At 71.0% G+C, this 53,589-nt stretch carries 53 protein-coding genes and 1 pseudogene; 32 read left to right on the top strand and 22 right to left on the bottom strand.

Features of this window, described 5'->3' with window-relative positions:
• From BGN98_RS11470 to BGN98_RS14775, 3 genes and pseudogenes are all read left to right on the top strand, one after another.
• Window positions 1-366 (top strand): helix-turn-helix domain-containing protein (locus BGN98_RS11470; protein ID WP_353681711.1); only part of this gene is annotated, 366 nt, incomplete at its 5' end.
• 76 nt (window positions 367-442) lie between these two features.
• Window positions 443-1,438 carry a TnsB C-terminal domain-containing protein gene (locus BGN98_RS11465; RefSeq protein WP_288121470.1) on the top strand — a complete coding sequence of 332 codons (996 nt, stop codon included), beginning with the start codon at window positions 443-445 and terminating at the stop codon, window positions 1,436-1,438.
• Window positions 1,399-1,908, top strand: a pseudogene (locus tag BGN98_RS14775) (hypothetical protein); the annotation flags it as partial. The gene BGN98_RS11465 and the pseudogene BGN98_RS14775, both read left to right, overlap by 40 nt.
• A 177-nt stretch (window positions 1,909-2,085) precedes the next feature.
• Here the strand turns inward: BGN98_RS14775 and BGN98_RS11455 are convergent.
• Entirely contained in the window at window positions 2,086-2,259 is a 174-nt protein-coding gene (locus BGN98_RS11455; RefSeq protein ID WP_288121469.1) for a hypothetical protein, read from the bottom strand.
• Window positions 2,260-2,461: 202 nt separating this feature from the next.
• Between BGN98_RS11455 and BGN98_RS11450 the strand changes: the two genes are divergently transcribed.
• Window positions 2,462-3,331, top strand: coding sequence for a GNAT family N-acetyltransferase (locus BGN98_RS11450; protein WP_005051531.1), 870 nt, complete (start codon window positions 2,462-2,464; stop codon window positions 3,329-3,331).
• Window positions 3,332-3,454: 123 nt separating this feature from the next.
• On the opposite strand, the gene BGN98_RS11445 is transcribed toward BGN98_RS11450, so the two are convergent.
• Entirely contained in the window at window positions 3,455-4,129 is a 675-nt protein-coding gene (locus BGN98_RS11445; RefSeq protein ID WP_005051535.1) for a TetR/AcrR family transcriptional regulator C-terminal domain-containing protein, read from the bottom strand.
• A gap of 77 nt (window positions 4,130-4,206) precedes the next feature.
• Between BGN98_RS11445 and BGN98_RS11440 the strand changes: the two genes are divergently transcribed.
• Window positions 4,207-4,872, top strand: coding sequence for a DUF4386 domain-containing protein (locus tag BGN98_RS11440; protein WP_061681980.1), 666 nt, complete (start codon window positions 4,207-4,209; stop codon window positions 4,870-4,872).
• Here BGN98_RS11440 and BGN98_RS11435 read toward each other — a convergent pair.
• Window positions 4,839-5,129 (bottom strand): hypothetical protein, encoded by a 291-nt coding sequence (locus tag BGN98_RS11435; protein ID WP_288121468.1) that lies wholly within the window; start codon window positions 5,127-5,129, stop codon window positions 4,839-4,841. The genes BGN98_RS11440 and BGN98_RS11435 overlap by 34 nt on opposite strands.
• Between BGN98_RS11435 and BGN98_RS11430 the strand changes: the two genes are divergently transcribed.
• Entirely contained in the window at window positions 5,022-5,573 is a 552-nt protein-coding gene (locus BGN98_RS11430) for a protein kinase domain-containing protein (protein WP_288121467.1), read from the top strand. The genes BGN98_RS11435 and BGN98_RS11430 overlap by 108 nt on opposite strands.
• On the opposite strand, the gene BGN98_RS11425 is transcribed toward BGN98_RS11430, so the two are convergent.
• On the bottom strand, window positions 5,503-6,258 hold the full coding sequence (locus tag BGN98_RS11425) for a FadR/GntR family transcriptional regulator (RefSeq protein WP_288121466.1): 756 nt from the start codon (window positions 6,256-6,258) through the stop codon (window positions 5,503-5,505). The two genes, BGN98_RS11430 and BGN98_RS11425, sit on opposite strands and share 71 nt — an antisense overlap.
• A gap of 144 nt (window positions 6,259-6,402) precedes the next feature.
• On the opposite strand from BGN98_RS11425, the gene BGN98_RS11420 reads away from it, so the two are divergent.
• The 6 genes from BGN98_RS11420 to BGN98_RS11395 all read left to right on the top strand — a co-directional run bounded on the left by BGN98_RS11420 (window position 6,403) and on the right by BGN98_RS11395 (window position 13,147).
• A complete protein-coding gene (locus tag BGN98_RS11420) occupies window positions 6,403-8,181 on the top strand; it encodes an L-lactate permease (protein ID WP_288121465.1) in 1,779 nt (592 codons plus the stop codon).
• Between the two features lie 48 nt (window positions 8,182-8,229).
• Window positions 8,230-9,501: an alpha-hydroxy acid oxidase gene (locus tag BGN98_RS11415; protein WP_288121464.1), complete on the top strand. Its 1,272-nt coding sequence runs from the start codon at window positions 8,230-8,232 to the stop codon at window positions 9,499-9,501.
• Between the two features lie 77 nt (window positions 9,502-9,578).
• A complete protein-coding gene (locus BGN98_RS11410; RefSeq protein ID WP_036291033.1) occupies window positions 9,579-10,154 on the top strand; it encodes a dihydrofolate reductase family protein in 576 nt (191 codons plus the stop codon).
• A 440-nt stretch (window positions 10,155-10,594) separates the two neighbouring features.
• The gene (locus BGN98_RS11405) at window positions 10,595-11,728 is read left to right on the top strand and encodes a DUF998 domain-containing protein (protein ID WP_036291171.1); all 1,134 of its coding nucleotides are present in this window, start codon (window positions 10,595-10,597) and stop codon (window positions 11,726-11,728) included.
• Between the two features lie 43 nt (window positions 11,729-11,771).
• Window positions 11,772-12,815 carry a zinc-binding dehydrogenase gene (locus tag BGN98_RS11400; protein WP_036291166.1) on the top strand — a complete coding sequence of 348 codons (1,044 nt, stop codon included), beginning with the start codon at window positions 11,772-11,774 and terminating at the stop codon, window positions 12,813-12,815.
• Window positions 12,812-13,147 carry a DUF6804 family protein gene (locus BGN98_RS11395; protein WP_288121463.1) on the top strand — a complete coding sequence of 112 codons (336 nt, stop codon included), beginning with the start codon at window positions 12,812-12,814 and terminating at the stop codon, window positions 13,145-13,147. Before BGN98_RS11400 ends, BGN98_RS11395 begins: the two co-directional genes overlap by 4 nt.
• A 342-nt stretch (window positions 13,148-13,489) precedes the next feature.
• Here the strand turns inward: BGN98_RS11395 and lgt are convergent, their stop codons facing one another.
• Window positions 13,490-14,404 carry a prolipoprotein diacylglyceryl transferase gene (gene lgt / locus BGN98_RS11390; RefSeq protein ID WP_016463928.1) on the bottom strand — a complete coding sequence of 305 codons (915 nt, stop codon included), beginning with the start codon at window positions 14,402-14,404 and terminating at the stop codon, window positions 13,490-13,492.
• A 369-nt stretch (window positions 14,405-14,773) separates the two neighbouring features.
• On the opposite strand from lgt, the gene BGN98_RS11385 reads away from it, so the two are divergent.
• Together BGN98_RS11385 and BGN98_RS11380 are read left to right on the top strand one after the other, a co-directional pair.
• Complete coding sequence (locus BGN98_RS11385) at window positions 14,774-15,151, top strand: alpha-amylase family glycosyl hydrolase (protein ID WP_036290540.1); 378 nt, start codon at window positions 14,774-14,776, stop codon at window positions 15,149-15,151.
• A gap of 218 nt (window positions 15,152-15,369) precedes the next feature.
• Window positions 15,370-15,705 (top strand): hypothetical protein, encoded by a 336-nt coding sequence (locus BGN98_RS11380; protein WP_288121462.1) that lies wholly within the window; start codon window positions 15,370-15,372, stop codon window positions 15,703-15,705.
• A 3-nt stretch (window positions 15,706-15,708) separates the two neighbouring features.
• Here the strand turns inward: BGN98_RS11380 and BGN98_RS11375 are convergent, their stop codons facing one another.
• Window positions 15,709-16,329 (bottom strand): TMEM175 family protein, encoded by a 621-nt coding sequence (locus tag BGN98_RS11375; RefSeq protein WP_288121461.1) that lies wholly within the window; start codon window positions 16,327-16,329, stop codon window positions 15,709-15,711.
• A gap of 75 nt (window positions 16,330-16,404) precedes the next feature.
• On the opposite strand from BGN98_RS11375, the gene BGN98_RS11370 reads away from it, so the two are divergent.
• Window positions 16,405-17,082: a hypothetical protein gene (locus tag BGN98_RS11370; protein WP_288121460.1), complete on the top strand. Its 678-nt coding sequence runs from the start codon at window positions 16,405-16,407 to the stop codon at window positions 17,080-17,082.
• A gap of 75 nt (window positions 17,083-17,157) precedes the next feature.
• A complete protein-coding gene (locus BGN98_RS11365; RefSeq protein WP_288121459.1) occupies window positions 17,158-18,666 on the top strand; it encodes an SDR family NAD(P)-dependent oxidoreductase in 1,509 nt (502 codons plus the stop codon).
• Window positions 18,667-18,697: 31 nt separating this feature from the next.
• Here the strand turns inward: BGN98_RS11365 and BGN98_RS11360 are convergent, their stop codons facing one another.
• Window positions 18,698-19,123, bottom strand: a complete 426-nt coding sequence (locus BGN98_RS11360; protein WP_288121458.1) for an NUDIX hydrolase — start codon at window positions 19,121-19,123, stop codon at window positions 18,698-18,700.
• A gap of 81 nt (window positions 19,124-19,204) precedes the next feature.
• Between BGN98_RS11360 and BGN98_RS11355 the strand changes: the two genes are divergently transcribed.
• Entirely contained in the window at window positions 19,205-19,879 is a 675-nt protein-coding gene (locus BGN98_RS11355; RefSeq protein WP_288121457.1) for a Type 1 glutamine amidotransferase-like domain-containing protein, read from the top strand.
• A 25-nt stretch (window positions 19,880-19,904) separates the two neighbouring features.
• On the opposite strand, the gene BGN98_RS11350 is transcribed toward BGN98_RS11355, so the two are convergent.
• Window positions 19,905-20,954 carry a zinc-binding dehydrogenase gene (locus tag BGN98_RS11350; protein ID WP_288121456.1) on the bottom strand — a complete coding sequence of 350 codons (1,050 nt, stop codon included), beginning with the start codon at window positions 20,952-20,954 and terminating at the stop codon, window positions 19,905-19,907.
• A 155-nt stretch (window positions 20,955-21,109) separates the two neighbouring features.
• On the opposite strand from BGN98_RS11350, the gene helR reads away from it, so the two are divergent.
• Window positions 21,110-23,323 (top strand): RNA polymerase recycling motor ATPase HelR, encoded by a 2,214-nt coding sequence (gene helR / locus BGN98_RS11345; RefSeq protein WP_353681710.1) that lies wholly within the window; start codon window positions 21,110-21,112, stop codon window positions 23,321-23,323.
• A gap of 35 nt (window positions 23,324-23,358) precedes the next feature.
• Here helR and BGN98_RS11340 read toward each other — a convergent pair whose 3' ends face one another.
• Complete coding sequence (locus BGN98_RS11340) at window positions 23,359-24,585, bottom strand: MFS transporter (RefSeq protein ID WP_288121454.1); 1,227 nt, start codon at window positions 24,583-24,585, stop codon at window positions 23,359-23,361.
• A gap of 82 nt (window positions 24,586-24,667) precedes the next feature.
• Between BGN98_RS11340 and BGN98_RS11335 the strand changes: the two genes are divergently transcribed.
• The 5 genes from BGN98_RS11335 (at window position 24,668) to BGN98_RS11315 (ending at window position 31,196) form a co-directional block, all read left to right on the top strand.
• On the top strand, window positions 24,668-25,546 hold the full coding sequence (locus tag BGN98_RS11335; protein WP_288121453.1) for a LysR family transcriptional regulator: 879 nt from the start codon (window positions 24,668-24,670) through the stop codon (window positions 25,544-25,546).
• A 156-nt stretch (window positions 25,547-25,702) separates the two neighbouring features.
• Window positions 25,703-25,927, top strand: coding sequence for a hypothetical protein (locus BGN98_RS11330; RefSeq protein ID WP_288121452.1), 225 nt, complete (start codon window positions 25,703-25,705; stop codon window positions 25,925-25,927).
• Window positions 25,928-26,095: 168 nt separating this feature from the next.
• On the top strand, window positions 26,096-28,999 hold the full coding sequence (locus BGN98_RS11325; protein WP_288121451.1) for an aminotransferase class III-fold pyridoxal phosphate-dependent enzyme: 2,904 nt from the start codon (window positions 26,096-26,098) through the stop codon (window positions 28,997-28,999).
• A 94-nt stretch (window positions 29,000-29,093) separates the two neighbouring features.
• The gene (locus BGN98_RS11320) at window positions 29,094-30,482 is read left to right on the top strand and encodes a serine hydrolase domain-containing protein (RefSeq protein WP_288121450.1); all 1,389 of its coding nucleotides are present in this window, start codon (window positions 29,094-29,096) and stop codon (window positions 30,480-30,482) included.
• 3 nt (window positions 30,483-30,485) lie between these two features.
• Window positions 30,486-31,196, top strand: coding sequence for an HAD-IA family hydrolase (locus BGN98_RS11315; RefSeq protein WP_288121449.1), 711 nt, complete (start codon window positions 30,486-30,488; stop codon window positions 31,194-31,196).
• Between the two features lie 117 nt (window positions 31,197-31,313).
• On the opposite strand, the gene BGN98_RS11310 is transcribed toward BGN98_RS11315, so the two are convergent.
• Window positions 31,314-32,234 (bottom strand): DUF808 domain-containing protein, encoded by a 921-nt coding sequence (locus tag BGN98_RS11310; protein ID WP_288121448.1) that lies wholly within the window; start codon window positions 32,232-32,234, stop codon window positions 31,314-31,316.
• 142 nt (window positions 32,235-32,376) lie between these two features.
• Between BGN98_RS11310 and BGN98_RS11305 the strand changes: the two genes are divergently transcribed.
• From BGN98_RS11305 to BGN98_RS11295, 3 genes are read left to right on the top strand one after another with little or no spacing between them, the layout of a single operon-like run.
• On the top strand, window positions 32,377-33,894 hold the full coding sequence (locus BGN98_RS11305; RefSeq protein WP_288121447.1) for an MATE family efflux transporter: 1,518 nt from the start codon (window positions 32,377-32,379) through the stop codon (window positions 33,892-33,894).
• On the top strand, window positions 33,891-34,193 hold the full coding sequence (locus tag BGN98_RS11300; protein ID WP_288121446.1) for a DUF427 domain-containing protein: 303 nt from the start codon (window positions 33,891-33,893) through the stop codon (window positions 34,191-34,193). Before BGN98_RS11305 ends, BGN98_RS11300 begins: the two co-directional genes overlap by 4 nt.
• Before the next feature lie 47 nt (window positions 34,194-34,240).
• Complete coding sequence (locus tag BGN98_RS11295; protein WP_036290530.1) at window positions 34,241-35,038, top strand: alpha/beta fold hydrolase; 798 nt, start codon at window positions 34,241-34,243, stop codon at window positions 35,036-35,038.
• Window positions 35,039-35,149: 111 nt separating this feature from the next.
• On the opposite strand, the gene sufU is transcribed toward BGN98_RS11295, so the two are convergent.
• From sufU to BGN98_RS11280, 3 genes are read right to left on the bottom strand one after another with little or no spacing between them, the layout of a single operon-like run.
• Window positions 35,150-35,611 carry a Fe-S cluster assembly sulfur transfer protein SufU gene (sufU, locus tag BGN98_RS11290; protein ID WP_288121445.1) on the bottom strand — a complete coding sequence of 154 codons (462 nt, stop codon included), beginning with the start codon at window positions 35,609-35,611 and terminating at the stop codon, window positions 35,150-35,152.
• Between the two features lies 1 nt (window position 35,612).
• On the bottom strand, window positions 35,613-36,884 hold the full coding sequence (locus tag BGN98_RS11285) for a SufS family cysteine desulfurase (protein ID WP_016463943.1): 1,272 nt from the start codon (window positions 36,882-36,884) through the stop codon (window positions 35,613-35,615).
• Between the two features lie 60 nt (window positions 36,885-36,944).
• On the bottom strand, window positions 36,945-38,999 hold the full coding sequence (locus BGN98_RS11280; RefSeq protein ID WP_288121444.1) for an APC family permease: 2,055 nt from the start codon (window positions 38,997-38,999) through the stop codon (window positions 36,945-36,947).
• A 72-nt stretch (window positions 39,000-39,071) separates the two neighbouring features.
• Between BGN98_RS11280 and BGN98_RS11275 the strand changes: the two genes are divergently transcribed.
• Window positions 39,072-40,172 (top strand): VanZ family protein, encoded by a 1,101-nt coding sequence (locus BGN98_RS11275; protein ID WP_204947979.1) that lies wholly within the window; start codon window positions 39,072-39,074, stop codon window positions 40,170-40,172.
• 86 nt (window positions 40,173-40,258) lie between these two features.
• On the opposite strand, the gene BGN98_RS11270 is transcribed toward BGN98_RS11275, so the two are convergent.
• From BGN98_RS11270 to BGN98_RS11255, 4 genes are all read right to left on the bottom strand, one after another.
• Window positions 40,259-41,194: a hypothetical protein gene (locus BGN98_RS11270; RefSeq protein ID WP_288121443.1), complete on the bottom strand. Its 936-nt coding sequence runs from the start codon at window positions 41,192-41,194 to the stop codon at window positions 40,259-40,261.
• Window positions 41,191-42,414, bottom strand: a complete 1,224-nt coding sequence (locus BGN98_RS11265) for an amidohydrolase (protein ID WP_288121442.1) — start codon at window positions 42,412-42,414, stop codon at window positions 41,191-41,193. The genes BGN98_RS11270 and BGN98_RS11265 overlap by 4 nt, the downstream gene beginning before the upstream one ends.
• A gap of 279 nt (window positions 42,415-42,693) precedes the next feature.
• A complete protein-coding gene (locus BGN98_RS11260; protein WP_288121441.1) occupies window positions 42,694-43,698 on the bottom strand; it encodes a LacI family DNA-binding transcriptional regulator in 1,005 nt (334 codons plus the stop codon).
• Window position 43,699: 1 nt separating this feature from the next.
• A complete protein-coding gene (locus tag BGN98_RS11255) occupies window positions 43,700-45,382 on the bottom strand; it encodes a glycoside hydrolase family 13 protein (RefSeq protein WP_036290524.1) in 1,683 nt (560 codons plus the stop codon).
• An 84-nt stretch (window positions 45,383-45,466) separates the two neighbouring features.
• Between BGN98_RS11255 and BGN98_RS11250 the strand changes: the two genes are divergently transcribed.
• Window positions 45,467-45,985, top strand: coding sequence for an adenine phosphoribosyltransferase (locus BGN98_RS11250; protein ID WP_036290523.1), 519 nt, complete (start codon window positions 45,467-45,469; stop codon window positions 45,983-45,985).
• On the opposite strand, the gene BGN98_RS11245 is transcribed toward BGN98_RS11250, so the two are convergent.
• Window positions 45,982-46,401: a substrate-binding domain-containing protein gene (locus BGN98_RS11245; protein ID WP_288121440.1), complete on the bottom strand. Its 420-nt coding sequence runs from the start codon at window positions 46,399-46,401 to the stop codon at window positions 45,982-45,984. The two genes, BGN98_RS11250 and BGN98_RS11245, sit on opposite strands and share 4 nt — an antisense overlap.
• Here BGN98_RS11245 and BGN98_RS11240 point away from each other — a divergent pair.
• Both BGN98_RS11240 and BGN98_RS11235 read left to right on the top strand, forming a co-directional pair.
• Window positions 46,360-46,596, top strand: coding sequence for a hypothetical protein (locus BGN98_RS11240; protein WP_061681924.1), 237 nt, complete (start codon window positions 46,360-46,362; stop codon window positions 46,594-46,596). The genes BGN98_RS11245 and BGN98_RS11240 overlap by 42 nt on opposite strands.
• A 48-nt stretch (window positions 46,597-46,644) precedes the next feature.
• Window positions 46,645-48,078 carry a MinD/ParA family ATP-binding protein gene (locus BGN98_RS11235; protein WP_288121439.1) on the top strand — a complete coding sequence of 478 codons (1,434 nt, stop codon included), beginning with the start codon at window positions 46,645-46,647 and terminating at the stop codon, window positions 48,076-48,078.
• A gap of 170 nt (window positions 48,079-48,248) precedes the next feature.
• Here BGN98_RS11235 and hpxO read toward each other — a convergent pair whose 3' ends face one another.
• From hpxO to BGN98_RS11215, 4 genes are all read right to left on the bottom strand, one after another.
• Window positions 48,249-49,442, bottom strand: a complete 1,194-nt coding sequence (hpxO, locus tag BGN98_RS11230; protein ID WP_288121438.1) for an FAD-dependent urate hydroxylase HpxO — start codon at window positions 49,440-49,442, stop codon at window positions 48,249-48,251.
• Between the two features lie 243 nt (window positions 49,443-49,685).
• Window positions 49,686-50,006, bottom strand: coding sequence for a hydroxyisourate hydrolase (uraH, locus tag BGN98_RS11225; RefSeq protein ID WP_005051657.1), 321 nt, complete (start codon window positions 50,004-50,006; stop codon window positions 49,686-49,688).
• Window positions 50,003-50,509, bottom strand: a complete 507-nt coding sequence (gene uraD / locus BGN98_RS11220; RefSeq protein ID WP_005051660.1) for a 2-oxo-4-hydroxy-4-carboxy-5-ureidoimidazoline decarboxylase — start codon at window positions 50,507-50,509, stop codon at window positions 50,003-50,005. Before uraD ends, uraH begins: the two co-directional genes overlap by 4 nt.
• A gap of 2 nt (window positions 50,510-50,511) precedes the next feature.
• Window positions 50,512-51,138, bottom strand: a complete 627-nt coding sequence (locus BGN98_RS11215) for a helix-turn-helix domain-containing protein (protein ID WP_005051662.1) — start codon at window positions 51,136-51,138, stop codon at window positions 50,512-50,514.
• A 219-nt stretch (window positions 51,139-51,357) separates the two neighbouring features.
• On the opposite strand from BGN98_RS11215, the gene BGN98_RS11210 reads away from it, so the two are divergent.
• Entirely contained in the window at window positions 51,358-53,028 is a 1,671-nt protein-coding gene (locus tag BGN98_RS11210; RefSeq protein WP_005051664.1) for an NCS1 family nucleobase:cation symporter-1, read from the top strand.
• The coding region (locus tag BGN98_RS11205) for an aspartate/glutamate racemase family protein (RefSeq protein ID WP_288121437.1) at window positions 53,025-53,589 on the top strand (565 nt) is incomplete at its 3' end. The genes BGN98_RS11210 and BGN98_RS11205, both read left to right, overlap by 4 nt.

Raw genomic sequence — 53,589 nt, 5'->3', positions numbered from 1 at the left:
ATCATGGCGCACCTCAGCGACCGGCAGAAAGCCGAGCTTGTGTGCCAACACCTCGACGGTGTGCCGTGGACGCGGATCGCGGAGCACTCCGGCGTCACGGTGCGAACCTTGCAACGATGGGCCGCTCGCATCGGTGCGGGGCAGCTCGCAAGACCGCCTCGCCGAGATAAAGGTGCCTCCCGTATCCCCACGGAACTGGTCACGGCGATCGAGGCGCTGGCCGTGCGCCGGCCGGCTCCCACCATCGCGTACATCCATCGGCGCGTCGGCGATATCGCGCGCGATCGAGGGTTTGCCAGCTCCCGGGTACACGACCGTTCGCCAAATCGTGCACGCTATCGACCCGGGCCTGACAGCTCTCGCTGAGGGCGGTGACGCCTATCGCGACAAATTCGAGCTCGTCTACCGGCGTACGACAACCGCCCCGAATGAGCAGTGGCAGATGGACCGCACGCTGCTGGACGTGATGATCCTCGACGACAAGCAGACGCCTGTGCGCCCCTGGCTGACGATCGTGCTCGATGACTACTCCCGTGCCGTCGCCGGATACGCCTTAGCGGTTTCGGCGCCCACGTCCGAGCGCTCCGCACTGGCGTTTCACCAGGCCGCGAGCCGGAAACGACATGCCTCGTGGGTGGTGTCGGGGCTCCCCGATGTTCTCTACAGCGATCACGGGTCGGATTTCACCTCTGCTCGGATCGAACAGGTGTGTCTGGATCTGCACGTGCGCCTCATTCACTCGCGGGTCGGCGTTCCGCAAGGACGCGGCAAGATCGAGCGGTTCTACCGCACCATCACGACCGAATTGCTCCCGCACCTACCTGGCTTCATCCCGCACGGCACCGGCGGCACACCCACCAGCGCCCCCATGTTGACCCTGCACCAGCTCGACGACGTCCTCGAGCGGTTCATCGTCGACGAGTACAACGAGCGCCCGCACTCCGCGACCGGGACGGCACCGCACGCGCGCTGGCGCAGCGGGAGCTTCATCCCGCGTATGCCCGCACACTCGGAAGACCTCGACCTGCTGTTGCTGACCGCCACCGCCACCAGACGAGTGCAGCGCGACGGCATCCGATTCGCCTCCACCCGATACGTTTCGCCCGTCCTCGCCGCCTACGTCGGTGAAGACGTCACCGTCCGATACGACCCCCGCGACCTCGGCGAGATCCGACTGTTTCGCGACAGCGCGTTCCTATGCCGCGCGATCGCCCCTGAACGCTCCTCCGAAACGATCACCTTCGCCGACCTGCAGAGCGCAAGGAACACCCGGCGCCGGGCGCTGAAGCAGCAACTCCGCTCCCTCAGCGACGTCGCCAGCTCTCTGCCGGAAGACACTCGGCACCGACCCGCGGCCGCGCCTCTCTCTCCCTCCGAGCCCGACGCGCCAGCCCCGCAATCGAAGAGACACAGGCTGAGGACCTATGCCAACGACTGAATCGACCGTCGGAAAGCCGGTGTCCGTCCTCGTCGGCGCGGACGACGACGGGCGACGGTTCCTCAACGGCACCTTCGACGAATTCACCCAGGCGCCCCCACCACACACCGACACCCGCCCCGCGTTCGTCAGCACCCGAGAGCACCGACGATTCGTGGAGTTCGCCGACACCGTACGCTCACACCGCTACATCGGCCCGAAAGCGTGGCCTGCTCCCTCCCCTCCCCGAGGGCGTCCAGCAGAGTCGAACGGCGTTCTTCACCCCCACCGTCGCCGCCACCATCAAGCAGATCGACCAGGGCCTGCCCCGCGCGTGCCAACAAGTCTCGTGGGCCATTGATTATGCCCGGTACGGTCACGTCGACCCCTACGTCCATCCCGAATCCCAACACAGCGGGAACACAGAACTGCTTATCATCGACGAAGCCGGCCGCCTCAAAACCGCCGGCCTCGAACAAGTCCGCGATTTCTACGACCGCCACCACATGGGCGTCATCCTCATCGGCATGCCCGGCATTGAAAAACGCCTCGCGCGCTACCCTCAGCTCTACAGCCGCGTCGGCTTCGCCCACGAATACCGTTCTCTCCGCAGTGACGAACTCACCGCCGTCGTCACGCAACGCCTCCCCGCACCAGACCCCGGTGATTCAGGGCTCGCTCACACCGCCGCCCTCGCCGCGATCGTGCGCGCCACGAACGGGAACTTCCGCCTCGCCGATCGCCTCGTCACTCAGATCCGACGTGTTCTTGACATCAACGGGCACACCCACCTCACGCCCGAGGCCGTCGACGCCGCCCAGGAAGCCCTCCTCATCGGACACTGAACGACGCGACAACCGCGACATCTATCGCTGCAATTCACAGTCCTGGCCGCCGCGGCACAGCATCCTCTTCGCGAACGGCCTCGACCTGCCGTGGGAGCGGGCCCCCACGTGGGATCCCGCCGTGTTCGAGATCGTCGATTCGGCCCTCACCGCCTGAGGCGCACGCCCGGCATCCGTCTGCGAGCATGAGCGTATGACCATGAGTCCGCCATCCCGGGCCGTGCGCGTGCGCCCGGCATCCGTCGACGACGCCCGGGGCATCGCCGCGGTTCATGTCCAGGCCTGGCGCGAGGCGTATGTCCGCCAGCTTCCGGCGACGGTCCTCGCCGGGTTGCGGGTCGAGCCGCGCATCGAGCGGTGGGCGTCGATCATCGAAGACGACGTCACCGACGTCTTCGTCGCCGAGGTCGACGGGCGGATCGTCGGCTGGGCGACGGCCGGTGACGGGCGCGACGACGATCGGCCGACGTCGCGGGAGCTGGAGGGAATCTACGTCCTGGCGGCGCACCACGGTACCGGTGCGGGGCAGCTGCTGCTGGACGCGGCGATCGGTGCCGGCGACGCCTACCTCTGGATGATGGACGACAACCCCCGCGCCGAAGCGTTCTATCTGCGCAACGGCTTCGTCCGCGACGGGCTCGAACGCGATCAAGTGATGGCCGGGCATCCGATCCACATCGTGCGGCTGGTGCGTCACGCCGCAGTGCCGCAGTGGGTCGCGGTGAAGGATGCCGAGACGGCGCTGCTCGATGCCGACGTGCGCCGCGACGCCGAGACGGTCGATGACCTGCTGCACCCTGCGTTCGTCGAGATCGGCCGCTCCGGCACCCTCTGGACGCGGGAGCAGGTCGTCGGTGCGCTCGCCGCCGAGAGCGCGGACTCGCGCGTCACGCCGCAGACCGATGAGTGGCAGTTCCGTCAGCTCTCGCCCGAGCTGGTGCTGGTCACCTATCGGCTCACGACGCCCTCGCGGATCAGTCGGCACTCATCACTGTGGGACGTCGGCGGCACCGCACCGCGCCTGCGCTTCCATCAGGGCACGGTCGTGCCGCCGGCATCCGCTCAGTAGCGGGGCGCGACGTCAGCCGTCCTTGCGCTCCCACTCCGCGCGCAACAGCCCGAGAACCACCATGTCCTCGTAGGCGCCCCGCACCCACGCATGCTCGCGCAAGCGGCCTTCGCTGACTCCACGTCAACGGCGGAGCGCGTCACCAGCTCCGGTCGATGTCCACGCCTGCTCGTGCCGGCGGCGGATGCCGTCGAGCAGCAGGTCGAGGGCGAAGGCGAACTCCGCGTCGTCGTCGCAGGCCTCCCCGGCGTGCGGCGCCGTGGTGGCCATGCGGATGATCGCGGGGTAGGCCGTCGCGAACGCGGCCATCGTGGCGGCGCGCTCCCGCGGGTCGTCGGGCGGAACCGGCGTCGGCAGCACGTCGCGGGTGAATCCCCACATGCGGGTGCTCAACGCATGCATGGCGTGATGCACGAGATCCGCCGACAGTCCCCCCTCGAACATGTCCGCCATGAGCGCGTCCATGTGCGCGAGGACGCGAGGCGTGGCGCGCTCACGCGTCTCGATCGCCTGCCGGGTCCAGGCGTGCGACGACAGTGCGGCGCGCACGGCCATGATCCGAGAACGCACGGCGTCGTCCCATGACGCGGTCAGCGCGGGTGAAGCGACGCCGGCGAGAACCCGGTCGAGCATCGCGTCCACGAGGGCGGCGCGGTCATCGAGGTGCTTGTACAGCGCCATCGGCGTGACCCCCAGGCGCTCGGCGACCGCACGCATGCTCGCCGCGTCGAGGCCGCCCTCGTCGGCGATGGCGGTCGCCGCGTCGACGATGCGCTCCAGGTCGAGACGCGGACGCATAGTTGACACGTATACACCGTACACCTAGTCTGTTGCCGAATCGGTGTACGCCGTATACCACCCGCGAAAGGAACCCCGTGTCTCAGCTCGCCCGACGCCAGGCCCGCCTCGCCGGCGTCCTCTATCTCGTCACGCATGTCACCTCGGTCGCCGCCGTGATCGCCTACGGCGGAGGTCTCCTCCGAGCCGGTGTCGCCCTGGAATTCGTGCTCGCACTCGGGTGCCTCGGCACCGGCGTGCTGCTCTGGGTGTTGCTGCAGTCGCGCGGTCCTGCCCGCGCCGCGAGCTTCGCGCTGCTGCGCACGCTCGAAGCGGCGGTGATCGTCGCGGGGGCGCTCCCGATGCTCGGACCGGCGCTTGTGAACGCCACGGCCGAGGGCGAGTCTACGGCGATGCACACGGCCGCGTTCCTGCTCGGTCAAGGCCTCGTCATCAGCGTCAACACCGTGATCCTCGGCTGGCTGCTGTGGGACGCGCGGGCCGTGCCCCGCGCCCTCGCCGCACTGGGAATCGCGGGCGGAGTGATCGTGCTCGTCAGCAACGGGCTGCAGCTGGCCGGAGCGATCCCGCTGAACGGCGTCGCCGCCGGCGTCGCCGCGGTGCCCGTCTTCGCTTTCGAGATCTGGTTCGCCGTCTGGCTCATCGCCGTCGGTGTACGGTCGGAGCCCGGCATCCGCGCAGCACACGAAGGGGGCCTACCGAACTCACCTCACGCCTTGAAGAGGCCCCAGGTGAACACGTAGAGCAGTCCGACCAGGATCAGCGCTGCCAGCGCGGCGCCGGCCGCGTACAGCAGGCCGAGGAGAATTGTCTCACCGCGCATTCTGGGGGGCATGCGCGGTGAGGCGAGTCGGATGCGTCGCATATTGGAAGGAGGACGACACTGGAGCTCGTGCCGGGGCAGACGCTTCACGACCGTCTTGCGCAGAACGCGTTGACCGGTGACGAGGTCGTCTCGCTCATCATCGGTCTCGCCGGCGCGCCGGCGGTCGTCCACCACGCCGGCATCGTCCACCGCGATATCAAGCCTGCGAACGTGCTGCTGCGCCCTATCCGGCACGGAGTCGTCCCGTTCCGGCCGGCTCTCGTGGACTTCGGCGTCGCACACCTCCTCGACGCAGCCCGCGTCACCTCGCCCGGAGTCGTGATCGGCACGGCCTCCTATCCCGCCCCCGACGATCCTCGCCCGACTCACTCGACACCCCGAGGTTCCCGGAGGGCTCGGCCAAGGATGGAGGTCGATACTCACCGCGATGACCTCCCTCGACCCGTCGTCGCGGCCCACGGCGGAGGTGTTCCAGCGTGTGCGTGCGCGCCTGCGAAGCGAGCGCCCCGGCCGCCGAGACGGGGTGGCAGGCGCTGGCGGCTGCCGCTCATGCGCGACTGTCTGGCGACTCGAGGCCGAACAGTACGGATGCCGCGCGACGGATGTGCGCTTCGGTGAGGTCGGCGGCGCGGGCCGGATTTCCTTCGTCGATGGCTGCATAGATCGCGCGGTGCTCGCGGCGCAGGCGCTGCGCCTCGTCGGGCCACTCCTCGGTGCGTTCGGCGGCGCGCAGTATCGGCACCTTCATGGCGCTGCGGATCGCCGCGGTCAGCGCGGCCGAGAGGGCACTGCCCGAGGCCTCCGCGATCGCGAGGTGGAACTGTGTGTCGGCCTCGTTGAACGAGTCGCGGGAGGAGTGCGGCTGATCCATGCGGTCCAGCGCCTCGACCATCCGCGACCGCGCCGTGTCGTCGTGCCGGCGGGACGCCGATGCCGCGCTGGCGCGCTCGAGCACGACGCGCGCATCGGTCACGTCCTGGATCGTGAAGTTCGACAGCGCGACGTGCAGGCGGAGGAAGCGGGTGAGTGCATCGCGCGGCAGGGCCGCCACGAATGTCCCGGCGGTGGCGCCCGCTCCGGGCTGGGAGCGCAGTACGCCCTGTGCCTCGAGCACACGGACCGCTTCGCGCACTCCCGCCCGGCTGACCTCCAGGCTCGTCGAGAGCTCCCGCTCGGGGGGCAGCGCGTCACCGACCTGCAGGGCGCCGGACAGGATCCGGTCCTCGATCGCCTCGATCACGAGCTCGTGGGCGCGCGCCTTCTTGACCGGCTGCCACAGGGAATCGGGTGCGTTCTCCGCCATCGGATCCGCGCCACCTCTCTCGAATCTCTTGACAGCCTAGCGGTCAGTCACATAGATTGCGCTAGCGGTCAGACCTCTAAAAGGTCCGCATCCGCACCCCGGTCACTCCGCCCTTCGCACAACGACGTACGAAAAGAGACAGAGATGTACACACCCGAACTCGCCCCGGTCGGCGGGAGCCTCGCGCTCTCCGCTCTCGTGGCCAGCCTCCCGTTCCTCACGGTGTTCCTCGCGCTCGGCGTGCTGCGCTGGAAGGCGCACTGGGCGGGACTGACCGGACTCGCGGTCGCCGTCCTGGTCGCGGTGCTCGGTTTCCGGATGCCGATCGACCTCGCACTCCTGGCGTCCACGCAGGGTTTCGTCTTCGGGCTGTTCCCGATCATGTGGATCGTGCTCAATGCGATCTGGCTCTATGAGCTGACGGTGCGCAGCGGCCGCTTCGAGGACCTCCGGCGCGTGATCAACGCCCTCTCCGACGACCCGCGCATCCAAGCCGTCATCATCGCGTTCGGCTTCGGCGGACTGCTCGAAGCGCTCGCCGGCTTCGGCGCACCGGTCGCCATCACGGGCGTCATGCTCATGGCCGCCGGCTTCTCGCCGATGCGTGCGGCCGTCATCGTGCTGCTGGCCAACACCGCGCCCGTCGCGTTCGGCGCGGTCGGCACGCCCATCGTCACCGCCGGGGCCCTCACGGACATCGACTACCGGCACATCGGCGCCATCGTCGGCCACCAGACGCCCCTGATCGCGGTCTTCGTCCCGCTCATCATCGTGCTGCTCGCCGACGGGTGGCGCGGCATCCGCGAGACCTGGCCCGCGACGGTCGTGTTCGGTGTCGTGTTCGCGATCGCCCAGTGGGTCAGTGCGACGTGGATCTCGGTGGAGCTCACCGACATCGTCGCCTCGCTCGCCGGCATCCTCGCCGCCGTCATCCTCCTGCGCTTCTGGCAGCCGCGCGGCACGGAGGCCGCCCGTGAGCGTCTGCTCACCAACGCCGCCGTCGACCTGCTCGCCAGCGAGAAGGCGGCCACCGGCAGCATCCGCACCCGTCGGGCCGGGTCGCGCGCGGCCCGTGCCGGGTCGGCCACGGGCACGTCCTCGGCATCCGCGTCGACGCGCACCACCACCGGCCCCGTTGCGACCACCGGCGCCGTCCCGGTATCGGACGTCCCGCTCGACGCGCGGACGGTCTTCCTCGCGACCTTCCCGTACCTGCTCGTCATCGTCGTCTTCTCGCTCGCCAAGCTCGTCCCCGACCTCAAGGCGGCCCTCGGCGCGACCGACGTGAAGATCCCCTGGCCGGGCCTGAACGGCCACATCCTCACCTCGTCCGGCGCCGCATCCGGGGCGACGGTGTACACGCTGCCGTGGCTGTCGTCGGCAGGCAGCCTGCTCGTGATCTGCGGCGTCGTCGTGGCGCTCGTCTACCGTCTGCCGCTGCAGGACGCCGCCCGAACGTGGTGGCAGACGCTCGTGAAGCTCCGCTTCTCGCTGCTCACGGTCGGATCGGTGCTGGCCCTCGCCTACCTCATGAACATCTCCGGACAGACGCTGACGATCGGCGCGTTCATCGCCGGCACCGGAGCCCTGTTCGCCTTCCTCTCGCCGATCCTCGGCTGGTTCGGAACGGCAGTCACCGGTTCGGACACGAGCGCCAACGCGCTGTTCGCCACGCTGCAGCAGAGCGCCGCGCTCAAGGCCGGCCTCGACCCGGCGCTGCTCGTCGCGGCCAACACCTCCGGCGGTGTCATCGGCAAGATGATCAGCCCGCAGAACCTCGCCATCGCCGCCACCGCCGTGGGCCTGGTCGGCCAAGAGTCGGCGATCCTCCGCCGCGTCATCTGGTGGAGCATCGGCATGCTCGCCGCCATGTGTCTGCTCGTCGGTCTGCAGTCCTCCGTCCTCTCGTGGATGCTGCCCTGATCCGGCCCGCGTCACCACACACCGTCGTCCCCACCTGAAAGGCCCGCCATGTCACCCGTGAAGCGTCAGCTGCCCAAGCCCGGCGAGCTCCTGGAGCTCATGCAGTTCAAGAAGCCCGAACTCGACGGCCGCAAGCGCCGTCTCGAGGGCGCCCTCACGATCGCCGACCTGCGCACGATCGCCAAGCGTCGTACGCCGAAGGCCGCCTTCGACTACACCGATGGTGCGGCGGAGGGCGAGCTGTCGCTGGCGCGCGCCCGCCAGGCCTTCCAGGACATCGAGTTCCATCCCGACATCCTGCGCCCCGCCGCCGAGGTCGACATGTCGACGGAGATCCTCGGTGGCCCCTCGGCGCTGCCCTTCGGCATCGCGCCCACCGGCTTCACCCGGCTGATGCAGACCGAGGGCGAGACGGCGGGGGCGGGAGCCGCCGGTGCCGCCGGCATCCCGTTCACCCTCTCGACCCTCGGCACCACCTCGATCGAGGACGTCAAGGCCGCGAACCCGCACGGGCGCAACTGGTTCCAGCTGTACGTCATGCGCGACCGCGAGATCTCGTACGGTCTCGTCCGCCGGGCGGCGGCCGCGGGCTTCGACACGCTGCAGTTCACCGTCGACACCCCCGTCGCGGGCGCGCGCCTGCGCGACAAGCGCAACGGCTTCTCGATCCCGCCGCAGCTGACGGTCGGCACCATCATCAACGCCATCCCGCGGCCCTGGTGGTGGATCGACTTCCTCACCACCCCCAAGCTCGAGTTCGCGTCGCTGTCGACGACCGGCGGCACGGTGGGCGAGCTGCTGAACTCCGCGATGGACCCGACCATCAGCTACGACGACCTCGACGTCATCCGCAGCCTCTGGCCCGGCAAGATCGTGGTCAAGGGCGTGCAGAACGTCGAGGACTCGAAGCGTCTCATCGACCGCGGCGTCGACGGCATCATCCTCTCCAACCACGGCGGACGGCAGCTCGACCGGGCGCCCATCCCGTTCCACCTCCTGCCGGAGGTCGTGCGCGAGGTCGGCAAAGATGCCACGGTCATGATCGACACCGGCATCATGAACGGCGCCGACATCGTCGCGGCCGTGGCGATGGGGGCGAAGTTCACGCTGATCGGGCGCGCCTACCTCTACGGCCTGATGGCGGGCGGACGTCAGGGTGTCGACCGCACGATCGAGATCCTCCGCACCGAGATCGAGCGCACCATGAAGCTCCTGGGCGTGTCGACCCTCGCCGAACTCGAGCCGCGGCACGTGACGCAGCTCGAGCGCCTCGTGCCGCGGGCCGCGAACGGGGGCGTGCTGACCTCGGCATCTCGTTGACGCGGAGCGACCGGGTGTCGCCCCGCCGCGGGCGGGGGTAGCGTCGAGGGCGCAGCACCGTCGCGAAGGAGCGGAACGTGGGCCGGATCATCCTCTCCATGTCGCACTCGCTCGACGGCTACATCACGGATGCCGAGGGCCGCTTCGACTGGGGCGTGCCCGACGAGCACATCTTCCGTGCCGCCCTCGAGGAGGTGCGTGGTCTCAGCGCCCACTTCCTGGGCCGGCGCCTTTACGAGACGATGCGGTACTGGGAGGATCCGGAGGTCGCACCCACCCTCGATCCGCTCGAGCGCGAGTTCGCCGAGGTCTGGAACGAGCTGCCGAAGATCGTCGTCTCGTCGACGCTGGATGCCGCGCCCGGGCAGAACACGACGTTGCTGCAGGGCGATCTCGTGGAGGAGATCGCGCGCCTGCGCGACGACGACGAGGTCGGGGAGATCGCGATCGGGGGTGCGACACTGGCGGCCGCGGTGGCCGCAGCCGGACTCGTGGACGAGTATCGGAGCGTCGTGTACCCGATCCTGCTCGGCGGGGGCACCCCGTTCTATCCGCGGGGCGTCGGTCCGACGAGCCTCGAACTCGTCTCGAGCCGCCGGTGGGCCCGCGGCATCCAGGCGTTGCGCTACCGCGTGGTGCGGCCCCCGCGCTGAGCGCGTGCGGTGGGCGGGGGCTTGCAGGCGTGCCGACCGCCGGCGGGAGCGGCGGCATGCGGCGGCGGCATCCGAAGTGCAAGGGATGCCGGGCGACACGCCGGTGCGACGCGCGCCCGGGCGGCGTGTCCCCGCGGCCGCCTTGCAGTTCGGGCCGGGGTGCTGGGGGAGGTAGCCATGGCCTGGGGTGCCCGCGGGGCGGTGTGGGGTGGCCCGGATCGGCGCGCGGCGCGCCGGGGGCGTGCGTGCCCGGGCGACGCCCACACCCCCGGCATCCGAAGTGCAAGGGATGCCGGGCGACACGCCGGTGCGACGCGCGCCCGGGCGGCGTGTCCCCGCGGCCGCCTTGCAGTTCGGGCTATGGGTGGGATGCAGCAGGCGAGCGAAGTCCTGGCCCGGCGGCGGCCGGCGTGCGAGCAGGTCGAAAGTAAGCTCGACGCGTGAGCAGATGGCGGCCGTCCCCCGCGCGATGGACACACCACGCGGCATCCGAGACGCCCCGCTTCTCACCGAGCGTCGAGTCCCGCGCCACCCGCTGGTCGCTGGGATCCGCGCTCGTTGCCGCCGCCACCACCGTGCTCGTCATGGGCGGGGCGCGGATGCCGCTCGGCGGCGGCGAGTCCGTCGGCAGCCTTGCGGCGCTGCTCGCGGCGATCGCGGCCGGTCCGGCGTTCGCCGTCTCGTTCGCGCTCGAACGGCGCCGTGGATATCTCGCCTGGCGCAACAGCCTGCCGCGCGCCAAACGGGCAACCGATCTGATCGCCCTGTCTGCGGCGATGATGATGCTGGCGGCGTTGGTCGTCGTGGCCGTCGCGGAGCTGTTCCAGCTGGGTTTCCGAGGCCTCACGATCGACCCGTTCGGTGCCGCGGCGCTGGTCGCCGCCGCCGTCGGCACGATGACCTACGTCGCGTCGGTCTCGGGGGCACGTGTCACCTCCACGGGCGTGGCCTCGCTCGCCACCCTCGTGCTGTTCATCGGCACGCTGGCGAGCATGGTCAGCGCCTCACAGGGCGATTGGTGGAGGTTCCACTTCTCCGAACTGGGCAACGAGTCGGGCTACGCCGGCTACCAGTTCAACCTCTCGCTCATCACGACCGGCGCCGTCATCACCGCGCTCGCCAACTTCGTCGCCCACGATCTCGAGGTCGGACTCCGCGCGCATGTCGAGACCGCGCAGCGGCGTGCACGGCTGTTCGCCTGGCTGCTCGCCGTGATCGGCCTGTGTTTGATGGTGGCCGGGTTCGTCCCGGACGCCGTCGCTTTCCCTGTGCACGTGGGCGCGGCATCCGGAATGGTCGTCGTCTTCGGCGTGCTCGTCGGATGCCTGCTGACGCTCGTCCCCGGAATCGGCCGCGACATCGCGGTCTTCTCGGTGCTGGTGGTCGCGGGCATCCTCGTCGCCGTCGCCCTCTGGGTACCCGTCGACTACTACAACCTCACCGGGTCGGAGTTCATCATCGCCGGCCTGTTGTTCGCGTGGCTCATGCTCTTCGTGCGCCAGGCGAGGGCGTACGCGGATGCCGCCGCGCCGGCACCTCCCGTTCCCGCGGCAGCGGCTCCGGCCGCCGCGTGAGCGCAGGTGCACCAACTAGCGTGAAGGGGACGAAAGGGTGCGGATGCGTGCAGTGGTGATGGATGCCGTGGGCGAGCCATTGGAGGTGCGCGAGGTCGACGACCCGGTCGCGCCCGTCGGCGGCGTGGTCGTGGAGGTGCGGGCGACCGGCCTGTGCCGCAGCGACTGGCACGCGTGGGTGGGCCACGACGACATCGCCGTACCGCATGTTCCGGGGCATGAGCTCGCCGGAGTGATCGTCGAGACCGGAGCGGGCGTCCAGCGGTTCGCCGTCGGCGACCGGGTGACCGTGCCGTTCGTCTGCGGGTGCGGCACCTGCGAGTGGTGCCGCGCGGGCGACGCGCAGGTGTGCCCCGACCAGCAGCAGCCCGGTTTCACGCACTGGGGCTCGTTCGCCGAGCGCGTCGCGCTGCACGCCGCCGACACCAACCTCGTGCGCATTCCCGACGACGTCTCCTTCGCCGCCGCCGCCTCCCTCGGGTGTCGCTTCGCCACCGCTTTCCGCGCACTCACCGGACGTGCGCGCGTGCAGCCGGGCGAGTGGGTCGTGGTCGTCGGCGCCGGCGGTGTGGGACTCAGCGTCGTCATGATCGCCCGCGCGCTCGGTGCGCACGTGGTGGCCGTCGATCGCAACCGGGCCGCGCTGGACGCGGCATCCGCGCTCGGCGCCGATGCCGTCGTCGTCGCCGACGGGGCGGAGGTGCCCGACGCCGTGCGCCGGATCACCGGGGGAGGCGCGCACGTCTCGATCGACGCGGTGGGCGCGGAGCAGACGGCGGCCGACGCCGTGCTGAGCCTGCGTCGCCGCGGCCGCCACGTGCAGGTCGGGCTGCTTCCGTCGGAGACGGGGTTGTCGGCAATGCCGATGGCCCGCGTGATCGCGTGGGAACTCGACGTGCTCGGCAGCCACGGCATGGCCGCCGTCGACTATCCGGCGATGCTCGAGCTCATCGCCGAGGGACGCCTGCGTCCGCAGGAACTCATCGAGCGCACGATCTCGCTCGCCGAGGCCGCGGCGCTACTGCCCACCTTCGACCGTGCCACGCTTGCCGGTATGACGATGATCGATCCGGGAGTTCTCGCATGAGCGGGACGAAGCGCACCGAGCCGAACTTCCAGCGCAACGCCCTGGCGCCGGCCTTGCTTGCCGCCGCCGTGCTGTTCCTCGCGCCCGTGCTGCTGACGGCGGGCTGGGGGATCGTGGTGCTCTTCGTCGTCGCGATCCTGGCGCTGATCGTCGGCTGGTTCGCCGTGCAGGCGCGTCAATGGGTGTGGGCGGCGGTGTTCGCCGTGATCGCGGTGGCCTGGAACCCCGTCATCCCGTTCGGGTTCGACGGCTTGGTCTGGTCGCTCGTGCAGCCGGCCGCCGCCATCGTGTTCCTCGTCGCGGGCGCGATGATCAAGACCCCGCGGGACTGAGCGCCTCGGCATCCTGCCGCTGCTGGCGCCGGCCCTCTCGGGTGGAGTTACTCCGGCCGTGCGTTCATAACTCCGGAAATCTCGGGCTGTCTGCCGGTTCAGCGCCCCTCCGGGGCTCGCCGTCACCAAAACTCCGGAGTTGTACACGGATAGATTGACGGGTCTCTTGACACCGACCTCGCGTTCCACAAGCGTTGGCACCGCATGACAGGCTCCGGCAACTGGGTCGATCCCGCGAAGCGGCACCTCCACGGTCCGGGCGCAGCAGCGTTCGGCGCGGACGCACCGAGCTGAGCTCCCGCGGGACGCGTCCACGTCACCCCCGCGGCGGGGCGGCGCTCGTCACGACGGCTGCGGTGCGTCCTCGCGGGTCACGGCAAGCTTCTCGGCCTCCTGTCGTTGCTGCTCCGCGGCGGTGAACGGCGACGTATCGGGCTCGCCACGATAGCGCACCGTCTGCACGACGAAGATCGCGACGCCCAGCAGCACGACGGCGAACGAGGCCCAGATGTTCGCCGGGATGCCGAGGGGCGCATCGCTCGTGGGATCGATGCGGATCGCCTCCAGCCAGCTGCGGCCCAGCCCGTACCAGATGAAGTACGACGCGATGCTGCGGCCCCAGCCGAGACGCACTCTGCGCTCGAGGACGATGATCAGCGCGGCACCGACGAGGTTCCAGATCATCTCGTAGAGGAACAGCGGATGGAACAGCGTGCCCGGCGCGACGCCGGCGGGGAACATCGGCGCGTCGGGGGAGATCTCCAGGCCCCACGGGAGGGTCGTCGGCAGCCCGAACAGTTCCTGATTAAAGTAGTTGCCGAGTCGTCCGATGGCCTGCGCGACCAGCAGGGCCGGCGCGAGCGCGTCGGCGAAGGCGAAGAAGCGGATGCCGGCGCGCCGCGTGGCGATGTAGATGCCGATCGCGCCGCCGATCATCGAGCCGTAGATCGCGTTGCCGCCGTCCCAGATGGCGACGACCGCCCACGGGTTGTCGCCGGGCGCGAAGTAGTCGCCCATGTGCGTGAGCACGTGGTAGATCCGCGCCGCGATGATGCCCAGCGGCACCGTCCACAGCGCGACATCGATCACGGTTCCCGCCGGCACTCCGCGCGCCCGCAGCCGTCGTTCGGTGATGATGACGGCGGCGATGATTCCCGCGATGATGCACAGCGCGTAGACGTGGATCGTCAGCGGGCCGATGTGAAAGCTGGACCAGCTGAGGTCGGGGCTCGGGATACTCAGGTGCACGCCCGACATGATATGCCTGCCGGGTATGAGTTGGCCCGGGGTGCTCGGGGTTCCGTTCCGCGGTGACCGAACTGCAAGGCGTCGACCGCAACACGCGGGGTCAGGCCCGGATGCTGCGGCGTGTCGCTCGGCATCCCTTGCAGTTCGGGTCGGGAATGGGCGTTCCACTGACGCGCGGGGGGCGCGGGGGGAGCGGCGCGATCAGTCGGCGCGCGCGGGCGGCGTCGCTGTTTCCTGCTGGGGCTGCCGGGATCGGCGTATCTCTATCAGGGAGAGGAGCTCGGCCTGCACGAGGTGGCGGAGATCCCCGCCGACCAGCGGCAGGACCCGACCTTCTTCCGCACCCACTAGGAGCAGTACGGACGTGACGGATGCCGCGTGCCGCTGCCGTGGACCCGCGAGGGCTCCTCGTTCGGCTTCGGTTCGGGGGGTGCGCACCTGCCGCAGCCGTCGTGGTTCGCGGACGCGTCGGTCCAGGCGGAGGAGGGCGATCCGGCATCCACTCTCTCGCTCTACCGCCGTGCCCTCGCCCTGCGGCACGAGCTCCTGGCGCTGGAGCGACTGGAGTGGGTCGAGACCGGCCGCGGCGATGTGCTGCGTTTCCGCCGCCCGAATGGCTGGGAGGTGGTGACGGTGTTCGGCTCCGCACCGCTCGCGCTGTCGTTCGTGCCGGGTCAGCGTGTCGTGCTGTCGAGCACTCCGCTCGACGGCGACACCGTGCCGGGGGAGACGACGGTCTGGATCACGGGGGGCTGATCCGGCCGGTCGCGTTGCGGGTGGGGGCGGGTGCCGAACTGCAAGGGATCGCCGTCGACACGCGGGGGTGGGTGAGGGATGCCGCGGCGTGTCGCCCGGCATCCCTTGCTGTTCGGGCGGGGACGGCGCGAGTGCTGTTCGGGCGGGGACGGCGCGAGCGACCCGATCGATGCGTTCAACTGGAGCGTGGCGTCGACCGAGAATGACAAACTGAGCCGATGAGCACAAGGTCAGGCAGGAGTGCGGCGGCATCCGTTCTTGCCGTCGCGGTCCTCCAGGTCGTCGTTTTCGCGATCACGACGGCGATCTGGGTGGGCAGCACGATCTTCGCCGGGGGCGCATGCGCGCCCCGCTGCGACTGGTCAGGCGCCGACCTCGCGGGCGCCGTCTACTACGTCGTCGCCGTCGTGATGTTTGTCTGCACCGCAGCGGCGGCCCGCTTCGCGCGGCGGACGGAGAAGGACCTCACCTGGGTTCCGCTCGCCGCCAGCGCGGGCACCGTGGCGGGGCTGTTGATAGCGCTCAGACTCTTCCAGACGGCGATGGGATCTTAAGCGTCAGCGCGACCCGCGATTCAGCAGGGGGCCGAGGGGAATCTCCAGCAGCAGGACGAGCAGCCAGAGAGCGCCGTACTGAGGAAACAGCAGCACGAGCACGAGCGCGACCGCCATCAGGATCGCGCCGATCCAGTGCCTCAGCGGCGGTGCGGGTGCGCGGTCGCTCAGCCCCGCCCGCTGCAGCGCGATCGCCTGCACGCGCAGGATCACTCCGCCCACCAGCATCGTTCCGACGTAGGCCCCCAGTCCGACCCTGTCTGTGCCCGGCCCGGCGAGATCGAGTGCCGTCGCGACCGGCAGGAAGACGATCGTCGCGAGCCAGAGGGTCTGCAGGCGGCCGACCAGGCGGTTGTAGCCGTGGGCATGCACGAACATCACGTGGTTGGCGCGCCAGAAGGCCGCGATCACCACGAAGCTCAGCGCCGCAGAGATCATCCCGGTCACATTGTCGGCGAAGAAGGCCGACGCCGACTCGGCATCCATCGCCTTATCCACCAGGGGCAGCACGACGAGAGTGATCGCGATCGCGACGACCGCATCGCTGAACGCGACGAGCCGGTCGAGGGCCTTCTCGCCTTGAGCGGCCCCGTGGGCGCCATCGTCGATCTGCTCTGCGGACATGGCGCCAGGCTAGCGGGGCAGAGGGGCTGTGGAGACCTTCCGAGGCCGGCCCACGCGGATGGCTAGGATGCCGGGGTGACAGCCCCCCGCCTCGTTTCCCGTGCCGCCTTCGCCCTCCTCGTCGCCGCCGGAGCTCTCGCCTTCGCGGGATGCGCCGCCGGAAGCGGAACGGCTGCGTCGCCCTCGGTCTCCGCGTCCGGAGCCATCGGTGGCGGCACGAGTGCGCCGTCGGACGGCGCGAGCGACCCCGGCGATGGGGATGGGGATGGGGGCGGAGATGCCGGCGGTGGCGCTGCGCCGGCCGCACCCAGCATGGCGCTCGCCGATGTGCTCGCCCGCTACCCCGACTGCGCCGCCATGGGCTCTGTGCTCGGCTCGGCGATCGACGGGCTCGAACTGAGCGACCAGAGCAACGAAGACGGCACCGTGCAGTGCACCTGGATGTCGACGACCGGCGACTACGTCAACACCGTTCTTGTCACGGTGACGACCAACAACGGCGCGGTCGACGTGCCCAAGAAGGACGACATCGCCGCCATCGGGTCGGAGTACATCGCCGATGGGGCCGTCGAGGCTCGGGGGGGCATCGCCTACGGCACGAAGTCCACCGGGGATCTGCGCATCTACGGCACGCTCGTCGACATGCCGGGAGTGGGCGTCTCGATCAGCTCGGGTGCGCTCAACGAAGACCCGCGTCTCTTCGGCGCACCGGCTGTCGCCGCGGCGAAGCAGCTCCTCGGCATCGCCGGCTGACGCGCCTCGACGTCGACCCTCGCCCGCTCCGTCGCCCGCCGGGCTCGCGCTCAGCCGCGTCCGATAAAATCCCTCGTGCCCGAAACGCCTGCAGACACCGAGATCACGCCCGACCCGGACGACGCGGCGACCCCGGCCCCCATCGCGATCGACCCCCACGAGCTGGAGATCGCGCTGCGCGTCATCGACGCGGCATCCCTGCTCGATCGCGACGACCCCGCTTACATCGCCCTGCGTCGCCAGACCGGCAAGATGTACAAGGACGTTAAGCGCATGTCGCGCAAGGAGAAGCGCCAGCGCATCGCCGACGCCGATCGTGCCGTCGTCGCCGCGACCGCCACGGGAGCGCCCGACCGCATCGACGACGAGACCCGCGGCATCCCGCTCGCGTCCCGCACCGCGGCCCCGACCGCGGGCGAGCTCATCAAGCCCCGCGCCTGCTATATCTGCAAAGAGCAGTACACGATCGTCGACGCGTTCTACCACCAGCTGTGCCCCGACTGCGCGGCGATGAGCCACGCCAAGCGCGACGCCCGCACCGACCTCACCGGCCGTCGTGCCCTGCTCACGGGAGGCCGCGCGAAGATCGGCATGTACATCGCGCTGCGGCTGCTGCGCGACGGCGCCCACACGACCATCACGACCCGCTTCCCGCGCGACGCCGTCCGCCGCTTCTCGGCACTGCCCGACAGCGGCGACTGGATCCACCGACTCAAGATCGTCGGCATCGACCTGCGCGACCCCGCCCAGGTCATCGGCCTCGCGGATGCCGTCGCCGCCGACGGACCACTGGACATCCTCATCAACAACGCGGCGCAGACCGTGCGCCGCTCCGCCGGGGCGTACAAACCGCTCGTGGACGCCGAGCTCGCGCCGCTGCCGCAGGGACCGCTGCCCGAATTGCTGACCTTCGGCCACACCAACGACGCGCATCCGCTCGCCCTGGCCCAGTCGGTGTCGAGCCATCCGATCCTCGCCGCCGCCGCGCGGACGGCGGAAGAGCTCACCGCCGAGGCGATGGCCGCCGGGTCGTCGTCGCTCGAGCGTCTCGCCGCCGGCACGGCGATCGACGCGGGCGGGCTCGTGCCCGACGAGAACCACATCAACAGCTGGACGCAGTCGGTCGACCAGGTCGAGCCCCTCGAGATGCTCGAGGTGCAGCTCGCGAACATGACCGCGCCGTTCCTGCTCGTCTCGCGTCTGCGGCCCGCGATGGCGGCCTCGCCGGCGCGACGGAAGTACGTCGTGAACGTCTCGGCGATGGAGGGCGTGTTCGGTCGTGGGTACAAGGGTCCCGGACACCCCCACACCAACATGGCGAAGGCGGCGCTCAACATGCTCACGCGCACCAGCGCTCGCGAGATGTTCGAAACCGACGGCATCCTCATGACGGCCGTCGACACCGGCTGGATCACCGACGAGCGCCCGCACTACACGAAGGTGCGCCTCGCGGAGGAGGGCTTCCACGCCCCGCTCGACCTCGTCGACGGCGCCGCCCGCGTGTACGACCCGATCGTGCGCGGCGAGGCGGGCGAAGACCTCTTCGGTATCTTCCTCAAGGACTACCGCAAGAGCTCGTGGTGAGTCGGTCGGCCGCCGCCGGCGGCGCCGGCGCTCAAGCCTCGGGCAGGAAGTAGGCCGCGGCGAGAGGGGCGATCTCCAGAGCGGATGCCGCGCCCCGGTCGACCCAGCGCAGCTCCTCGATCTCGGCATCCGTCACGGGCTGCTGATCGCCGATGTCGACGCGGAAGACGTCCGCCACGACGGCGAAGCCCGGCTCGTTCGCGGCCGGGGCGGTGAACTCGCCGAGCGGCGTGAGGTCGCTCGGCTGCAGGCGCAGCCCGATCTCCTCGGCGAGCTCGCGGATGAGTGTCTGCGCGGCATCCTCGCCCGCCTCCGGCTTGCCGCCCGGCTGCATGAACGCGGTCGTCCCGGCCTTGCGCACGAGCAGCAGCCGTCCGTCGGCGTCGGTGATGACGGCCGCCGACACCCGGATCGAACGAGAGGGTGCGGAGTCGGGGGTCTGCGGCGTCGAGGTCACCTTCGCACGCTAACACTGCACCGCCGGCAGGCGGAGGCTCACCCCCTGGCCGAGCGCTGCCGCACGCGATTGACTGGGCGCATGAAGCTCCTGCTGACCTCGGGCGGGGTCACCAACGACAGCATCCGCACCGCGCTCGAAGACATGCTCGGCACACCCATTGCCGACAGTTCCGCGTTGTTCATCCCGACGGCGCAGTGGGGCCAGCCGATGTGCTCGCCCGAGACGGTGTGGCGTTCCACGGCGGGGCGGTGGCCGGGCGGCATCCACAGTCCGGTCGAGCTCGGCTGGCGCTCCGTGGGGGTGCTCGAGCTCACCGCCCTGCCGACGATCGCGCCGGAGCGATGGATGCCGTGGGTGCAGGAAGCCGATGCGCTTCTCGTCGATGGCGGCGAAGCGGTGTACCTGGCCGAGTGGATTCGCACCTCGGGGTTGGCCGACGTCCTGCCCGAGCTGCACGAGACCGTCTGGGTCGGCATCAGCGCGGGCAGCATGGCCCTGACGCCGCGCGTGGGGCCGGAGTTCGTGGACCGGCATCCGGGTGGCACCGACCAGACGCTGGGGCTGGTCGACTTCTCGATCTTCCCGCACCTGGACTACCCGGGCTGGACCGGAAACACGACCGCCGCGGCCCACCGGTGGGCGGAGGGCATCGGCGGTCGCGCCTACGCGATCGACGACCAGACGGCGATCCGTGTCGTCGACGGCGAGGTCGACGTGATCTCCGAGGGCCACTGGGAGCTGCTCAACGCGTGAGCCTGCTGCCGGGCGCTTCGACGGCTCAGACCGTCAGCATCACCTTTAGCGCCTCTCGGGAGTCCATCGCGGCGTAGGCAGCGGGCGCCTCGTCGAGCGGCATGATGCGATCGAACACGCGGCCGGGCTCGATCGTGCCGTCGAGCACGAGGGGGATGGCCTCCTCGAGGTAGGCGCGCACCGGGGCGACGCCGCCCGTCAGGGTGATGTTCTTGCCGAACAGCGAGGCGAAGCCCACCGGTGCGCTCTCGTACTGCGGCACGCCGACGCGCGAGATGACTCCGCCGGGGCGAACGACGCCGTAGGACTGCTCATACGCCGGCATGTGCCCGACCGCCTCGATCACCACATGGCTGCCCAGCCCGTCGGTGAGATCCATCACCCGGGCGACACCCTCGGCGCCGCGCTCGGCGACGACGTCGGTGGCGCCGAACTCGACGCCCAGGTCGGTGCGGTCGGTGTGGCGGCCCATCAGGATGATGCGCTCCGCGCCGAGGGTGCGGGCGGCGAGTACGGCCGACAGTCCGACGGCGCCGTCGCCGACGACCGTGACCGTCTGGCCGGGGCGCACACGGGCGAGGTGCGCGGCGTGGAAGCCGGTCAGGTACACATCCGACAGTGTCAGCAGCGACGCCAGCAGGGAATCGGATGCCGCGTAGGGGTCGACGTCGGGGACGACCACGAGCGTGCCGTCAGCCTGGGGGATGAGGGCCCGCTCGGCCTGCAGGCCGCCGACCCGCCCGTTGCCGTAGAAGCCGCCGTGCTGGCAGGAGGTCTGGAAGCCCTCGCGACAGAAGACGCACGTGTTGTCGGAGTAGACGAAGGGCACGACGACGAAGTCACCGGGGCGCACCGTGGTGACGTCGGCGCCGGTCTCCTCGACGACGGCGATGAGCTCGTGCCCCATCCGCCGGCCCGTCGAACTCTCGGTCATCGAGTGATACGGGTGCAGGTCCGAGCCGCAGACGCACGCGCGGACGATGCGCACCACGGCATCGGTCGGCTGCTGGATGACGGGATCGGCGACGTTCTCGACGCGGACGTCTCCCGCGCCGAACATGACGGTTGCTCGCATGAGTACATTTCACGCCATCCGAGGTGCCCTTTCCATTATCCCGCGCGCAGGGGGACTTGCCGCAAGGCCCCCTGCGTGAGGCAGAATCGCAGGTCGCGTCGGGTTTTCGGCGCCAGAAGGGGAGTGGGATGCCGAGCGAAAAGTCTCAGGAAAGCGTGTTCGATCTTCCATCGCGGCGTCGGCGGAAGGCCGACCCCGCGCTCATCGACCGCGACGAACGACAGTTCGCGGCGATCGCGAGGGTGCTGGCCGCCGAGGTCGAGCGCACCGATACGCGGCTGGTCGCGCTCCGGCACGAAGCCGTCAGCGGAGGCCAGCGCGCACTCGAACGCGATCTGGAGGTGCGGAGCCTGTCGGCGCGGTTGCGCATCCTTCGCCGGTTCGGCCTCGACGCGTGCATCGGTCGCATGGTCGACGAGGAGGGCATCGTCACCTACATCGGACGCTTCGGCCTCGCGGATGCCGCGGAGGAGCGGCTGCTGATGGACTGGCGGGCCCCGGCATCCGCGCCGTTCTTCGCCGCGACGGCGGCGCATCCGCTCGGGCTCACCAGTCGACGCCGGTATCGGTGGCGCGAGGGGCGCGTCGTGGACTACTGGGACGAGGTTTTCGCCGACGACGGCATCGATCACCGCGCGGCCCTCGACGACCAGTCCGCCTTCATCGCCAGTCTCGGCGAGAGCCGGTCGCCGAAGATGCGCGACGTGCTGGCGACGATCCAGTCCGATCAGGACGCCATCATCCGCGCCGATTCCCGGGGCGCGCTCGTCGTCGACGGCGGCCCCGGAACCGGCAAGACCGTCGTGGCGCTGCACCGCGCGGCGTATCTGCTGTACGCCGATGCGCGTGTGCAGTCGGGGGGCGGCGGACTGCTGTTCGTTGGACCGCACCGCCCCTATGTCGACTACGTCGACGACGTGCTGCCGAGCCTCGGCGAGGACGGCGCACTGGTCTGCGCGGTGAAGGACCTCGTCGACGGCGGCGATGTGGGGGAGGAGGACGATCCGGAGGTTCGCCGTCTGCTCGGCGACGGCCGTGTCGTGGACGCCGTCGGAGCCGCCGTGCGTCTCTGGCAACGCCCGCCGCGGCGACGCACGCCGATCGAGACCGCATGGGGCGCCGTCGTGCTGGGCCCCGCGGAGTGGTCGGAGGTGTTCGCCGACGCCGACGGCCTGCCGCACAATGCGCTTCGTGTGCGCGCGTGGGAGCGTCTGCTCGACGTTCTGGAAGACCGTGTCGACGACGAGCTGCGCGACGGCGGAGGAGGCGGCGACGGGTGGGGCGAGGGCTGGGGAGAGGCGTCCCGTTCCTCGCCCCGCTCCGGTGACGACTTCGACGCCTACGGGGCGGGCTGGGACGCGGACGAGTCGACGCGCGAGACGCTCGAGAACGACGAGGAGCTGCAGGCGCTCTTCGACCGGGCCTGGCCGCTGTTGGATCCCGATGCGCTGCTGCGCGGTCTGCTCACGACGGGAGAGATGCTGCGGCGCTGCGCGCCGTGGCTGAGCGCTGTCGAGGTCGACGTGCTCATCACGCGCGGCGCTCCGACGCGATGGACCGACGTCGACCTGCCCCTGCTGGACGCTGCGCGCCGCAGCGTGGGCGACCCGCACAGCGAGGTGCGTGCGCGCCGAGACCGACGCGCGGCCGCCGAGGAGCATCGGGTGATGTCGGACGTCGTCAGCGACCTCATCGCCGCCGACGATGGCGACCTGCGCCTCATGTCGATGCTGCGCGGTCAGGACCTGCGCCGCACGCTCACGCAGCCCACGGCATCCGATCGTGATCCGTTCGCCGGGCCGTTCGCGCATCTCGTGATCGATGAGGCGCAGGAGCTCACCGACGCGCAATGGCGGATGCTGCTGCAGCGGTGCCCCTCGCGCAGCCTGACGATCGTCGGGGATCGAGCGCAGGCGAGACGCGGGTTCGCCGAGAGCTGGGACGATCGACTCGCGCGCGTCGGGATCGACCGCTCGCACGTGACGACGCTCACCGTCAACTACCGCACGCCGAGCGAGGTGATGGATGTCGCGGGTCCGGTGATCCGCGCCGCCCTGCCCGACGCCAACGTCCCCGCGTCGATCCGCAGCACGGGAGTCCCGGTGAGCTACGGATCGCGCCGCGACCTCGACGCGATCGTCGACACCTGGGAACGCGAGAGCGCCGACGGCACAGCGGTGGTGATCGGCGCGCCCGCCTTCGTGCCGCGCCCGCGCGTAGCCGCGCTCGACGCGCAGCGGGTGAAGGGGCTCGAGTTCGACCTGGTCGTGCTCGTCGACCCCGAGCGGTTCGGCGATGGCGTCTCGGGCGCCGTCGACCGCTACGTCGCGATGGCCCGGGCGACCCAGCGCCTCGTCGTGCTCTCGTAGGGCGGGGTGCCGCGGAGCTCCCGTCGGCGCCCTGCTCAGCCGGCGCGGCGCACGCGCAGCGCGAGGAAGAGCGCAGCGCACAGCGTCGTCAGCCCCGCCGCGAGAAGGACGACGGCCGTCCAGCCGGCTCTCGCGAACAGGTGTGTGGATGCCGCGCCCGACACCGTGCTGCCGAGGTAATAGGTCAGCAGGTAGGCGCTCGATGCCCGCGAGGTGCTGCGCCCCACCGCCTGAGCGCGCGCGACGACCCACCCGCTGAGGATCGAGTGCGTTCCGAGAAAGGCCGCCGTCAGAAGTCCGAGACCCGCGAACACCGCGATGACGTTCGGCCAGAACACCAGGCCGATCGCGGCGAGCATCGCGAGCGCGCCCAGCAGCGAGGTGACCGCGCGGCCGAGGCGTCTCGAGATCCGGTGGAACAGGCCCGGCGCGAGGATGCCGAGGGGGTAGGCGAAGTAGACGAACACCTCTGCCGCGCCGAGCGAGAACGGCGGGCCATCGAGGCGGAACGGAACCGCGTTGTACAGCCCGACGAAGGTGGCCATCGCGAGCGCGCCCGCCACGCACACGGCGAGGATGACGGGGTCGCGGAGGGAGGCGACCGTGCCGCCGAGCAGGTCACCGATCCGCAGCGGCAGCGGGGCGGCGCCGTCGCGGGGGAGCGCGAACCAGACCAGCACGCCCACGACGACGCTGAGCACACCGAGCACGATGCTCACGAGCTGCCAGCCGCCGAGGGTCGCGAGCGGCAGCGGCGCGAGCCGGCCCACGGCGCCGCCGAGGGCCGTGCCCGAGATGTACAGCGCGTTGGCGCGTCCGTGCGCGTCGTCGCGGACGGCGTCGCGCAGGTACGCGAGCGCGACGGCCGGCAGCACCGCCAGTGCCAGGCCCCCCGCGGCGCGGAGGGCGAGGAAGGCCTCCCACGTGGGCGCGAACGCGCACGCCACCGAGAGGATGCCGGCCATCACGAGCGATCCGCTCATCGCGGACACCCGCCCGATGCGGTCGGACAGCGGCGCCGACAGCAGCAGGCCGAGCAGCATGGCCGCGGTCGTCGCCGAGATCGTGAGTCCGCTGGCCCCGGCATCCACTCCGAACGACGCCGCGATCGCCGGCAGCAACGGTTGCGGGAAGTAGATGATCGCGAAGTTCGCGAGTCCGCCTGCGGCGAGCAGCCCCACGAGGCGTCGGTAGGAGGGGGTGCCCGCGGCGATGCGCGCGATCGACCCGGTGGGGGTGCGATCGAGCACGGTGAGGGCCATGCGGACCATCGTCGTCCGGTCACGGATGGGCCGGAAATGAAACGGATGCCGCTTGTGATGCGATCGGCGCATAATCGGTGTCATGGACGAGCAGACCCTCCGCATCTTCCTGTCGCTGGCCGAGACGCAGAACACGCGCGACACCGCTGCGGAGCTGCGCATCAACCAGTCGAACGTGTCGCGCGCGCTGGCCCGCCTCGAAGACGAGGTCGGCATGGCGCTGTTCTCGCGACACGGCAAACGGCTCGAGCTGAACGCCAACGGTCTCGCCTTCCGGGCCGATGCGGCCGGCGTCCTCGACGCCGTCGAGTCGGCCCGCCGCCACGCCGAGCTGATCGCCGACGAGGGTCGCCTGCTGCGCGTCGGGTTCTTGCACTCGGTGGCGCGGTGGATGGTGCCCGACGTCATCCAGCGTTTCCGCGCGCTGCGCCCCGACGTGCGCGTCTCGTTGCGACAGGGCTTCGCCCGCGACCTCTACGGCTGGCTCACGCTCGACACGATCGACGTCGCTCTGAGCACGGCACCGCTGGCGACGTCGGCGACCTCGGACGACATCGGCTGGCTCGCGCTCGCCGAGGAGCCGCTGTGCATCGCCGTGCCCACCGGTCACCCGCTCGCGACGGCATCCGGCCCGGTCGACGTGCGCGCGCTGGCAGGGCGCGACTTCATCGGCTTCTCGCGTATCGCGGAGCTGCGGACGGCGGTCACCGGCATCCTGGACGAGGCCGACGTCACCGTGAACGTGACCTTCGAGAGCAGCGAGATCGACACGATGCGCAGCCTGGTCGCGGGTGGCCTCGGCGTCTCGATCCTTCCGCGGACTCCGGGTCGCGATGACCCTGGCGTCGTCTATCTGCCGCTGGAGCCGCAGCGCGTGCGCGCGATCGGCATCGCCTGGAGCACGACCGCCCAGGGCTCTCGCTACGCGAAGGAGCTGGTCACCGCGCTGCGGGAGCGGTGAGGCGGTCCTGCGGCTGGGCGTGGCGGTGCCCGTCTGTGGCGGACAGAGTCGCCGCATGACGCCGGTGCACACGTCATCGACACGACCCAGAAACTGATCGCGGCCGCCGCGGCGGGCGAGGCTGCGGCACTCGTCTGCCCGGGATCGCAACCCGACGTGCGCGATCCGGCGGACGGGGAGGGGCTCACCGCTCAAGAGCCCGAGCGGTTCGTCGCCGCCCACTGGCCCGAGATGGCCCATCATGATCCGACGTGGAGCATCAACCTCTCGCTCCCTGCGTCGGGCGTCGTCGCGGGTGCGCAGTATCCAGGCGACGTCTTCTACCGGGAGGCCGGCGGCGAGCTCTGTCTCGTCGACGTCGCCTGGTGGACGGTGCAGTAGGCGCGGCGAGGCACCACAGCCTCGGCATCGACCGGCGGACGGGATGACCGGTCGACGCCGCTGATCCGGACACACGGATGCCGCGGCATCCGCCAGAATCGTGGTGCCTGTGCGGCGCGCACCGGCGGTATCTCCGCTCGACCGCCCTCTCCCGAAGGACGTGACCCGATGACCGACAACTGGCTGCTCGCCCGACCCGAGGTCGACCTCGACGAGGTTCGCGCGCTCGCGCGGCGCGAGTACGGCGTGGACGGTGAGCTCACCGAGCTGGGCAGTCAGCAGGACCGCAACGTCCTCGTGCGCGGCGTGGACGGGGCGGGCATGCTCGTCAAGATCTTCCACCCGACGGTCGACGCGTTCGCCGTCGACCTGCACATCGCCGCCTCCGATCGCCTGCGCTCAGAAGGACTGCTGACACCGGAAGTGCTGACGACCGTCGACGGCGCTCGCACGACGCAGATCGTCTGCGCCGACGGGCAGGTCGCTCGCGTCGCGGGTTTCCAGATCGTCGACGGGCAACCGCTGTCGGACATCACCGATGCCGACGGCGCCCAGGCCGAGGAACTGGGTGAGCTCGTCGCCGAGGTCGCCGACGTGCTGGCCGGAATGGATGCCGAGGACACCGACCGCAACCTGCAGTGGGAGCTCGGCAACGCCCTCGCCGTCGTCGAGCAGCTCATCGACGACCTCCCCGAGGACCGTCGCGAGCAGTGCCTGGCGGCGGCCCGCCGCGCCGCCGCCGAGCTCGACGCCGTCGCGGCCGACCTTCCGCGGCAGGTGATCCACGGCGACCTCACCGCCGACAACGTCATGCGCGATCGGCGCCGACGGCACTGGGTGATCGACCTGGGCGATGTCGCCACGTCGTGGCGCGCCGCCGAGCTGGCGATGCTCCTCGCCGACCTCATGGGTCGCACCGACGACCTCGCAATCGTCGCCCGTGCGGTCGCGGGCTTCGATCAGCGCGCGCGCCTCACCGACGCGGAGATCGAGGCGCTGTGGCCCCTCGTCGTGCTGCGCGGAGCGGTGCTCGCCGTCAGCGGGTGGAGCCAGCTGCGCATCGACCCGGGCAACGACTACGCGCGCGAGCGGGTCGAGCACGAATGGCAGGTCTTCGCGCGCACGGCGCGGGTGCCGTCCGCCGAGGTGACGGCGCAGCTGCGCCTGGCCGCGGGCCGGCCGCACCGCGCGGGCCTCGTCTACCGTCCCGTCCTGTCGCAGCTGGATGCCGCGGCCACCGTGGATCTCGGCATCCGCAGCGCGCACCTCGATCGCGGTCGCTGGACGGTTCCCGGCACCGAGCAGGCGCTCGTCCGCGAGACCCTCGCTACCGCCCCGGTCGCGGTGCTGCGCTACGGCGAGAGCCGCCTGAGCCGCGTCTCGACCGACACCACCCGACCCGCTGCCACCCGGGCGCGGTGCGTCGAGCTGTGGACCCGCCCGGGTGTCGAGGTCACCGCGCCGTTCGGCGGCATCCTGACGGTCGACACCGATCCCGGCGCCGGCGCCGGCGCGGTCGAGGTGCGCGATGCCGGTGTCGTGCTGCGGATCGAGGGGATTGTCGTCGAGACGGCACCGGAGCACTCCGTGCACCCCGGCGCCCCGCTCGGTCGCGTCGCCGAGCTCGAACCGGGACTCGGCCGCCTGCGCATCACTCGCCGTCTGCGTGAGGCCGCCGCCGACGCGGCATTCACGGATGCCGAGGGCGAAGCCGAGACCCCGGGCGCGGCAGATCCGTCGGCGATCCTGGGCACCGATCGCGTGGCCGATCCGGTGCGGGCGACGCGGCACGCCCGACGGGTGCGCGAGGAGGCGATCGGCGCCGCCGCCGAACGCTTCTACGCCGAGCCGCCGCAGATCGAGCGCGGCTGGGGCGCGCTCCTCATCGACACGCAGGGTCGCGCCTACGTCGACCTCGTCAACAATGTGACGGCGATCGGACACGCTCATCCCGTCTTCGCCGACCGCATCGCCCGGCAACTGCACCTGCTGAACACCAACTCGCGCTTCCTCTACGACGCCTTCGCCGAGTTCACCGCGCGGCTCGTCGCGCACAGCCCCGACCCGTCGCTCGACACCGTCATCCCCGTCAACAGCGGGTCGGAAGCCGTGGACCTCGCCCTCACGCTCGCCCGCGTCGCCACCGGCCGGCGCGACGTGATCGCCGTGCGCGAGAGCTATCACGGCTGGACGAGCGCCGCCGACGCGGTCAGCACCTCGGCGTTCGACAACCCTCACGCCGCCGACTCGCGTCCCGACTGGGTGCACCTCGTCGACGCGCCGAACGCCTATCGCGGCCGTCACCGCGGACCGGATGCCGGGGCCGCCTACGCGCGCGAGGTCGCCGACCTCGCGCGCTCCCTGGCCGACGAGGGCCGCCCCGCGGGCGCGTTCATCTGCGAGCCCGTGCTCGGCAACGCCGGCGGCGTCATCCCGCCGGCCGGATACCTCACCGCCGTCGCCGACGCGGTGCGCGCGTACGGCGGCCTGGTGATCGCCGACGAGGTGCAGGTCGGCTACGGACGCCTGGGATCATCGTTCTGGGGGAGCACGATGCAGGGGCTCGTGCCCGACATCGTCTCGGTGGCGAAGGCGGCGGGCAACGCCTACCCCCTCGGCGCCGTCATCACGCGCCGCGAGATCGTCGATGCCCTCGCCCGCGAAGGAACGTTCTTCTCCTCGGCCGGCGGCGCCCCCGCGAGCGCCGTCGCGGGCTCGGCGATCCTCGACATCATCGACGCGGAGAATCTGCCGCAGAACGCAGCGCGGGTCGGCGGCATCATCGCCGACGGCGTGCGGGCGCTGATGTCGCGGCATCCGCTCATCGGCGCCGTCCACGGAACGGGTCTGTATCTCGGTATCGAGCTGGTGCGTGACCGCGAGACGCTCGAGCCCGCGCGCGAAGAGGCGGCGCTCGTGTGCGATCTGCTGCTCGGACACGGGTTCATCGTGCAGGCCGCCTCCGAACGGCAGAACGTGCTGAAGGTGAAACCGCCCCTCGTGCTCACCGAGGTCGATGCGCGCCGGTTCGTCTCGGCGCTCGACGCTGTGCTGGGCGCTCCCCGCGACTGAGCGCGGCCGCGGTATGCCGGGGCGGGTGGCCCCCGCGGATAGGTGCGGCGGGCGGGCGGCCCCCGGCACGGGCTCCGCTCGTAGAGTGGAGGAGATGACTTCCTCGCCGCAGTCCCGTCGTCCCCTGTCGTCCCGCCCCCTGGCCCGTCGGGCCCCGGAGGGGCTCGGCATCCCCGAAGCCGCCGTGCTGGCGCTCGCCGAGCGCCTCGCTGCGCAGGGTCTCGACCCGCACGCGCTGCTGGTCGCCCGCCACGGCGAGGTGGCCTTCGAGACCGCGTGGGCCCCGTACCGGCTGGAGCGGCCGGCGCTCGTGTACTCGGCATCCAAGACGTACACGGCGCTGGCGATCGGCTTCCTCGCCGACGAGGGGCGGCTGGGCCTCGACGATTCTGCGGGTCTGCACGTGGGTGAGGCGAACCCGCACGGCATCACGGTGCGTCATCTGCTCACGATGAACACCGGCCACTCGGCCGCGCAGATCGAGCGCATCGGCGCCGATCCGCTCATACTGCTGCGCGAAGAGCCCGCGTTCGCTCCCGGCACACACTTCGCGTACAACTCCCCGGCCACGCACACGCTGTCCGCGATCGTCACCGCCCTCACCGGCGAGCCGCTCACCGCCTACCTGCGCCCGCGGCTGCTCGATCCGCTCGGGATCGGGGAGCGGTGGATGTCACCGTACGGCGGCATCGAGCACGGCGCCTCGGGCTTTCACCTGACCGTGGACGATCTCGCCCGCACGGCCATCATGCTGAACGCCCGCGGTGTGGTCGACGGTGTGCAGGTCGCGCCGGCCTGGTATGTCGAGGAGATGTCGCGTCCCTGGTCCGAGACCGCCGCCTTCGACGGCCCGGCTGCGGCCACCGGCGAGGTCAACGACTGGGCCCTCGGCTACGGCTACCAGGTCTGGCGTGGCCGCCACGGGTTCCGGCTCGACGGCGCCGCGGGGCAGTTCGGTCTCGTCCTCCCCGAGCATGATCTTGTCATCGCCTACCAGGGCGCCACGCTCGACACCCAGGCGACGCTGCGCGCGTTCTGGGCCTTCGTCGCGGCCGTCGAGGTCGCGGACGCGGCCGGTGGGGCGGATGTCGCAGGCGGGGCCGATGCCGCCGGCCGGGCGGATGCCGGTGTGGCAGATGCCGCCGTGTCGGCGCGCCGCGTCGAGCGCGACACCTGGGCCGCGCGCGACCGGCTGCTCGCCGCCGACCCGTTCGACGGTGCCGCACTGCACGACCGCGCCGATGGCGACGGCTGGACGCTGGTGTTGCCGGGCGTCGGCTCGGTGCCGGTGGACACGTTCTGGCAGGAGGTGTCCGTGACGGGCCCCGCCCTCGAGGACGCCCCCGCCGCCACTCATCTGCGCCTCGCGACGCGCGGGGAACGCCGCGACGACGGCGCCGCGCTCGTGCACCTCGTCGACACGACCTCGCCGCACCGGGTGATCGTGTCGCGCGACGGTGATGGCACCGTCCACGCCGGGTAGCACGTGCCACCGCTCGGCGGAGGGTGGGAGGTGCTGCGCGTGCCGGCATCCGTCGTTCGCATCGAGACGCGGGCCGCCGCGCTGCTGCTGGACATGGACGGCACTCTCGTCGACTCGCACGCCGTGGTCGAACGCCTCTGGACGCAGTGGTCGCTCGATCACGGCGTCGATCCGGCGCAGACGCTGGGGATCATCCACGGTCGGCAGGGCCAGGACTCGATGGCGCTGCTGCTTCCCGATCGTCCGCACGAGATCAACCTCGCCGAGAACGCCGAGCTGCTCGCCGCCGAGACGGCGCAGACCGACGGCGTCGTGGCGATCCCCGGTGCCGCCGACCTGCTCGCCGCCCTCGACCGCGAGGGCGTGCCGTACGCGCTCGTCACCTCGGCGACGACCGAGCTCGCCGCGGCGCGCATGCGTGTCGCCGGGCTGCCGATGCCGCCGGTCGTCATCGCCGCGGGTGATGTCTCGCGCAGCAAGCCCGATCCCGAGGGGTTTCTCGCGGGGGCCGCGGCGCTCGGGGTGGATGCCGCGCGCTGCATCGTGGTCGAGGACTCCGCCAACGGCATCGCCGCCGGACTCGCCGCCGGCATGCGCGTCATCGGCATCGGCCCCCACGCCGCCGCGGCGGCGCCCACGTGGACGGTCGCCGATGCCCGCGGCATCCACGTGTCACGGGACGCGGACGGCGGGGCTGTCGTCACGCTCGACTGACCGGGCGGCCGGCGCGAGAAACCGCATTCACCTCGAGAAACCACATCCGCCGTCAGAAACCACTGTGCCGACGATTTCTCGGGGCGAAAGTGGTTTCTCGACCGCGGCCCGCCGCCGTCAGACGGTCTCGCCGTGCGGGGCGCGGTGCCCCTCGCTGAAGCTGAGGTTGCGGCCGAAGGCCTTGCCGATGATCAGCGCGATGCCGACGATCACGAGACCCACGGCCAGGCCCGCAACGGCCGACACGAAGGTGTCGCCGACCCAGACCACCACGGGCCCGAGGGGCTCGAGCGCGTGCTCGACGGCGTGCAGGAGTTCGACCGGGGCGTGCCAGCCGACCTCGCCGAGGTTCGCGAGCACGAGATGGCCGCCCACCCACAGCATCGCCACGGTGCCGACGATCGAGATGACGCGGAAGACCGCGGGCATCGACCGCACGATGCGCGTACCGGTGTGACGCACGCGCACCGAACCGCTCTTCGCCATTTTCAGGCCGATGTCATCGATCTTCACGAGCAGGGCGACGGCGCCGTACACGAGCGCCGTCATCGAGAGCGCGATGACCGCGAGCACGGCCAGGCGCAGCCAGAAGTCCAGGTCGGGATCGACGTTCGACAGGCCGATCAGCATGATCTCGGTCGACAGGATCAGGTCGGTGCGGATCGCGCCCATGACCAGTCGCTTCTCGTCGCGCCCGCCCTCGTCGTCGTGGCCGCCGTGGTGGAAGCCGAACCACTCGAGCACCTTCTCGGCGCCCTCGAAGCAGAGGTATCCGCCGCCGACGATGAGCAGCCACGGCAGCACCCCGGGCGCGAAGGCGGTGAGCAGCATCGCGATCGGGATGATGATCAGGAACTTGTTCGCGAGCGACCCGAGGGCGATGCGGCCCACGACCGGAAGCTCCCGTGCGGGAGAGAGCCCCTGCACGTACTGCGGGGTGACGGCCGCGTCGTCGATCACGACGCCTGCGGACTTGGCCGATGCCTTCAGCGCCGCGCTGAGGATGTCATCGACGACGGCGAGCAGACCTACGGACATGCCAGCAACAGTACCGGGCGCGTCGCGCCCGACCGACGGATGCCGAGTCTTGCGCTCCTCGAATCGATTCGATAGCCTGGAATCCGGCGCTCCCGTGAGGAGCGCCTTTCGCCGTTTCCGCCCCCGTCTCGAACCCGGTCGTATGTCACGTTCTCTCACCACCGGTAGCCCCTGGCGCGTCATCCTCGCGTTCGCGGTGCCGCTGCTCATCGGCAACGTCGTACAGCAGCTGTATCAGTTCGTCGACGCGATCGTCGTCGGGCGCCATCTCGGCGTCGATGCACTCGCCGCCGTCGGCGCGACCGGCAGCCTGCTGTTCCTGCTGCTCGGGTTCGCCTGGGGTCTGACGAGCGGATTCGCGATCCCCACGGCGCAAGCCTTCGGCGCCCGCGACGTCACGGCGGTGCGCCGCTCGGTGGCGGCGGGAACGATCCTCACCGCGATCACGACGATCGTGCTGACGGTCGGCGCGCCGCTGCTGGCCGGTCCCGCCCTGCACCTGCTGCAGACGCCGCCCGAACTCATGGACGAGGCGACGGTGTTCGCCCAGGTCAGCTTCGTCGGCGCCGGCGCCATCATGGGCTTCAACTACCTCTCCGCGATCATCCGGGCGATCGGCGACTCGCGCACACCGTTGGTTTTCCTCACGATCGCCTGCGGACTCAACGTGGTGCTCGTCATCCTCATGGTCGGTCCGTTCGGTCTGGGTGTGGCCGGCGCGGCGCTCGCGACCGTCGTCTCGCAAGCGCTCTCGGTGATCCTCTGCCTCGTGTACGTCCGCCGTCGGCTGCCGGTGCTCCACGTGCAGCGCGCCGACTGGCGCATCATGCGGGCCGATCTCGTCGAGCACCTGCGACTCGGCCTGCCCATGGGTTTCCAGGCGTCGATCATCGCCATCGGCACCCTGACGGTGCAGGTCGCGCTGAACACCCTGGGCGCCGACGCCGTCGCCGCCTACACGACCGCGTCGCGCGTGGACGGACTCGCCATCGCCCTCCTGCAGTCGCTCGGGCTCGCGGCATCCATGTACGCCGCCCAGAACCTCGGGGCGCGTCGCCCGGATCGCATCCGTCGCGGCGTCGGGCAGGCGGTCTGGATGGCGCTTGCCGCCGCCGTCGTGCTCGGCGCGCTGCTCATCACGTTCGGAGCCCCGCTCGTGCGCCTGTTCGTCGGCGACGGCAGCGACACCGTCGTACAGCTGGCCGCGCTCATGCTGCTCATCAACGGCGCCAGCTACACGGCGCTGGGCGTGCTGTTCATCCTGCGCGGCACCCTGCAGGGTCTCGGCAGCACCGTCATCCCGACGGTGACCGGACTCGTCGAGCTGGCGATGCGCGTGGGCGCGGCGGTCATCCTCGGCCACATCTTCGGGTTCGTCGGCGTCGTGTGGAGCAACCCGCTCGCCTGGGTCGGCGCCAGCGTCATCCTCATCCCCGCGTATCTGCGCGCCCACCGGGCGCTCGAGCGGATGCCGGTCGAGCCCGCAGAGCCGACTCTCACCACCCCCATCGCCGTCGTCGGCCCGACGGACGGCTCGATGGTGGTGGATGCCGTGGTCACCCAGTCCATCCCGCTTCCGCAGCAGCCCGCCGCCGACCTCGTTGCGGGCCGGGTGCGACGGTGGAAGGGTGGGGTGCGAGCGAAGCGGAGGACGCGATGAAGGCTGTTCTGGGCGATGTGACGGTGGCGGAGGCCGACCGCGACGACCTGATCTCCATCGAAGGCAACTGGTACTTCCCGCCGTCGAGCGTGAACGGGGACCTCCTGCAGGAGAGCCCCACGCCCTACACCTGCCCGTGGAAGGGCGAGTGCCAGTACTACTCCGTGCGCTCCGGCGACGCGCTTCTCGCCGATCGCGCCTGGTCGTACCCGACGCCGTACGAGAGCGGCATCGCCCGCGTCGGCAAGGACTTCTCGGGCTATGTCGCGTTCTGGAAAGAGGTCCGCGTCGAGGAGTGACCGGCCGCGGCGACCGGGGCCGCCGAATCAACGGCAGGATAGACACCGTGACCGCGCCGCTTCAGAACCTCACGCAGATGCCCGACCCGCAGTACCTGATGGTCGGCGACGGCTACCGCATCGCGACGTACTCGTGGGGTGACGAGGACGCACCCACCGTCGTCGTCGTGCACGGGTTCGCCTCGAGCACGAAAGACAACTGGGTCGCGACGGGCTGGGTGCGCGATCTCACCGCTGCCGGATATCGGGTGCTCGCGCTCGACCAGCGCGGCCACGGAGCCAGCGACAAGCCGCACGAGCCCCGCGCGTACGATATCCGCCAGCTCGCAGGGGACGTCGAGACGATGCTCGACACCTACCTCGTCGACGAGGCGTTCTACGTCGGGTACTCCCTCGGCGCCCGCGTGGGCTGGGAGGTCGTGCAGGACATCGCCCCCCGCATTCCGCGGGCCGTTCTCGGCGGGGTTCCCGACGGCATCCCGCTCGCGCGCCTCGACCTCGATCAGGTGCGCGCGCTCATCGCAGACGGCACCCCCGTGACCGACCGGGTCACGCAGAACTACATCGCGCTCGCCGAGCGCGTGCCGGGCAACGACCTGCGGGCGCTCCTCGCCATCGCCGAGGGCATGCGGTCGTCGAAGACCGTCGATCCCGACCCCGCGCATGCCCCGCAGCAGCCGGCGATGTTCGCGACGGGATCGCTCGACGGCATCATCGAAGGTTCGAAGGCGCTCGCCGCCGCCTGCCCCCAGGGCCGCTTCGTCGAGATCCCCGACCGCCACCACTTCAACGCGCCGGGTTCGCGGGTCTTCCGCAGCGCCGCCCTCGAGTTCCTCGGTTCGTAACCCCCACCCCTTCGCCGAGCCGCTACGTTTCGCGCGAGCCGCTACGCCAGATCGTGGCGGCTCGCGCAGAACGTAGCGGCTCGGCATCCGCCCCGGGGAGGGGGAGGGGGGTCAGGCCTTCGCGATGGCGTCTTCGAGGGCGACCCAGGCGAGCATCGCGCACTTCACGCGCGCCGAGAACTTCGAGACGCCCGACAGGGCCGTGGCGTCGCCGTAGACCTCCTCGTCGAGCTCGATCGTGCCCCGCGAGCGCAACGCCTCACGGAAACCCTCGATCAGCTGCAGGGCCTCGGCCCGGCTGAGCCCCTCCTCGGCGACGAGGTCGGCGAGCATGGATGCCGAGGCCTGCGAGATCGAGCAGCCCCGGCCCTCCCACTGCACGTCGGCGATCGTCTCCCCGTCGACGCGGGCGCGCAGCGTGATCTCGTCGCCGCACACGGGGTTCTTCTGGTGCGAGGTGCCGATCGTGCCGACCTTTGCGGGCGCGTCGCCCTCGTCGGTGAGACCGAAGTGCTGCGGATGCTTGGAGTGATCGAGGATCAGCTCACGGTAGAGGGCGTCGAGATCACTCATGTCAGACTCCGAAGTAGGGGCGGATGCCGGCGACGGCCTCGATGAGACGGTCGACGTCGTCGGTGGTGTTGTACAGGGCGGTGCTCGCGCGAACGCTCGCCGTGACGCCGTAGCGCGTGTGCAGGGGCGCGGCGCAGTGGTGGCCGACGCGGACGGCGATACCCCGCGCGTCGAGGAATTGGCCCGCGTCATGGGCGTGCACGCCGTCGACGTCGAACGACCACAGCCCCACGCGCCCGACGCCGGCGGCGTCGCCGAGCAGACGGATGCCGGGGATCTCGACGAGCCCCGCGCGCATCCGATCGGCCAGCATGCCCTCGTGGGCATGGATGCGATCCAGCCCGACGGCGTCGAGATAGCGCACAGCCGCCGCCAGGCCGATCGCGGGGCCGACGGGCTGGGTGCCCGCCTCGAAGCGCTGCGGCGGCGGCAGGTACTCGGCGCGGTCGAGCGTCACGGTGGTGATCATCGACCCGCCCGTGAGGAACGGCGGCAGCGACTCGAGCACCGGCGTGCGCCCATAGAGACCGCCGACCCCGTACGGGCCGAGCATCTTGTGACCGCTGAACACCGCCAGATCGACGCCGAGAGCGGGCAGGTCGAGCGGGATATGCGGCGCGGACTGGCAGGCGTCCATCACGGTGATCGCGCCCACGCCCTGCGCGAGGGCGACGAGCTCGGCGACCGGGTTCACGATGCCGAGAACGTTCGAGACATGCGTGAAGGCGACGACGCGGGTGCGCTCGGTGATGAGGGATGCCGCGGCATCCATGTCGAGCGTGCCGTCGTCGTGCGCCGGGATGTGTCGCAGCACGGCGCCGGTGCGGGCCGCGAGCTCCTGCCACGGGATGAGGTTGGCATGGTGCTCGATCGCCGTCGTGACGATCTCGTCACCCGGTCCCACGAGGCGCGCATTCCCGATGGAGTATGCGACGAGATTGAGGCCCATCGTGGCGCCGCTCGTCCAGACGAGCTGCTCGGGCTGCGCACCGACGAACCCGGCGACGGTGGCTCGCGCGTCTTCGAACAGCTCCGTCGCCTCGGCGGCCAGCGTGTGCGCGCCGCGGTGCACGGCGGCGTTCGCGTGCGTCAGGAAGTCGCGCTCCGCATCGAGCACGGCCAGCGGCTTCTGACTGGTGGCGGCGGAGTCGAGATAGGCGAGGGGATGGCCGTTGACCTGCTCGCCGAGGATCGGGAAGTCGGCCTTGATCGCGGAGGCGTCGAGGGCCGCTACGGGCGCGGCGGAAGCGGGGGACGCGGTCGCGGAAGTCACCCCTCTAGGCTACGCCCCGGCATCCGACGCGGCTCCGGTGCGACGGATGCCGCGACGATGTCAGGACTCGTCGTCGGTGTGCGCGACCAATCCGTAGCTCGGCAGGCGCCCGGCGCGACGGTCATCGCCCGGCAGTGGACGCGAACGCCGACCATAGATCAGCTCCGACGAGTCGAGCATCCAGGGCACGAGGGTGATCTGCACGCCGTGCACGAGCATGAGCTGCTGGGCGATGCGGCGTGCGCGCCGGTTGTGCAGGAACGTCTCCCACCAGTGACCGACGATGTACTGCGGCATGTAGACCGTGACGACCGCCGGGCCGTGCTTCTTGCGGTACTCGGCGATGAACTGGGCGAGAGGTGCCGCGTACTGCCGGTAGGGCGACTCGATCACGACCAGCGGGATCGGCATGTGGTGGAACTGCCAGTCGTCCTGCACGTCGCGCGCCTCGTCCGCCGTGACGGCGACGTGCACGGCCAGCGTCTTCTCGTGCTTGGCGGACAGGGCGTAGTCGACGGCCTTGGCCGTCGGCTTCTGCAGGGTGCCGACGAGGATGAGTGCGACATCGCCGGTCGAGCCGTAGTGCACGTCGTCGTCCATCGCGATCTCGTGCGCGACGTCGCGGTAGTAGCGGTGGACGCCGACCATGAGGAACGACAGCAGCGGGATCGCGATGAACACGAGGTAGGCGCCGTGGGTGAACTTCGTGATCGTCACGATCACGAGCACCACGATCGTGAAGGTCGCCCCGAGCGCGTTGATGAACAGACCGGAGATCGCCTCACGCCGCGCCTTCGCCGCCTTCGGGGACAGCAGTCGCAGCTCGCGTCGCCAGTGCTTGACCATGCCGAGCTGGCCGAGGGAGAACGAGACGAACACGCCGATGATGTACAGCTGGATCAGCGTCGTCAGCTTCGCCTGGAAGATCACGAGCACGAGCACCGCGGCAAGGCCCAGGATGATCATGCCGTTCGAGTACACGAGCCGGTCGCCGCGCGTGTTCAGCGCCTTCGGCGCGTAGCCGTCGCGGGCGAGGACCGACCCGAGCAGCGGGAACCCGTTGAAGGCCGTGTTGGCCGCCAGCAGCAGGACGGCGGCGGTCGCCGCCTGCACGACGAAGAAGAGGATGCTGCCGCCACCGAAGGTGGCCGCGGCGACCTGGGCCATGAGGCTCGGCTGCACGAGGGCCTCGCAGTTGAAGCCGACGAGTCGGCACGGGTCCTCGGAGTAGTGGACGCCTGCGACGAGGGCGAGCACCGTGAGACCGGCGAACATCGTGATGGCGATCGAACCCATCAGCACGAGCGTCGTCTGCGCGTTGCGGACCTTCGGCTGGCGGAACGCCGGAACGCCGTTGGAGACCGCCTCCACGCCGGTCAGGGCGGAACAGCCGCTCGAGAAGGCGCGGAGGATCAGCAGGATCATCGCCGCCTGGCTGAGATCCTCGGCCTGTACCGCGAACTGGGCGCTCTCGGCGATCGGCGCGTCTCCCAGCATCCAGCGCACGAGCCCGGTGCCGATCATGAGCATGACCGAGCCGATGAACAGATAGGTCGGGATCGCGAAGGCCGTCGATGCTTCGCGCACACCGCGGAGGTTCACGAGGATGATCAGGATCACGAAGCCCACCGCGAGCTCCACGCGGAAGGGGTCGAGGTTCGGCAGTGCCGAGATGATGTTGTCGACACCCGAGGCGACCGACACGGCCACCGTCAGGATGTAGTCCACCAGCAGGGCCGCCGCGACCACGACGCCGGCTTTCTCGCCCAGGTTCGTGCGGGCGACCTCGTAGTCGCCGCCGCCCGAGGGGTAGGCCTTGATCAGCTGGCGGTAGCTGAGCACCACCACGATGAGCAGGGCGACGACCGCCGCCGCAACCCAGGGGCTGAGCGCGAGGAAGGCCGTCCCGCCGATCAGCAGGATCATCAGCAGCTCCTGCGGCGCGTAGGCCACCGAGGAGAGAGCGTCGGAGGCGAAGATCGGCAGCGCCATCTTCTTGGGGAGCAGCTGGCCTTCGAGCTCTTCGCTCGTGAGGGGCTCACCGATGAGGATGCGCTTGGCGATCGGCGTCTCTTCGCCGGGGCCGCGACTGTCGTCTGTCACGGCGGGCGACATTACGCGGTCGCGTGTCGCCGCGCAATCCCGGCGAGCGTGAGAATGACGCCGCGAGGCTGCAAGGATCGACGCATGCGGAACGAGGTCTACTCCGGTGTCGTCGCGCTGGCCATCGGATTCGCGGTCGGAATCGTGCTGTTCGTGCCGTTCGTGGCGATCAGCTACCGTCGCCGCGGCCGGCTCACCGTCGGCCGATTTCTGCTGTGGGCCGCCGCCCTCGTCTACTTCTGGGCCATCTGGACGTACACGCTGCTTCCCCTGCCCGACGCCGAGAATTACGCCTGCGCGAGGGTGAACCTGAACATCTGGGCCTTCGTCGACGACCTCCGCGGTGCCCGCAGCCTCACCGACTTCGCCGTCCTGCAACTGGCGCTGAACGTGCTGCTGTTCCTGCCGCTCGGCTTCTTCCTCCGTGTGCTGGGCGGTCGCGGCATCCTCGTCGCGTTCGCGACCGGCCTGCTGGTGTCGCTCACCATCGAGACCACCCAGCTCACCGGGGTGTGGGGACTGTACCCGTGCGCGTACCGCGTCTTCGACGTCGACGACATGCTCACGAACACGGTCGGGGCGGTGCTCGGCTCGCTCGTCGCGCTGATCGTCCCCCGACGGTGGTGGGTGCGTCGATCGACGGATGCCGGGAGCCGCCCGCACCCGGTCACGCGCGGACGCCGGCTGCTCGCCATGTTCTGCGATCTGCTCGGCGTCGTGCTCGTCGGGTACGGTTCGGCCGTCGCCGTGCAGGTGTTCCTCGAGTACGTCGTCCGCGACCACGCCGCGGTCCTGGACGGTGCCGCCGGCCGATTCGCCCTGGCGGTGACGCCGATCGCGATCTGGGCCGTCGTCGTGCTCGCCACCGGCCGCACGCCCGGTGACCTGGCCGTCGAACTGCGCTACCGCGGCGGGCCGCTGCCGGCCCCGGTGGCGCGGCCGCTGCGGTTCGTCGCCGGCATCGGCGGCTATCTGCTGTTGGGGCTCGTGCCGGCGCCCTGGACGTTCGTGCAGTTCGTGTTCGCCGCGGCATCCGTCGTACTCGTGTTCACGACGCGCGACGGCCGCGGGCTGCCCGGGCTGCTGAGCGGGCAGCGGCTCGTCGACGCGCGTGAGCCGGCTGCCGCGGTGGGCGACGGCGGGACGGTGTTCACAACTCCGGAGAAATCGTCCCGAAACGGGTGAACGGCCGGGCGCCGGCTGCTGGCGGCGTCGAGTCTCCGGAGTTGTGAACCGAGCGGAAGGGCGCCCGTCCGATCCGCGGCGGCGACCTACTGCGGAGCGTAGAAGTACAGGATCGTGCCGACCGGGCCGTCGGCACCGTCGGTGTCGGCGAACACGCTGTACGAGGGCGTGCCGTTCTTGAACGAGGAACGCTGGGGGTCGAAGGCGAAGCGGATGCTGCCCGAGGCGCGCGGCGTCTCACTCGCCGGCGCCGGCGTGAGGGCGCGCACCTCGGCCGCGCTCATTCCGATCTTCAGGCCGAACTCCGCCGTGACCGGCACTCCGCCCACCTCGTTCGCGGTGAACAGCGCGTAGGCCGGTTGCGAGAAGTCCGCCCGCGTCAGCGTCGCGGTCGGGACCATCTCGAACAGCGAGAATCCGTTCCACGTGTACACGGTGTAATCCGGCAGTGTCGATCCGTTGCCCGCCTGCGTGCGCTGCGTCGGAGGCGCCCCGAAGGCCGCGGTGAGGGCCGCGACGGCGGCGGCGGGTTCGTCGGCCCATCGGTAGGTGAAGGGCTGGCCGGCGGCGGTCGTGAGCGTGAAGCCGGTCGCCGAGAACGCCACGCCCGTGGCCGCGGCGGTCGTGGTGGGACTCGGCGTCGAGGAGGGAGTGGATGCCGGGACCGACGCATCGTCGGTCGCCACCGCCGTCGCCGACGTGGCCGGTTGCGCCGAATCGGACGGGCGGGTCAGCGCGAAGCCGACCACGGCGACGACGGCCACCGCCAGCACGCCGGCGACGATGCCGAGGATCAGCGTCGTGCGAGAACCGCCCCCACCGCCCGGGGTGCGGGGTTCGCGCGGTTCGCGCGGCGGCTTCGGATCACGCGGTTCGCGCGGAGGGCGCGGTTCGCGCGAAGGCCGAGGCTGGCGCTCCGCCCGGGGCTCGCGCTCCGCCCGGGGCTCGCGCTCCGCCCGGGGCTCGCGAGCCGGGCGCTCCGGCTCGTCGGGCTGGGGGCCGAACAGATCCTCGAGGCTCATCCGAGGAACTCCCGTGCCGCGACGACCAGCGCGTCCACTCCGCGCTCGATCGTGGGGTGCAGGATCGGGGCGAAGAAGGGCGAGTGGTTGGTGGGGATGTCCTCGTTCACGGTGCCGCGCGCGACGGCATCCGCGAACTGCTGCGGGTCGAGCCCGCCCCAGAACCAGTAGACGAGCGGCACGCCCGCCTCGCGGGCGAACCACGAGACGTCCTCGCTTCCGGTGAACATGCCCGGGTCGACGACCGTCCCTTCGCCGAAGGCGCGTTCCCACGCTGCGGACAGGCGCGCGGTGGCCTCGTGGTCGTTGATCGTCGGCGGCAGCGAGTGGTCGGTCGTGATGACCGGCTCCTCCTCCGCTCCGGATGCCGCGGCCTCCGCCCGCACGATGCGTTCGACGCGTGCGAGCACGTCGGCGCGGGCCTCGTCGTCGGGGTAGCGCAGGCTCAGCTCGAGCTTCGCCTCGGCGGGGATGATGTTGTTCTTGAGTCCCGCGTGGATCGAGCCGACGGTGACGACGGCCATCTCCCGCGGGTCGATCTCGCGCGACACGACGGTCTGCAGGCGCATGACGGTGGCGGCGGCCATGACGACGGGGTCGATGGTGGCGTGCGGTCGCGAACCGTGGCCGCCGCGGCCGAGAAGGCGCACGGTGAGGCCGTCCGAGGCCGCCATCTGCGTTCCGGGGCGCACACCGATCGTGCCCGCCGGGAGCGGCGTCAGGTGCTGGCCGAGCACGATGTCGGGCTTCGGGAAACGGTCGAGCACGCCGTCGGCGATCATCGCCCGGGCGCCCGCACCGTACTCCTCGGCGGGCTGGAAGACGGCGACGACGGTTCCCGACCACTCGTCGCGGGTCGCCGCGAGCCGCTCGAGAGCGCCGAGCAGGGCCGCCACGTGCATGTCGTGGCCGCAGGCGTGCATGACCGGCACATCGGTGCCCGCCGGGTCGATGCCGCGGGCGGTGCTGGCGTAGGCGAGGCCGGTCTGCTCGGCCACCGGAAGGCCGTCCATGTCGGCGCGCAGCCACACGACGGGTCCGTCGTCGGTGGCCGTGCCGGTGATGCTCGTGGCGACGCCGGTGGTGCCGAGGCCTTCGACGTACTCGAGACCGAGAGCGGTGAGCTCGCGGGTGATGACACCCGCCGTGCGGGTCTCCTGGAACGACAGTTCCGGGTGGCGGTGCAGGTCGATGTAGAGGGCTTCGAGGTCGATGCTCATGCCATCGAGAGTACGCGGCGGTCACTCGGCCGTCGCCGAGAGCGCGCGCTGCGGCCGTTCACGCCGCGTCGCGGGGACTGGTCGCGCCGCGTCGCCGGGACTGCTCGCGCCGCGTCGCGGCTCTCCGCGTCTCCGCGTCGCGGCATCTCCCCGTTCCGTACTCAGTCTGGCCGGTCCCGGCATCCGGCGTGGTCCGCGTGTTTCCGCGGCACGGGCGCCGAGGTCCCGAAGCGCAGACTGAATACGGAACAGGGGAGGGCGGGCGGCGCGAACCGGTGGTCAGTGCGGCGGCGCGGTGGAGCCGCGGACCACGAGCTCGAACGGCAGGGATGCCGAGGCAGCCGCCGCCTCGTCGACGCCCAACTCCGCGAGGATCGTCTGTCCGGCGCGCTCGCCCTGTGCGTGCGGGAACTGCTCGATCGTCGTCAGCTCGAACAGTTCCGCCAGCTCGTGCCCGTCGACGCCGATGACCGACAGCCGGCCGGGCACCTCGATGCCGAGTTCGCGCGCCGCCGCCAGCACGCCGAACGCCATCTCGTCGGATGCGGCGAAGATCGCGGTGGGCGCGTCGGGGCCGGAGAGCAGCTCACGCGATACGCGGCGCGCCCCCTCGACGGTGAAGTCGGCCGTGACGAAGCGGGGTGCGGCGACACCGGCATCCCTCATCGCCTGCGCGAATCCGCGGCGCCGACGCGTGGGGATGTCGAGGGTCTCGCCCGCATCGTCCGGCAGACTCCAGCCGAGGTGCACGATGTCGCGGTGGCCGAGTTCCAGCAGGTGCTGCGTGGCGAGCCGGCCCACGGCCGTGTCGTCGACGCGCAGCCCCCGCAGCTCGGCATGCGGAACGCCGAGCGCCACGACGGGAACGGGCAGCTCGTTCAGCTGGCGCAGCTCGTCGGCGCTCAGCTCGACCGACAGCACGATGAGGCCGTCGACGCGTCGGCGGCGCAGCGACGCCTCGAACAGGCTCCGCCGCTGCGCCGGATCGTCGGTCAGGTTGTACAGCGTCATGTCGTAGCCGCGCGGCGCGAGCTGCGCGGCGATGCCGTCGAGCACGGTGGCGAAGAACCACCGGTCCAGCAGCGGCACGATCACGCCGATGTTCTCGGCGCGGCCCGAGGCGAGGGTGGATGCCGCGGCCGAGACGACGTAGCCGAGGTCGGCGGCCGCGGCGCGCACACGCTCGCGCGTCGCCTCGGAGAGGCGTCCCCGTCCGCTGAGGGCGCGCGACACCGTCGCCGTCGAGACGCCGGCGGCGCGCGCGACCTCCTCGATGCCGGTCACGTCAGTCCGCGACCATCCACACCGCGACGTCGACGGGCAGCTCCGTGCCGTCGAACGGCTCGCTCGAGACCAGCACGGTACCCGACGGCAGCATCACCGGCGCGGCCCCGGCGTTGGCGATCACGGTGACCCGACCGGACCGGAACGCGATCACGTCGTCGCCGTAGCCGTCGAGCCACTCCAGCGTCGCCGCTCCGAGGCCCTCGGCGCGGCGGGTCGCCAGCAGCGTGCGGTACAGCCACAGCGTCGAGTCGGGGTCGGACTCCTGCGCGTCGCGGGCGAGCGTGGCCCATTCGGCCGGCTGCGGCAGCCACGACTGGCCCGTCGGGCTGAAGCCGTAGGCGGCGGCATCCGCGGTCCACGGGATCGGCACCCGGCACCCGTCGCGGCCGTAGCGCTCGCCGTCGGTACGGAACCAGGTCGGATCCTGCCGAGACGCGGGCGGCAGCGCGATGACCTCGGGAAGGCCGAGCTCCTCGCCCTGGTAGAGGTATGCGGAGCCGGGCAAGGCGAGCATCACGGTCGTCGCGGCGCGGGCGCGGCGCAGGCCCACCTCGGGAATCGGCTGGCCGGGCGAGTCGGGACCGATGCCGTGGCCCTGCGGGTTCTCGGCGGTCAGCGCGAGCCGCGACGCGTGGCGCACGACGTCGTGGTTCGACAGCACCCAGGTAGCCGGGGCGCCGACCGCAGGGAACGCGCGCAGCGACTCGGAGATGACCTCGCGGATGGCCGCGGCATCCCACTCGGTCATGAGGTACGGGAAGTTGAACGCCTGGTGCATCTCGTCGGAGCGCACCCACTCGGCGGTGCGGTCGACGGTGGGCAGCCACGCCTCGGCGCAGAGCGCACGGTCGCCGTCGTACTCCGCGAGCACACGGTGCCAGTCACGGTAGATCTCGTGCACACCCTCCTGACCCCAGTACGGCACGTCGTCGTCGGAGCCGCCCATGCTGTCGGCATCCACCGCGGGAAGGTGATCGGGCAGACCGTCGGTCTTGACGAGGCCGTGCGCGACATCGACGCGGAAGCCGTCGACGCCGCGGTCGAGCCAGAACCGCAGGATGCCGCGGAACTCCTCCTGCACCTCGGGGTTCGACCAATCGAAGTCGGGCTGGCTCGTGTCGAACAGGTGCAGGTACCACTGCTCCGGCGTGCCGTCGGCCTCGGTGACGCGGGTCCACGCCGGGCCGCCGAAGACCGACTCCCAGTTGTTGGGCGGCAGCTCGCCGTTCTCACCCTTGCCGTCGCGGAAGAGGTAGCGGGCGCGCGCGGCACTGCCGGGGGCTGCGGCCAGCGCCTCCTGGAACCAGACGTGCCGGTCGGAACTGTGATTGGGCACGAGGTCGACGATCACGCGGATGCCGCGCTCGTGCGCGCCGGCGAGCATCTCGTCGAAGTCGGCGAGCGTGCCGAACAGGGGGTCGACGTCGCAGTAGTCGGCGACGTCATACCCGGCATCCTTCTGCGGAGAGCGGTAGAAGGGGCTCAGCCACACGGCGTCCACGCCCAGGGCGCGCAGGTCGTCGAGATGCGCCGTCACGCCGGGGAGGTCACCGATGCCATCGCCGGAGGCGTCGGCGAACGAGCGCGGGTAGATCTGGTAGATCACCGCGGTGCGCCACCATTCGGCGCCGGGGCGGCTCTCGCCGATGTCGGGGAGGGAGAAGGTCAACTGCGACGTCATGGCATCAGCGTAGCGCAAGCGCTTGCGCACCCGGTGGCGGTTCTCGCGCGACGGGTCGCGTCCGGCGGCGACTAGCCTTGACCGGTGACTTCCGAGGCCCTCGCCCACGCCGAATCGCTCATCGCCGGCATCCCCGACTTCCCGCAGCCGGGCGTGCTGTTCCGCGACATCTCGCCGCTGCTCGCCGACGCGCAGGCCCTGCGCACCGTCGTGGATGCCGTGATCGAGCCCTTCGCGGGGCAGTTCGACGTCGTCGCGGGCATCGAGGCGCGCGGGTTCATATTGGCCGGCGCGGTCGCGATCGCGGCGGGTGTGGGGATGGCGCCGATCCGCAAGGCGGGCAAGCTGCCGCGGCCCGCGGCATCCGTCTCCTACGCCCTCGAGTACGGCACGGCCGAGATCGAGATGAGCGACGACCTCGAGGCGGGCACGCGCGTGCTGCTGGTCGACGACATCCTCGCCACGGGCGGCACTCTGCGCGCGGGCCAGCACCTGCTCGACGAGCTCGGCCTGCAGCTGGCGGGGACGGCGGTGCTGATGGAGCTCGTCGAGCTTCAGGGGCGCGCGGTGTGCGGCCCGGTCCATTCCGTCTTCCGGGTCTAAGTCCGGTCGGTGACCGACGAGCGCATCCGCAACGGCAGCGGAACCAGGTGCGCCGGGGGAGGGGATGATCCGTCCGTCGCGGCACCGCGCTCGATCAGGTCGATGAGTTCGTCCGCGGCGGCGCGGCCGAGAGCGCGCTGCGGGAAGGCGAAGGTCGTGAGGCCCGGCCGCAGCCAGCGGGCGAACGACGTGTCGTCGAACGAGAGCACCGAGACGTCCTCGGGCACGCGCACCCCGCGCTCCTGGAGCGCCTGGTAGGCGCCCATCGCCAGGCGGTCGTTGAAGCACAGGAGCGCATCGACCTCGGCGCCACTGTCGAGCACCTCCGACACGAGACGCCCGACGAGATCGCCACCGAGCTCGAGCGCCCCGTCGTGCGCGCGCTGGGCGAGCTGCTGCGGCTGCGCGCCGCTCATCCGGCTTTCGACGGCGAGTTCACCGCCGAGCTCGGCGGCACCGCCGGGGTGCTGCGCTGGGTGCATGCGGCCCATCGGGTGGAGGTCGCCTTCGACGTCGCGTCGCGCGCCTTCACACTGACGGCGACCGGCGCGGATGCCGAGACGGATGCCGAGGTGCGCCGCACCGTCGATGACCTGCTCGCCGCCGGGTGAGGCCCGCGCCCCCGGCGGCGTGCAGCACAGGATGGGATACTCGGAGGCGTGACTTTCGAACCCACCGTGCTCGTGACTTCGCAAACCGCCGCCGAGATCCACCTCGCCGGTGAGGTCGACGAGGTCTTCGCCTCGACGCAGGAGGGGCTGCGCAGCCGCATCGTCGAGTCGATCCGGCTGATGGCCGCGTCGGCGGGTGAGCCGGTCACCGCGACCGTCGTCGACGGCGCCACACGGTGGGCCCTCGTCGTCAGCCCCGATGGCAGCTTCACCGAGGCCACAGCGTCGGCGACGGAGGTGGTCGCGGAGCCCATCGCTGCGGCTGCGCCGGCGGCCGATGCCGTGCCGGCACCGGTCGCGGCGGCGTCGCCTGCGGCTGGCGAATCCGATGCCGCACCGATCTCCGCCGTGCCCGTCACGGCGGCCCCGTCCGCCGCGGCGGCTGCGGAGTCCGCCCCCGCGACGACCGCGGTGGCGGTGACCGACGGGCCGCTGCGCAGCGGCGGCACCCGCCGCGAGGGCGCGCAGCGCACGCCGGCCCAGCGGGCCACGCCGACGGTCGACGACCTGCTCAACTCTCGCGCCGACCGCGCGCGTCCGCGGGCGACCGAGGGGTGGCGCGGAGCGATCCGTCGCCTCACGGGCGGTGCGATCTCGCCCCGCCCGGGCAAGGCCGAGCAGTCGCGCCTCGACCGCGAGCGACTCGTGCAGCGCCGTCTCGACGCGCCGCGCACGATCGTGGTGCTCAATCCCAAGGGCGGGGCCCACAAGACCACGTCGACGCTGCTGCTGGCCGCGACGTTCGGCACCCAGCGCGGCGGCGCCACGCTCGCCTGGGACAACAACGAGACCCGCGGCACGCTCGGCTGGCGCGCGCAGAACGCGCCGCACCACCGCACGGCCGTCGACCTGCTCGAAGACCTCGACCGCTTCGCCACGCCCGATCGAGCGAGCCTCGCGGCGCTCGACACCTACGTACGCACGCAGGTCGACGCCCGCTTCGACGTGCTCGCCTCGGACGAGGATGCCGCGGCATCCTCCACCATCGACGCGACCGCCTTCGACCGCCTCCACGACGTGCTCTCGCGCTACTACCGCCTGCTCATCGTCGACACCGGCAACAACATGCGCGCCTCGAACTGGGTCGCCGCCGTCGCCGCGGCCGACCAGCTCGTCATCGTCTCGACGGTGCGCGAAGACACCGCGGCCAGTGCCGCCTGGCTGCTCGACGGCCTGCGCGAGAAGGGCTTCGACCACAAGATCGACGAGGCCGTCACGATTCTCGCGGCCCCGTCGGCCAAGCCCGATCGCAAGCTCGCCGAGCGCCTCGAGCGCCACTTCTCGCAGGTCACGGCCGAGGTCGTGCACGTGCCCTTCGATGCCGCGCTCGTCGACGGCGGTCCCATCGATTTCGATGCGCTGTCGCCCGAGACCCGCGATGCGTGGCTCACGGTCGCGGCATCCATCGCCCGTCGTCTCTGACGCCGCGCCCTCGCGGGCCGCACCACGCCTGCCCGAACTGCAAGGGCTTTGACGGCGACGCGCCGGCGGGATGGCTGATGCCGCGGCGTGTCGCGCGGCATCCCTTGCAGTTCGGCCCGCGGATCGGCGGGTGACGCCGGGGCGGCCCGGCGACGGATGCCGCGGCGCGCTCAGCCCGCGAGCAGACCGCCGCCGAGGTTGACCGGGCTGTCTTCGATGTTGCCGACGATGCCGCGGATGATGCCGGTGCCGTCGGTTCCGCGCAGGCTCTCGTACCAGGTGTCGGTCACGGCGGGATCGAACGCGTGCGTCTCCCAGGCGCGCTTACGTGCCCGCAGCACGAGCTCGCCCGCCCGCTCCACGCGCATCGCGGCGTAGCGGCGGAGGGTGTCGGCCACGCCCAGCGTGTTCGTGGCGAACGCGATGCCGAGCGCGAAGGCGTCTTCGAGCGCTGAGCACGCCCCCTGGCCGATGTCGGGGGAGGTGTTGTGCGCGGCATCCCCGAGGATCGCGACCCGGCCCTTCGTCCAGGTGTCGAACGGGGTGATGTCCCAGATCTCGACGCGGTTGAGCGAGGTGGCCGGGTCGATCGCGGCGAGCAGCTCCTGCACTCCGGGCGCCCAGTCGCCGAACGCCTCGCGCAACGGTGCGACGCCTGCCGCGGGAGCATACGGCAGACCCGATGGCTGGGGGATGTCGAACCAGAAGTAGAAGCGGTCGCCGGCGATCGGCATGACCGCGGCGCGCTTGCCGTCGGCGACGTACGTCGTCCACGCCGTCGGGCGTCCGATGGATGCCGAGACCGGCACGAGCCCGTTGACGTTGGTGTACCCCGAGTACTCGCGCTCGATCGGCGGCGCGCCCTCGGGTTGCACGTAGTCGCGCACGATCGAGCGGGCGCCGTCGGCGCCGATGAGCATGTCGGCGGAGTCGGTCGTGCCGTCCGCGAACGTGGCGGTCACGGTCGTGCCGTCGTCGGCGATGCCGACGAGCTTCTTGCCGAGGTGGATGCCGTCGAGGCCGAACCGCTCCATCAGCAGCGCCTGCAGATCGGCGCGGGCGACCGGGTACGGCTTCTGCCCCGTCTGGGTGGTGACCGGCGCGAGGGAGAAGTCGCACAGGGTCTCGCCGGTGTGCCCATCGAGGTAGACCATGTCGGCCATGTCGCCGCCGAGAGCGGCGACCTCGGCGCCGAGTCCGAGCCAGTTCAGCACCTTCACGCCGTTCGACCACAGCGACAGGGCTGCTCCCACCGGACGGTTCTCGCGCATCTGGTCGTAGATGACGACGTCGTGGCCCAGCCTCTGCAGCGCGATGCCCGCGCTCGTTCCCCCGACACCCGCTCCGACGACGATCACCTTCATGCCGGCCACGCTACGGATGCCGTGTCACCGCGACGTTTCCTCGGGGTAACCGCACCCGCCTCCGCCCCCCGCCCACCCGCCCGCCGCCCGCCCGCCCCCGCAGTCCGCGAGACACGGTCTACGCACCGAGACACCGCTGCACACGACGTGTCTCGGTGCACAGCCCGTGTCTCGCGGGGGAGGGCGGACGTCGCGGGGGAGGGGCGGACGTTGCGGAGGGCCCGACGTCGCGAGTGAGGCGGGTCAGGTGCCGCGGTAGGTCGAGTAGGCGAACGGGCTGAGCAGCAGGGGCACGTGGTAGTGGCGGGTGTCGGCGACGGCGAAGCTCACCGTGACCGACGGATAGAACGTCTCGGAGCCGCGCGCCGCGAAGTACGGCCCCGTCGCGAACACCAGCGCGTAGGTCCCCGCGGACAGCTCGTCGGGTCCGAGGGCGAGGCGCCCGTCGGCATCCGTCCGCCCGCTCGCCACGGTCGTCCCGTCGGCGTCGAGGAGCCTCACGTCGACGCCGGATGCCGGGGCTCCGGCCGAGCCGTCGAGCACGTGCGTGGTCAGGTGGGTCATACGATCGTCGCCTCCAGCCTCAGCAGCGCGATCTCGCGCAGCTGATCGAGGGCCTCGGCGGCCTCGGTCTCGTCGTCGTTGCCGAGCCGCCGCTCGAGCTCGGCGCGCATCTGCTCGGGCGTGCGCCCGGCGGCGCGGATGAGGAAGACCCGGCCGAATCGCTCCTCGTAGGCGGCGTTGCCGTCGGCGATCGCCGCCGTCGTCGCGGCCCCGGCGGACGACATCGACGCCTGTTCGCGACGTGAGGCGGCGGCCTCGGCTCCCGCGCCTTGAGGCTTCTCGCCGATGCGCGGGTGGTGGGCGAGGGCGGCGTCGAGCTCGGTGCGCGTCCAGGTGCGGGCACGCTCGTCCGCCCGGGTGATGAGCGCGTCGCGCGTGCCGTAGGGGCGCGCCGCGACGACGGCGTCGACCCACGTCGGGATCGCCGCCCACACGCGGACGGTGGATGCCGCGGCATCCGCGGGCAGGGCGTCGAACGCGTCGATGCTCATCTCGGCGGCCATGCTCAGCGGGCTCCGTGGACGACGAGCCAGCGGGCGACGACGGGCTCGCTGGAGGTGTTGTGCAGTCGGTGCGGACGCGAGCAGGGGTAGCTGATCGCATCGCCCGGGCGCAGCACCACCCGCTCGTCGTCGAAGTCGACGGTCAGCTCGCCCGAGACGACGGTGCCGACTTCGTAGCCCTCATGGCGGAAGAGTCCGGCGTCGCTGTGGGCGGTCGCACCGGGCGGGTAGGTCGACTCGAAGTAGTCGACGCCGGGCGTCGGCACGGGGGAGATGCGGCGGAAGGTCACGCCGTCGTCCAGCACGATCGCCGTGTCGTGCTCGGCGCGGCGCAGCCCGAAGCTCGTCGGTGTCGTCGGCGCCTGCGATCCGGAAGGGTCGAAGACCGAGGTCAGCGGCACGTCGAGCTCGTCGGTGATGGCGATCAGGCGCGAGACGCTCGGCTGCATCACCCCGCGCTCGATCTGCGACACCGCGCTGGGCGAGATGCCGAGCCGGCGAGCGAGGTCGCGCGCCGACATGCCGCGGGCGACCCGCAGGGCGCGCAGCCGCTCACCGACCCCGTCGGCCGCGCTCTCGGCACGGTCGGCATCGAGCTCCGGCGGATCGACGGCGGGGGCGCGGCTCATGTCGCGATCGTATCGGGCGCGGATGCCGAGCGGGCGGCGTCCCGATCGGGCTTCACGTGTTCGTCACATGTGAAGAGCCAACTTCACACAGCCGTTACACGAGCGAAATCGCGCGGGCAGAGTGAAGCAATAACTTCACATTACGCACCCCCAGGCCACGGACTCCACGTCGCGGTCCGCCCACCTCCGTCACCGACTCGGAACCCCTGGAAGGTACCCATGACCTCTCTGACCCCAACATCGACCGCACCGTCGACCGGTGTCTACGACATCGTCGAAGCCGCCGGCATGCCCACGGGCGCCGGCAACATGAAGCCGCAGTACGACGAGCGCCTCGCCAACGAGGACCTCGCACCGCTGCGCAAGCAGAAGTGGAGCGCGTACAACATCTTCGCGTTCTGGATGAGCGACGTGCACTCCGTCGGCGGCTACGTCACCGCCGGCTCGCTGTTCGCCCTGGGCCTGCAGAGCTGGCAGGTGCTGATCGCGCTGCTGGTCGGCATCGTCATCGTGCAGTACTTCGCCAACCTCGTCGCCAAGCCCAGCCAGAAGACAGGTGTGCCGTATCCCGTCGTCAACCGGGCGATCTTCGGCATCCGCGGAGCCAACATCCCCGCGATCATCCGTGGACTCATCGCCATCGCCTGGTACGGCGTGCAGACGTTCCTGGCCGCAGAGTCGCTGAACATCGTGTTCCTCAAGTTCATCCCCGGCTCGGCCGCGCTGCTGGACGTGTCGTTCCTGGGGCTGTCGGCCCTCGGGTGGATCTCCTACGGCATCCTGTGGGTCGCGCAGTTCCTGCTGTTCTGGAACGGCATGGAGGTCATCCGCCGCTTCATCGACTTCGCCGGCCCCGCCGTCTACGTCGTGATGATCGCGCTCGCCGTCTACCTCGTGTCGCAGGCCGGCTGGCAGAACATCTCGTTCAATCTGTCGACCAAGCAGCTGGACTTCTGGTCGTCGATCCCGGTGATGTGCGCCGCGATCGCGCTGGTCGTGTCGTACTTCTCCGGCCCGATGCTCAACTTCGGCGACTTCGCCCGCTACGGCAAGAGCTTCGCGGCGGTCAAGCGCGGCAACTTCTGGGGTCTGCCGATCAACTTCCTCTTCTTCTCGCTGCTCACCGTGATCACGGCGTCGGCGACCGTCCCCGTCTTCGGCCAGCTCATCACCGACCCGATCAAGACGGTCGAGGCCATCGACGGCTGGTTCGCGATCCTCCTCGGCGGCCTGACCTTCGTCACCGCGACGGTGGGCATCAACATCGTCGCGAACTTCATCTCGCCGGCGTTCGATTTCTCCAACGTCGCCCCGAAGAAGATCTCGTGGCGCGCCGGCGGGATGATCGCCGCCGTCGGGTCGGTGTTCCTGACCCCCTGGAACTGGTATTCCAACGACGACGCGATCCACTACACGCTGGGCCTGCTCGGGGCGCTCATCGGTCCGCTGTTCGGCATCCTCATCGCCGGCTACTACGTCGCCGGACGCCAGCGCATCAAGACCGATGCGATGTTCACGATGGACCCGACGGGCCCCTACTGGTACCGCCGCGGCTTCAACCCGAACGCGATGAAGGCGCTGCTGGTCGCCGGCATCCCCGCCGTCTTCCTCGGTGTCTTCCCGAAGCTGTTCGCCGACATGGGACTGTTCGACATCTCGTGGATCAGCGACTACAGCTGGTTCATCGGCTGCGGCCTGGGCTACGCCGCGTTCGCGCTCTTCGAGCGCCTCGACCCGCGGGTGCCGACGTTCGACGGTGAAAGCGACGGCGTCTCGGACGGCACGCTCGACGGCGCCGCCGCGACCGCTGCGGCCGAGCCGCCGGCCATCTCGGCCGAGATCCCCGTGGCCGCCATCACCGGCACGACGGCGGGACCCGGCACCCCGTGAGGATCCTCCTGATCAACCCCAACACCTCCCGGGCGATGACCGCGACCATTGCGGCCGCCGCCCGGGAGGTGGCGGGGGCGGATGCCGAGATCGTCGCCGTCTGCCCCGAACCCGGTCGGGGACCGGCGGCGGTGGAGAGCCACGTCGACGAGGTGGCGGCGGCCGCGGCCGTCGTCGAGCTCGTCCGCGCGGACCTCGCCAGCGGCGGCAGCGACGCGTACGTGCTCGCGTGCTTCGGCGACCCCGGTCTCGACGCGGCGCGCGAACTCGTCGAGGTGCCGGTGATCGGCATCGCGGAGGCGGCGATGCACGTTGCGGCGATCGCGGGGCGCCGTTTCGCGATCGTGACGACGCTGGGACGCACGCTCGGACGGGCCCGCGACCTCGTTGCCCGCTACGGCATGGACCGCGCCTGCGCGCAGTACCGCGCCGTGGAGATCCCCGTGCTCGCCCTCGAGGAGCCCGACGAGCACACCCTGGCCCGCATCGAACGCGAATGCCGGGCCGCGCTGGATCCCCCCGCGGTCGGGGCGTCCGGGGCGGCCGGCGATCCGGTCGATG

The sequence above is a fragment of the Microbacterium sp. 69-7 genome, assembly GCF_001897985.1.
Lineage (GTDB): Bacteria > Actinomycetota > Actinomycetes > Actinomycetales > Microbacteriaceae > Microbacterium > Microbacterium laevaniformans.
This window is presented reverse-complemented; position numbering and strand designations above follow the sequence as displayed.

Coding starts and splice junctions, on each gene's coding strand:
- BGN98_RS11280 (WP_288121444.1), bottom strand. CDS start 38,999: ATGTCGCCCGCCGTGACAGACGACAGTCGCGGCCCCGGCGAAGAGACG.
- BGN98_RS11215 (WP_005051662.1), bottom strand. CDS start 51,138: ATGAGCCGCGCCCCCGCCGTCGATCCGCCGGAGCTCGATGCCGACCGT.
- BGN98_RS11425 (WP_288121466.1), bottom strand. CDS start 6,258: ATGGCGGAGAACGCACCCGATTCCCTGTGGCAGCCGGTCAAGAAGGCG.
- BGN98_RS11465 (WP_288121470.1), top strand. CDS start 443: ATGGACCGCACGCTGCTGGACGTGATGATCCTCGACGACAAGCAGACG.
- BGN98_RS11400 (WP_036291166.1), top strand. CDS start 11,772: ATGCGTGCAGTGGTGATGGATGCCGTGGGCGAGCCATTGGAGGTGCGC.
- BGN98_RS11275 (WP_204947979.1), top strand. CDS start 39,072: ATGCGGAACGAGGTCTACTCCGGTGTCGTCGCGCTGGCCATCGGATTC.
- BGN98_RS11395 (WP_288121463.1), top strand. CDS start 12,812: ATGAGCGGGACGAAGCGCACCGAGCCGAACTTCCAGCGCAACGCCCTG.
- sufU (WP_288121445.1), bottom strand. CDS start 35,611: ATGAGTGATCTCGACGCCCTCTACCGTGAGCTGATCCTCGATCACTCC.
- BGN98_RS11420 (WP_288121465.1), top strand. CDS start 6,403: ATGTACACACCCGAACTCGCCCCGGTCGGCGGGAGCCTCGCGCTCTCC.
- BGN98_RS11350 (WP_288121456.1), bottom strand. CDS start 20,954: ATGCGAGCAACCGTCATGTTCGGCGCGGGAGACGTCCGCGTCGAGAAC.
- BGN98_RS11210 (WP_005051664.1), top strand. CDS start 51,358: ATGACCTCTCTGACCCCAACATCGACCGCACCGTCGACCGGTGTCTAC.
- BGN98_RS11255 (WP_036290524.1), bottom strand. CDS start 45,382: ATGACGTCGCAGTTGACCTTCTCCCTCCCCGACATCGGCGAGAGCCGC.
- BGN98_RS11245 (WP_288121440.1), bottom strand. CDS start 46,401: ATGAGCGGCGCGCAGCCGCAGCAGCTCGCCCAGCGCGCGCACGACGGG.
- BGN98_RS11320 (WP_288121450.1), top strand. CDS start 29,094: ATGACTTCCTCGCCGCAGTCCCGTCGTCCCCTGTCGTCCCGCCCCCTG.
- BGN98_RS11375 (WP_288121461.1), bottom strand. CDS start 16,329: ATGTCCGCAGAGCAGATCGACGATGGCGCCCACGGGGCCGCTCAAGGC.
- BGN98_RS11265 (WP_288121442.1), bottom strand. CDS start 42,414: ATGAGCATCGACCTCGAAGCCCTCTACATCGACCTGCACCGCCACCCG.
- BGN98_RS11380 (WP_288121462.1), top strand. CDS start 15,370: ATGAGCACAAGGTCAGGCAGGAGTGCGGCGGCATCCGTTCTTGCCGTC.
- hpxO (WP_288121438.1), bottom strand. CDS start 49,442: ATGAAGGTGATCGTCGTCGGAGCGGGTGTCGGGGGAACGAGCGCGGGC.
- BGN98_RS11355 (WP_288121457.1), top strand. CDS start 19,205: ATGAAGCTCCTGCTGACCTCGGGCGGGGTCACCAACGACAGCATCCGC.
- BGN98_RS11325 (WP_288121451.1), top strand. CDS start 26,096: ATGACCGACAACTGGCTGCTCGCCCGACCCGAGGTCGACCTCGACGAG.
- uraD (WP_005051660.1), bottom strand. CDS start 50,509: ATGGCCGCCGAGATGAGCATCGACGCGTTCGACGCCCTGCCCGCGGAT.
- BGN98_RS11340 (WP_288121454.1), bottom strand. CDS start 24,585: ATGGCCCTCACCGTGCTCGATCGCACCCCCACCGGGTCGATCGCGCGC.
- BGN98_RS11310 (WP_288121448.1), bottom strand. CDS start 32,234: ATGTCCGTAGGTCTGCTCGCCGTCGTCGATGACATCCTCAGCGCGGCG.
- lgt (WP_016463928.1), bottom strand. CDS start 14,404: ATGTCGGGCGTGCACCTGAGTATCCCGAGCCCCGACCTCAGCTGGTCC.
- BGN98_RS11445 (WP_005051535.1), bottom strand. CDS start 4,129: ATGCGTCCGCGTCTCGACCTGGAGCGCATCGTCGACGCGGCGACCGCC.
- BGN98_RS11415 (WP_288121464.1), top strand. CDS start 8,230: ATGTCACCCGTGAAGCGTCAGCTGCCCAAGCCCGGCGAGCTCCTGGAG.
- BGN98_RS11335 (WP_288121453.1), top strand. CDS start 24,668: ATGGACGAGCAGACCCTCCGCATCTTCCTGTCGCTGGCCGAGACGCAG.
- BGN98_RS11300 (WP_288121446.1), top strand. CDS start 33,891: ATGAAGGCTGTTCTGGGCGATGTGACGGTGGCGGAGGCCGACCGCGAC.
- BGN98_RS11305 (WP_288121447.1), top strand. CDS start 32,377: ATGTCACGTTCTCTCACCACCGGTAGCCCCTGGCGCGTCATCCTCGCG.
- BGN98_RS11270 (WP_288121443.1), bottom strand. CDS start 41,194: ATGAGCCTCGAGGATCTGTTCGGCCCCCAGCCCGACGAGCCGGAGCGC.
- uraH (WP_005051657.1), bottom strand. CDS start 50,006: ATGACCCACCTGACCACGCACGTGCTCGACGGCTCGGCCGGAGCCCCG.
- BGN98_RS11450 (WP_005051531.1), top strand. CDS start 2,462: ATGAGTCCGCCATCCCGGGCCGTGCGCGTGCGCCCGGCATCCGTCGAC.